The organism is Rothia uropygialis (genome assembly GCF_004137765.1).
Classification (GTDB): domain Bacteria; phylum Actinomycetota; class Actinomycetes; order Actinomycetales; family Micrococcaceae; genus Rothia.
This window is the reverse complement of the sequence record NZ_NOIS01000002.1, coordinates 692,058-735,507: the sequence shown is the minus strand read 5'-3', so window position 1 is coordinate 735,507 and position 43,450 is coordinate 692,058. Positions and strand designations below refer to the sequence as shown.

Here is a 43,450-nt window from a genome sequence, read left to right as displayed (position 1 = left end):
GTCCTGTCGTTGTGGTGGGGTGGTGGTGTGCATCGTGCTGCACCTTTTTTGTGTTTAACCCCCTTGTGCTGGCCCCCTGTGCTGGCCCCCCCCGGGGGCTGATTACTTAGGACTGAGGCTGTGCGTGTGGTCGTCATTGTGAGCTCGCATGTGACTTGTCTGAAGAACCATGATTTGTGGTTGACCTCGCACGAGTGATTATGTGGTGCCTGGCACAATGATGCGAGGAGGCTGCAGATGTCCGACCAGAAGTCACGACTCGAGCGGAGATCTGGTGGTCCTCTATCGGGCGTGGTCATCGCGGATTTCACGCGCGTCCTGGCCGGTCCGTATTGCACCATGCTTTTGGCCGACCTGGGTGCAACTGTCATCAAGATCGAAGGCCCCCACGGTGACGACACCCGTCAATGGCAACCGCCGGACCGGGACGGGGAGAGCACCTATTACCTCGGCGTCAATCGCGGCAAATATGGGTTGCAGCTCAACCTTAAGAACGAGGAAGATCGGAATACCGCTTACAGCCTCATCGAGGCCTCTGACGTGTTCATCGAGAACTACAAGCCCGGCGGCCTCGAAAAATTTGGGCTCGACGAAGAGTCCGTCGCACGGCGGTGGCCGCGGCTCGTGCACGTCAGTATCACCGGATTCGGTACCAAGGGCGGGGCGGCCCTTCCCGGTTATGACCTCCTGGCACAGGCGGTCTCAGGCATGATGGACCTGACAGGCTCTTCCGACGGGCCTCCGCAACGTATGGGCGTGGCGCTATTCGACGTCGTGACAGGACTGCACGCGGCCGTCGGAATTCTGGCCGCCCTCCACGAGCGCGAGCGTTCAGGAAAGGGGCAGCACCTGGGCTTAGACCTGTTGTCTTCGGCCTTGTCCGGTCTCGCCAACCAAACCTCAGGCTTCGTGGCAGCTGGCGACGTGCCGCATCGTATGGGCAACGATCATCCCAGCCTGTTTCCCTACGGACCGTTTGCGGCCCAAGACGGTCAACTCGTGATTTGCGTCGGCAACGACGCCCAGTTCCGTGTCCTCGCCCACGAGCTCGGCCGGGACGAACTTGCCGACGACCCCCGTTATGCGACCATGCCCCAGCGCAATAAAAACCGGTCGGAGCTGAGAGGACTCATTGAGGATGTGCTCGCCGAGCAGACCAGCGACGTGTGGTTCCACCAGCTGCGTGAAGCCGGTTTGCCGTGTTCGCCGATTCTCGATGTCGCAGGCGGTATCCGCTTCGCCGAGGAGCTGGGGCTCTCACCCGTAGTGGACGCGGGCACGGGTGACGATGCCGTACCTACGATCAAGAGTCCGATCGGTTTCAGTCGTACCGGACCAAGCTACGACAAGGCTCCGCCCCGATTGGACCAAGACCGAGACGCCGTTCTGGACTGGTTGGCCCGGCGTCAAGCTACCAGCGACGTCGCTGGTGACCCGCATACCTCAGCAGAATAAAGGAGCTTCGTCATGCCGAAACACCCCACTGACCTACTCAATATCGAATCCGAATTCAGCGATTCCGAACTCGAGGTGCGGGATCGCGTGGCCGACTTCGTCGACCGCCGGATCCGCCCCAACATCGCCGATTGGTTCGACCAAGCCGTTCTGCCGACCGAGTTGCTGCCCGAGATGGCCGAGCTCGGCCTCTTCGGGATGCATCTCAAGGGTTACGGCTGTGCTGGGCGTTCCGCCGTTGAATATGGCCTTGCCATGCAGGAAATGGAAGCCGGTGACGCGGGCCTGCGGACGGTCGTGTCCGTCCAGGGGTCACTCGCGATGTCCGCGATCTACAAGAATGGCTCGGAAGAGCAGAAGCAGAAGTGGTTGCCCAAGATGGCGTCGGGCGAAGTCATCGGGTGTTTTGGCCTGACTGAGCCCACAGCGGGTTCGGACCCGGGGTCCATGCTGACCAACGCCCACAAAGAAGGCGACGAGTGGGTCCTGAATGGACACAAACGCTGGATCGGTTTGGCGACGATAGCCGGCGTAGCGATCGTGTGGGCGAAGGTTCCGGAAGAGGACTCGGGCACATCGGGGCATGGGAAAGATGGGCAGGTTGTGCGCGGTTTCATCGTTCCGACCGATACGCCCGGGTTCAACGCGGTTCCCATTACACAGAAGCTTTCAATGCGCGCGTCCCTTCAATGCACGATCGACTTCGACAACGTTCGTCTTCCCGCGGATGCTATTCTGCCCGAGAACCCGGGGCTGCGCGGGCCCTTCGCATGCCTGACCGAGGCGAGATACGGAATTATTTGGGGAGCCATGGGCTCCGCACGGGACTCGGTCGAAGCCGCTTTGTCCTACTCACAGGAGCGGCTGCAGTTCGACCGCCCTCTGAGTTCCTATCAGCTCACTCAGAAAAAGCTCGTGGACATGTCGCTCGAGATCAACAAGGGGCAATTGCTCGCCCTGAGAATCGGGCGGGCCAAGGACGAAGGGTCTTTGGAAAACCACATGATCTCCGTCGGAAAACTCAACAATGCACGGGCCGCCATCGAGATTTGTCGTGAAGCCAGGACCATCCTGGGAGGCAACGGGATCACGGGAGATTACCCGCCGCTCAGGCACGCCAATAACCTCGAATCGGTGCGGACCTACGAGGGGACGGACGAGGTACACACCTTGATCCTGGGACAGAAGCTCACCGGACAGAGCGCTTTTCGGTAGGCCTTGGAGGCGTACGTCATGCGCGAAGTCCGGCCATCCGATACCCTGAACACCCCTCAAAGTGCGTAAACTTTCCCTCAGGACCGCGAGGCGTCGGCGCTACGACGAACCGCCCGCACAACGCTAATAGAGGAGAACGAGCTTGGCTGAGGACGACCGCAGGGATTCATATCGCGGGGATAGCCGCAACCGGAACCGAGGGACTGAGCGCGGGAGCTTTGACCGCAAGGGCGGAAACAACTATCGAGGTCGCGACGGCGGACGAGATGGTGACCGCGAACGTCGCTTCAACGATCGTAAGCCCTACGACCGCTCCGACCGGGATCCACGCCGCCGAGATCAGGATCCTCGCGGACGCTTCGAGCGGGACCAAAGGGATCAGAAGCCGGCACGCGAGGGTTACCGCCCCGCCCGTCCGAAAGCCCCGGAAATCGATGAAGAAGTCACCGGACGCGAACTCGACAAAGCCGTCCTCCGCGAACTGCACGTCCTCGAGAAGGACAACGCCGAAACCGTGGGCAAGCACCTGGTGATGGCAAGCCAGTACCTCGAGGTGGACCCCGAATTCGCGCTCGAACATGCGCAGGCCGCGGTCCGTCGCGGAGGACGTGTGGCCGCGGTGCGTGAAGCCGCAGCGATCGCAGCCTACGTAGCGGAACAGTTCGACGTTGCGCTGCGCGAATTGCGGACTCACCGGCGCATGACCGGATCCAACGAGCACATCGCATTGATCGTCGACTCCGAGCGCGCTCTGGGCCGGATCGACAAAGCGCTCGAAACATCGCAGGATCCCAGCCTGACGGATCTGACAGGGGCACAGAAGGCGGAACTGGCCATGGTTGTCTCCGGAATCTACCGGGACAAGGGTGAGCTGCAGAGGGCCAAGGCTGCCCTCGAGATTCCCGAACTCAACCGAAAGAAAGCCTTCTCCTACAGCCCCCGCCTGTTCAGCGCATACGCCGATCTTCTGGAAGAGATGGGTCAGGCCAAGGACGCCAACTCGTGGGCACGGTTGGCCACCATCGCCGAGGCGGCCTTGGGCCAAGGCCAGTTCGAAGAACCCGAAATCTACGAGATCGAGGTCCTGCCGGACGAAGAACCGGCTGCGCAAGATCCTCGCTCGGACGAGGAAGGCGTTGACCTAGCCGAAGCCATGATCGAGCAGAACGAGACCTCGGCACCGGAGCCCAGTGAGGAGCTGTCCTCCCCGGATCACGAGGAACTGACCCCCGCAGGTGGGCCCAACCGCGATCCGGAGGCGGTGGAAGTGGTCAGAGACGAGTCGGCCGAGGACGGGGGCGTCGTCGAGGAAGACGTGACCGGGCAGGACCCGGAGACCGAAGCCGTTCAGGAACGCCGTGGAGAGGACGACTAGTCTGTCCATGAGTGCGCTGATTTCCAGTTTTGACGCCATCCTGTCCGACTTGGACGGTGTGGTCTATGCCGGGCCCCATCCGATCGACGGCGCCGTGGATTCCCTTAACCGCGCTGCGGCCGATGGGGTATCCGTCGCCTACGTGACCAACAATGCGTCTCGCTCCGTCGCCGCCGTGGCCGAACATCTGAACTCGCTCGGGCTATCGACCGATGCCGAACACGTGGTGAGTTCGGCTCAGTCGGCGGCCCAGTTGGCCGTCGATCGGTTGCCCGATGGAGCATCCGTAGGTATCTGTGGTTCCGATGCCCTGGCCGAGTGCGCGCGGGCTGCGGGGCTGAAAGTCGTTGGGTTGGACGAGTCGCCCCAGGCTGTCCTGCAGGGCTTCGACCCCGGCCTCGGCTGGCAGGACCTCGCGAATGCCTCTTATGCGTTGGCCTCTCACGAGGTTCTGTGGATCGTGTCCAATACGGACATGACGATTCCAAAAGAACGTGGGATTGCACCGGGCAACGGGACTCTGGTTCATGCCGTTTCCGTGGCCACCCGTCGGGAGCCTTTCGTCGCAGGCAAGCCGGGCGCGAAGATATTCCAAACTATCGTCGGTCGGCTGGGAGTCGAGCGACCCGTCGTGGTCGGGGACCGGCTGGATACCGATATTTTTGGGGCCCACCAGGCAGGGTTGCCCAGCATCGCCGTGATGACTGGAGTCCAAAGCATGGAAGACCTGGTCAATGCCCGTTCAGCGGAACGGCCCACCTATGTGCTGAGTAATCTTCGTGAATTGTTCGAGGAATATCGCAAGCCCCAGGTCGAGGTACGAGGCCACGGCTCGGTCGCCGTGATCGACGACGTCGCACGGGCCATCGCGGAGGGCACGACCCTGCGCATTGAGACGACTGCGCGTTCATCGCAGCTCCTTGCCTGGCGAACCGCCATGGCCGCGTGGTGGTCCGCGCATCCGGACGAGCTAACGGCAACCCGCGCGGAGATCCAGTGGACATGAGTGAATGGACCGAGGAGACGAACCCGGAAGGCCCCGAAGGAACGGATTCTGGCCGTCCCGATTCCGTAGGCGAGCAGGAGCGCGAATCCGTGACCGATCAACGAAGCGCAGAGAGGCTCGAGCAACAGACCGCCTCCCTTGATGCATTCGCCCGGAACGGGACCCCGGAAAATCTGGGAGCGATCCTGGATTCGCTCGACGATGCCCCGGCAGAGGAGCACGCCGTGATCTTCGATCGGCTGCACAATGAACTCCGGCGACTCCTCGATCAGGACCCCTCGGCCTTGCCGCAGGGCCTGGTGGACAACTTTTCCGCTCGGAATTCCGATACGGAAGAAGACGACCCCTCGGAAAAGTTCGCGTGAGACTGGATCGCTGGCTCGTTGACCAGACAGACGCACGCTCGCGCACGATGGCCGCGAGGCTGATTGCGGAGGGACGGGTTTCGGTCAATGGAACGGTCGTCCTCAAGGCTTCGCACGCCGTCCGACCAGAAGATGAAGTCCTCGTCGTTCTGGGCGCCGGCCCTCAATACGTGAGCCGTGCCGGGCACAAACTGGCCGGTGCGCTCGCGGCTTTTCCGAGCATCGTCGTCCAGGGACGTCGCTGTCTTGATGCGGGTGCTTCGACAGGCGGATTCACACAGGTTCTGTTGGAAGCGGGCGCGAGCCACGTGGCCGCGGTCGATGTGGGGCACGGTCAGCTGGACCCGATCATGAGGGACGACCCGCGGGTGGAGTCCATCGAAGGCCTGAACGTCCGGAATCTGCGGCCCGAGCACATCGGAGGTCAAGTCGATCTGACCGTGGGTGACCTCTCTTTCATCTCATTGACCCTGGTCATCCAGCCTTTGGCCGAGGCAACTCTTGGGGGCGGTGAATTGATCCTCATGGTCAAACCGCAATTCGAGGTCGGCAAATCGAAACTCGGCAAAGGCGGTGTCGTCCGCAGCGACACCGATCGTGCGGCCGCGATCCAGAAAGTGCGTGACTGCGCGGTCGAAGCGGGGTTGGATATTGTCGGTGAGCAGCCCTCGCAATTGCCTGGCCAGGACGGCAACCGCGAATATTTCCTGCATCTGAGGAAACCAGCCACCGGGGAGAAGGCCCGGTAAGTCTCTGGGACGAATCTGAGTGCTGGGGCTGATATGAGCTTAAAGTGTCAGGACCGTCGCCTAATGTAGAACTACGGATTCTCCCATGAGAGCCATACCCGTCTCGATCGGAAGGCACACAATATATGAGTCGCAAGATCCTCTTATTCGCGCACACAGGCCGCGCGGAAGCCACCGCCGCAGCGACTCAGGCATGTGTTCGGCTCAGGGACGCGGGTCTGATACCGGTGATGAGCCGCAGGGACCTGGAAATTCTTCGGGGGACCGAGGCCGAGTCCGTGGGGGTCCAGGTCATCAATGAGAACGTTGCCCTCGATGACATCGAACTCGGCGTGGTCCTGGGCGGAGACGGTTCCATTCTGCGAGCTGCAGAAATCATTCGGCACACGAATATCCCACTGATTGGCGTGAATCTGGGGCACGTAGGTTTTCTGGCGGAATCCGAGCGCAGCGACCTCGATGAGGCCGTGGACCACATTGTCAACAGGACCTATACGGTAGAAGAGCGCATGGCGATCGACGTCCTGGTGTGGAGCCGAGGCCAGGTTCTGACCCATACTTGGGCGCTCAACGAAGCATCCATCGAAAAGGGCAACCGCGAGAAAATGGTTGAGGTGGTGATCGAAGTCGATGGGCGCCCCTTGAGCACCTTCGGGTGTGACGGCGTCGTGCTGGCCACTCCCACGGGTTCGACAGCATACGCATTCTCCGGAGGCGGACCGATCGTCTGGCCCGAGGTCGAGGCCATGCTGATGGTGCCTTTGAGCGCTCATGCTCTGTTCGCTCGGCCGCTCGTGACGGCTCCTTCATCGACCATGGCCGTGGAACTCTTGCCGACCAACGGGCATTTCGGGGTTCTGTGGTGCGACGGTCGTCGCACGACCGAGCTTCCTCCGGGATCCCGGATCGAGGTCCGGCGTTCGGAGAAGCCCGTTCGGCTGGCCCGGATTCACCCGGCACCGTTCTCGGAACGTTTGGTCAAGAAATTCGATCTTCCGACCCGCGGTTGGCGGGGACCGGTCCGGCGTCACGGCGCATACCCCGAGCAGGAGGAGGCTCAAGGATCATGATCGAAGAGATTCATATTCGCGACCTGGGCGTCATCACCGATGCGACCTTGCCCCTGGGGCCGGGCCTGACGGTGCTGACCGGCGAGACCGGCGCGGGCAAGACCATGGTCGTCACGGCCCTCGGTATGCTCCTGGGAGCGCGCTCCGACGCCGCAGCGGTACGTTCGGGAGCCAAATCGGCGTTGTCTCAGGCCGTCGTGAGGCTTCCGGACGGGCATGCGGCGCTCGGCCTCACCGAGGAAGCAGGGGGAGAGGCCCACGCCATCGAGGCGGATGCGTTCGCCGACGAATTACCTCACGAACTGATCCTTTCCCGGACGATCAATGCCTCAGGTCGTTCCCGGGCGACCATTGGAGGGGCCGCGGCGCCGATCGGGGTCTTGTCCCGTGTGGGCGAGACTTTGGTGGCCGTTCACGGCCAGACGGACCAGTTACGTCTTCGATCTGCCGAGGCACAACGCACCGCGTTGGACTCTTATGCCGGGCCCAAACTTGCCGAGGCTCTCGAGACGTATCGTTCGAATTACGAGGAGTACCGATCCTCCGCGCGCGAGCTTCGTGAGGTCAGGGAAAATGCTCGTGCCCGAGCCTTCGAAGCGCAGAGTCTGAGTCAGGCTCTCAAGGAGATCGACAGCGTCAAACCCCAGCCAGGGGAAGAAGAAGCCCTCGACGCGGAATCTGCCAGGTTGACCAACGTCGAGCAATTGCGGACCGCCGCCGAGACCGCTCAATCCGCTCTGGTCGGCGGACACGATTCTGATCTCGAAGCCGTCACGGTCTCCGTCCTGTTGGACTCCGCTCATCGAGCGCTGGCCCAGGAGGCTGACGAGGATGCGGCCCTCGCGGCCTTGACCAAAAGAGTCCGTGAACTCATGATTCAGGCTGCGGACATCGGTGAAGAGCTTTCAGGGTATCTTTCGGAGCTGAACGCCGAGGGCCCGGGACGACTGGGAGAGGTAGAGTCGAGGCGCTCCGCGCTGAAGAAGCTGACCCGCAAGTACGGTGCCGACATCGCCGAGGTCCTCCAATGGGCCGAGACCAACAGGGCACGTCTCGAACAGCTGACCGATGATCCCGCGCGCTCGGAGGCTCTCGAGGAGAAGCTCAGGACCCTTCGCCGGGATATGGAGCAGCAGTCGCTCGAGCTCATGGAACTGAGGCGAGGTGCGGCCAAGAAACTGGCCAAAGCGGTCTCTTCCGAGCTGAAAGCTTTGGCCATGCCGAACGCGTCCCTCGTCGTGGAGGTTTCCGAGGCGGAGAAATTCGGCCCCGACGGCAAAGACGTCATCGCCTTCAAACTGGCTCCTCATGAAGGTGCCAGCCCCAGGCCGCTCGGTAAGGGAGCTTCAGGCGGCGAGCTTTCTCGTGTGATGCTCGCTCTCGAGGTCGTCCTGGCCGAGGTCGATCCCGTTCCGACTTTCATTTTCGACGAGGTCGACGCCGGCGTTGGTGGCAAGGCAGCGGTGGAGATCGGCAAACGGCTCGCGCACCTCGCTCAACACGTCCAAGTCTTGGTGGTCACGCATTTGCCGCAGGTTGCAGCCTATGCGGATCGTCACGTGCTCGTCCTGAAATCCAAGGACTCAACCGTGAGCGAAGTCAACGTGCTGAACGCTGAAGAGCGCACCATCGAGTTGGCTCGTATGCTGGCCGGCCACGAGGATTCCGAGGCGGCACGTGCTCACGCGAAGGAACTTCTGCAGGACGCCGAGCAGCTGTCATAACCCAAATTCTTCCATGCCGCAGGCGGCCGACGGACGAGGTTCCACGGTTCGCAGTGACCCTCTCGTGATAGGCTTAAATTCCGTGGTGAACGATACTCAGACATCCCCGGCAACTTCCCAAAACGACGAAAAAATAACCCGCCAGATCTTCGTGACGGGCGGTGTCGCATCGTCCTTGGGCAAGGGCCTGACGGCATCAAGCCTTGGTCGCCTCCTGCGGTCCCGTGGCCTTTCCGTGACCATGCAAAAACTGGATCCTTATCTCAACGTGGATCCGGGAACCATGAATCCCTTCCAGCACGGTGAGGTCTTCGTCACCGACGACGGCGCCGAGACAGACTTGGACATTGGGCATTACGAACGGTTCCTCGACGAAAACCTGGACGCTTCCGCCAACGTGACCACGGGTCAGGTCTACTCGACCGTGATTGCCAAGGAGCGTCGCGGCGAATACCTTGGGGACACGGTTCAGGTCATTCCTCACATCACGGATGAGATCAAATCTCGTATGCGGCGCCGAGCCACAGGTACGCCCGACGCTCCTGACATCATCATTACCGAAATCGGCGGGACAGTCGGCGATATCGAATCTCAGCCCTTCCTCGAAGCGGCGCGTCAGGTACGCAGAGACGTCGGACGAAAGAATGTTTTCTTCCTGCACGTGTCCTTGATCCCCTACATCGGGCCCTCGGGGGAGCTCAAGACGAAGCCCACCCAACATTCGGTTGCGGCGCTGCGTGGCCTCGGCATCATTCCCGATGCTCTGGTTCTGCGTTGCGTCCAGGACATCCCGGAGCCTCTCAAGGCCAAGGTCGGGGGCGCGTGCGATGTGGATACCGAGGCTGTGATTTCATGCCCGGACGCACCGAGTATCTATGACATTCCCAAAACGCTATTCAACCAGGGCTTGGATTCCTACGTTCTCGATTACCTCGGTCTAAAGTGCGCTGAAGCCGATTTCGAGGAGTGGGACAAGCTCCTGAAGGTGGTTCACGAGCCGACCCACGAGGTGACGATCGGCCTGGTCGGAAAGTACATCGACCTCCCGGACGCCTACCTTTCGGTTTCTGAGGCCTTGCGCGCAGGAGGTTTCGCCAATGACGCGAAGGTCAAACTCAAGTGGATTGCTTCGGATTTGTGTTCGCAGCCCGAGGGCGCGGCCCACCAGTTGGGAGGAGTCGACGCGATCTGCGTTCCCGGTGGTTTCGGGATTCGAGGTTTGGAAGGCAAGCTCGGTGCCTTGAAGTATGCGCGAGAAAATTCAATCCCCGCGCTGGGTCTTTGCCTCGGCCTGCAGTGCATGGTTATTGAGTTCGCGCGGAATGTGGTCGGACTCGAGGACGCTTCCTCAACGGAATTCGATCCGGAAACGTCGACGCCGATCATCGCGACCATGGAAGAACAGAAGCAGTTCGTTGAGGGCGCCGGAGACTTGGGTGGCACGATGCGTCTGGGCCTCTACCCGGCCAAGCTGGTTGAGGGTTCGGTCACGGCCGGAGCATATGCGGCAACCGAGGTTGAAGAGCGCCATCGTCACCGGTACGAGGTCAACAACGCTTATCGTGAGGACCTGGAGAAGGCCGGTTTGGTCATTTCGGGCACGAGTCCGGATGGGCGTTTGGTCGAGTTCGTGGAGCTTCCCGCATCCGAGCATCCGTTTTATGTTTCGACGCAGGCGCACCCGGAGTTGCTTTCGCGGCCGACGCGTTCCCATCCGTTATTCAGGGGGCTGGTGGCGGCGGCCCTCGAACGAATCAAGTAGGCCGACCCGCAGATGCAAAGGACCGCCGTCTCCCGTTCAAGGGATGACGGCGGTCCTTTGCCGTACGGTTTCAGGTTCGGTTGAGGGTCGCGAACTGTTCCAGGTCCACGATGCGGTCACAGGATTCCGCGACCTCGTGGTCGTGGGTCGCTATCACGGCGCAAGCTCCCCGATTGGTCAGACGGCGCATCGGCTCGATGATGACGCGCCCGTTCGCCGAGTCCAGGGAGCCTGTGGGCTCATCCGCAAGGATCAGCGAAGGCTTCTTGACCAGGACGGCGGCCAGAGCAACCCTCTGCTGTTCACCCCCGGACAGCCGGCAGACCTTGTCCTTCTCCCTGCCCGCCAGACCGAGATCTCCCAGCGCTGTCGAAATATCCGGGGCGACGGGTCGGCGTTTTCGGGGCATGATTCGGAGCGGATCGACGATATTCTTCTCGACCGATTCCGATTCGACGAGAGCGAAATTCTGGAACAGATAACCGACATGATCCCGTCGGAATTTGCGTCTGATGGCCCTTGAGGCGGGGTGCACGCCGAGGTCACCGATCGTGATCGTGCCGGCGGTGGGCCGGGTCAGCGCTCCCAGGCAGTTGAGCAGCGTCGTCTTCCCGGACCCTGATGGACCCATAATCGCGACCATTTCGTGTGGTTCGGCCGACATCTCGAGTCCGTCCCAGATGGGCCTCCCGCCGAGTTCCATGCGCGCGGACTCGACTCGAAGGTAGGGGTTCACTGAATTCTTCCTCTCTCTTGAATGGCACGGTGAGCGAAGACAACGATCCCACCACTCGAGAGCAGGAGGACGACGGCGCCCACAATCAGACCCGCTGCTGACATGATTTCGATGTACGTTCTGACTTCCGCGGATGACTTTGTTATGAGGGCCATGGGATCCATGGCCTGCTGAATCAGGAGCCAGGTGAAAACGGGTATCGAGAACCACACGGCCCCCAAGCCGGAGAGGGCAGGCCACGCGGCCACGAGCGGACGCCAGCCGAAGAGCTGTCTTCGGAAGAGCTGGTCCTTGCGGGCCGCGGCGTAGGTCGCTGCGAAGGCCAGAGACGAGAACGCGACCAGCACGGCGTAGACCACGATCGCGAAACCCGTGGCTTGAAGGCTCACGATCGTCAGTTTGAGTGCGTGTGCCTGATGGGCCAACCCGGGTGACATCGGCGCGACGTAGTGTTCCGCCGCGGACCCGCGCAGACGGTCTGCCGCGGCCTCACTGTCTTCCAGGAGGACGCCGCCGAGGGTCACCCACGAAGTGAGCGGACTGGGGTCGTCGATCAGGACCTGATCTGGCACGACCACCACGATGGGGTTTTCGGCGAATTCGCGTTTGAAATTGTCCAAGTCCCCATGGGTGAAGACTTCGCCCGTCGTATCGGTGGCCGAAATTTTTAGGTCTCGCAGGTCCACACCGGGAATAAGAGCATCCGCTGTCAGGTCCTCGGTCGGTGCGCCGCGGGGTACGAAGGCCTGGGTCGTCTTTGACCGTTCCACGTCCTCGACCACGAGGCGATCGGATACACCCTGAATTTTGTGATATTTCAGGTATTCGGGGTTGACGTAGACGATCGGGTAGCTGGACTCGATGACGGCATCGGCATTCTCATCCCGTTGCCTGACATCCGAGTAGCTGATGATCACGTTCCTTTGCTGAAGTTCCGAGGCCAGCCAATCCTCGATGGGCTTGTCTTCGGCCTCGCTCCAGGTCGACCCTGCGACGGGAAGAAAAGCGGCCTTGGGTGTTGCCTGCCATTGCTCATGGGCTCGGCGGTGCGAGGCTGCGAGACCATAGTCCTCGGACCAGGAACTGATCGATGCGAGAAGAAGCACTACGCAGCTGATTTCGAGGAGGCAGAGCAGCGCGTACAACGATCTGACGGGTCTCTTGCCGGTCAGCGTTGCAGGAACCGGAACCAGGCACAATAGCCCCAGAGCGCCGAGCCTGCACGCGAGCGCGGTGGCGATGAAGAGCGCGGTGAATGCGGCGTAGACGGCAAGATAGATACCGAATGAGGCGAGCCCGTTGTAGAAGTACAGAGCAGCGCCAGCGACGCCGGCGGTGGCCAAGAAAGCCGCGATCAACGGGATCGCCCCGGATCGAAGATCACGACCAAGAATCCGCCAGATCGACCATCCGGCGAGCCGTAGGCGCGCGATTTTCTTGGAGCCCACCAAGGCGGTAGCGAAGGAGAAGCACGAAGCCGTGATGAGGCTGGCGGAGAATGCCAACGACAAGGGCGAGCCCGTGTTCCGCTCAAGAACTTCTCTGGGTGAGTAGATTTCGTACTGTTGCACCTTGTATCCAGGTGTGCCGAGCTCATCGTCCAGTCCCTTCATTGAGTGGGCATCACCGTAAAGAAAATAGAAGGAACGGGGGTCGTTCTCCGAATGATTCCATGGCTTCACGGTAACCACGTAGCCCGGGTTGAAGGGAGAATATCCGTTGTCCAAAAGCCTCTGTGAGTGATGCTCGGGATTGGTGATCAGTAGCTGCAATTCCGCGCCGCTGGCGGGCGATTCGGGGTTGTCCAGAAACTTGGCGATATTCAGGTGCCGGTTTCTAGCCTGATCCTCCAGCCTACGGATCAGCTCCGGATTGGTCGCCGGGGTTTTGGCCTCCGGATCATTGATATCCGTAGCAATCCACAGAACGTGATTCGCGATGAGAGGCGCATCAGTTTCGAAAATCCAGAGTGATGCGAAGGAAAAGATGGCCGCCGCCAACGGGGCGAAAATCAGAGTGAAGAATCTTCGCAGAAAATTCATGGGTGAGCTACTGACAATTTCGATGGAGTAGGAATTTTAGCAGTAATTCCAGTACGCTTTGTTGCCTCTCGGTGCCCTCGGTGCGGAAGCCATGGCCCATTGTCTGCTCGGCGCTGTGACCTTGACAGTCTTCTTTCCTATCGCCGTGGCGCCGTGGCAAGAGTTGGTGTGCCAATAGTTCGACCAGACGTGGTGATTGTCGACGCCGTTCTCCCACTTTCCGTCCCCTGCCCACTGCCATGCGCTTGCCGGCATGAGCGTCCGGCAGCGATGAGAAGGGCCGCGCCGATCGAGCATATTGTTCGTTTCACAAAAGTTCACCTTTCATATGTAAAATAAAAGCGGCGACAGTATTGTAATACATGACACGAAAGAGTGGAAGATGCCTTTCTGGCCAGTGTGGGAAAGCCGCTTTGGAAAGAGTTCCATGAACTATTCTTTTGTGTTAGATCCCCAGGTCAGCTAAAGGTTTTCTCCTTCCCCGCTCTCGCCCCGTGGAGGGTGACTCCCGGGCACCCTCGCTCCAGCGGTAGCCTGGTTTCCATGCCATGAATCGACGTCCACGTCACACTGAATTCGTGTACCCCTCGGTGAAAGGATTGAGATCGACCACGCGGTCACAGAACTCAGCGACCGTGGGGTCATGGGTTGCCATAACGGCACACGATCCCTGGTCTGTCAGCCGACGGATGCAGTTCAAGATCACGTGTCCGTTCGCCGAGTCCAGGGAGCCTGTGGGCTCATCCGCAAGGATCAGCGAAGGCATCTTGACCAGGACGGCGGCCAGAGCAACCCTCTGCTGTTCACCCCCGGACAGCCGGTAGACCTTGTCCTTCTCCCGACCTCGCAGACCAACATCGCTCAGCGCCTGTGCGATCGTTTCCTTGTCAGGCCGTCGTTTTCGCGGTAGGGCACGGAGGGCGTCCCAAATATTCCGCTCCACGGTGTCCGTCTCTACGAGGGCGAAATTCTGGAATAAGTATCCGATGTGATCTCGTCGGAATCGGCGGCGGACTGCTGCCGACGCGGGGCACACCACATCGCCACGGATAGTGATGCTCCCCGCGTCGAGACGCGATAGGGCTCCGAGACAATTCAGTAGCGATGTTTTCCCGGACCCGGATCTGCCGATGACCGCAACGATCTCTCCGGATTCGGCAGAGAAGTTGAGGTCGCTCCAAATGGTTTGACCTCCGACGGCGAAGCGTCCAGATTCTAGGCGTAGAAAAGAATTCACTGAATTCTCCCTTGTTCTTGAATGACGCGGCGGGCGAAGTGGCTGATGGCGCCACGTGACAGGGCAAAGAGCATGGAACCCCACAGGCACCCTGCGAAGGCCATGAACCTGATGTAGGAATCATTGGTCGCCGAAGACATCCTGACAAGAACCATCGGATCCGCGGCACGCACGATGAGCGCCACGGTGAACACGGGCACCGCACACCACGCGAGCGACTCGGCGATCAGCGCGGTTCTTGCCGCAGAGAACCGTCGCCAACCCGAAATTTCACGACGCAGCAGTCGATCCTTTCGCGCCGTGCAATAGGCAGCGGCGAAAGCGATACAAGCAAATGCGGCCAAGGCCGAATAGACCAGAATCGCGAAACCCGTAAGGTCCAGCCGAGAAAGCGATACTGTGAGCCCATGGGATTGCAGCGCCTTTCCGGGAAGGATCGAGGCAACATAGTGATCCGCTGGGGAAGAATGCAAACGGGGAATCGCCTCGTCCCCATTCAACAGTAGGAGACCCCCTTGGGTGGCCCATGAATACAGAGTATTTGGACTGTTAATCAGTACCTCATCCGGGATATACACCACAATGGGATTGTTAACGAATTCCTCGGTGATAGTTTGGACATCCCCATAGGTGAAAACGTCGCCAACCTCCCCCGCGGGTAGAATCCTCGCGTTTTCGATCGAATTTTCAGGGACTCCAACGGGGAGCAAAGACGTTGTATCCAAATAGCGGGAGTTTATTCCTCCCGGGACGAATGCCAAAATTGTTTCTCTGCCGGTTCTTATACTGGAATCGATTTGTTCCGAGATCCCCTGAATGGTGTGATGTCTCAAGTATTCAGAGTTGATGTAATGGATGGGAACGCTCGATTTCGGAATTCCATTGTCGTCCATATCCTGCTGATACACGTCGGCCTGGCTGACAATCAGGTTCGAGCGGGAGGCTTCTGAGGCCAACCATGTTCCTACGGAGTCTTCCGATCCGACTCCCGATGTCGACCCGGTCACGGGGATAAAGGCGGCGTGAGGGGTCTTGTCCCACTCGTTGTGAGCCCGGACATGCGATGTCACGAGCCCGTAGTCAGTGAACCATGCGCTGACTGATCCGATGACCAAGAAGACGCTCGATACCTGGAGAAGAAACAACAGCGTGTAAATCAACCGTGTGGGCTTTCTTCCTTTGAGTGCCTCGGGCACCGGTAAAAGAGAAAGCAGAGCGAGAGCGAGGAGTCGCGATGCGATGATGACGGTCAGGTAGACAGCCATAAGCGCGGCACTCACGGCAAGATAGATGTCGAATGAGGCGAGCTCGTTGTAGAACCAGAGTGCAATGCCCGCGGCGCCAAAGACGCCGAGGGCGCCTGCCCCGCACGGAAGGACCCCGTCGCGAATATCTTGAATGACTATGCGCCACACGGGCCATCCCGCGAGTCTGAACCGAGCATTCCTCTTGGACTGGGCGATTGATGCCGCGAAAGTTGTACATAATACCGCGACCAAGGACGATAAGAGCGCAAGAGTCAAGGGCGAGAGCCCGTAGACCCTGACAATATTCGACGGCGAATACAGCGCGAATTGGGTGATCCTGTACTCGGGTCTTTGCAAGGAGTCGGCCAACCCTCGGCTCGAGGCGCGGTCGCCGAAAAGTAAATAGTACGCGCGCGGATCCTCTGCCCGGGGCTTCCATTCCGTCACGTCGACTCGGTAGTCAGGGTTGAAGGAACGGTACCCATCCTCGAGTAGCCGGCGTGAGGAATCATCCGGGTTAGTGACGAGTAGCTGCAGTTCCGCCCCGCTGACGGGCGACCGACGGTTGTCCTGGACCTTGGCAATATTCAGGTGCCTGATCCGGGCTTCTTCCTCGAGTTTTTGCGAAAGCTCAGGATCGGATTCCGGAGTCGAGGCCGCGGTGTCTCCGAGGTTCGTCGCGATCCACAGGACTTGATTCGACCGGATCGGGGAATCTGTCTCAATGCTCCAAGACGCGGCGAAAGCGAAAATCGCGGCCATGAGCGGGACAGAAAGAAACACGAAGAATTTTCTCGGAAAATTCATGCTAGCGAAAACCGAAGCCAGAGAGCGCATGATGTTCAGCAATGGTCGTAGTAGGCCTTATTGCCTCCCCAAAACTTGCGTTTTGCCGAGGCCTTGGCCCACACGCCTTTGGGTGCGGTCCTGTGGTCCCTCCACTGCCCCACGGCCGTAGCGCCGTGACAACGGCTGGCGTGGAAATAATCCGACCACACGTGGTTAATATCGACTCCATTGTCCCATCTTCCGCCCCCTGCCCACTGCCACGCGCTTGCCTGCGTGAGAGACCCGGCCGCAATGAGGAGGGCCACGCCGATTGAGCATATTGTTTGTTTCACAATGCGTCCCATATTCTATGTAGAATCAAAGCGGTGTCAGTATTGTAATACGTGACACGGCATCGCGAATAAAACTTTTCTGGCGAGTGCACGGAAGGTTATCTCGAAATAATTTCTTAAACTATTCTTTTGCACTAAATTCCTAGATCAGCCAAAGGTTTTCTCCTGCCCCGGCGGACGCCCCGCTCTTGCCCCGCGGAGGGAGACTCCCGGGCACCCTCGCCCCGGCGGTAGCCTGGGGGCATGACTGCTTCCCACGACGAGACCAAGACACCCAACCTTTCGACCATCGGGCTGCCTCAGGACAGGGTCAATCCGCGCAGGCTCATTTCCCGCGAGACCGCATTCGAGGGCCAGATCTTCGACGTCGTCCGCGAGAGATTCGCCCTCACCGAAGGCGGTCACGAGCTCGTCCGCGATTACATGCGGCACCCCGGCGCCGTCGCGATTGCCGCCCTCAACGAGGACAACGAAATCCTCTTGATCAACCAGTACCGCCAACCGGTGGAAATGAACATGTGGGAGATCCCCGCGGGCCTCCTCGACGTCGAGGGCGAATCTCCTCTCGCCGCGGCCCAGCGCGAGCTCGCGGAAGAGACCGACCTCAAAGCATCGACCTGGCATACTCTCGCCGAATTCAACAATTCGCCGGGATGTTCCACCGAAGCGAACCGTATTTTCCTGGCCCGCGGAATCGACGACGTCGCGGAAGAGGTTCTGACTGAGCGCACGGATGAGGAGGCAGAGATCGTGAAGAGATGGGTTCCCATAGAAGAAGCCGTCAGCGCCGTCCTGTCCACTGGTCTGCACTCACCGACGGCCAATATCGCAATCCTCGCGGCCTGGGCGAGTATTCAACGCAACCATGCCGATCTGCGCGATCCGGAAGAGCCCTGGGCGGCACACAAACACCTGCGTGAGTCGAATTCCGGTGAGTGAGCAGGAACTCCCGGCCGGTCTCGACCGTCCCGTTCGCCGCTATCTCCAACACCTCACCGTGGAACGCGGACTCTCAGACAACACGTTGACCTCGTACCGCCGTGACATCGACCGATACCTGAGCTTCCTCGTCAGTCAGCGGCACGTGAGGGAACCTCGTGACATCACCACGGACGATGTGCGGGATTACGTCCAATACTTGGCCCGCCCCAAGACCGACGGCGGATGCGGTCTTTCGACCCGCAGCGTTGCACGCGGCGTCGTCTCGGCGAGGGGTCTGCACAAATTCTGGTTACTCGAGGGCCTTGCGGAGCACGACCCCGCCGATACCGTCACACCGCCTAGTGCAGGGGAGCGCCTTCCCAAGGCGTTGCCGGTCGAAACCGTGACCAGATTACTTGAGGCCCCCGACCGGGAAACGCCTGCCGGACTTCGTGACGCCGCACTCCTGGAATTCCTGTACTCGACGGGTGCACGAATCTCGGAGAGCATCGGCGTCGACCGGGACGACCTGTCCTCAGATTTCGGCCCAGACGGCCGCGATGTCCAGAGAGATCCGAACGGCGACCCGGTGGCGGGCGGCGTCGCGCGCTTGCTGGGCAAAGGGGGGAAAGAGCGCCTTGTTCCGGTCGGCTCCTACGCCCACGAGGCCATATCCTCTTACCTCGTGCGGGCCCGTCCGCTGTTCGCCTCCAAGGGAAAGGGCACTGCCGCGCTCTTCCTCAACGCACGCGGGGGGCGCCTGACCAGGCAAGGAGCCTGGCTCATTCTCAGGAAGGCCGCGGAACGGGCAAACATCACGGCCGAGCTGTCCCCTCACACGCTTCGGCACTCCTTCGCGACGCACCTGATCGAAGGCGGCGCGGACATTCGGGTAGTTCAAGAGCTGCTCGGCCATTCATCGCTGACCACCACGCAGATATATACCAAGGTCACCGCCGACACCCTCCGCGAGGTCTTCCTCACGAGCCATCCGCGCGCCCTCGGCTAGTCGCTGCGTCACATGGCGTCCAGGGCGACGGAGATCGCATGGGGAAGGGGGCGTCGGTCCCTCAGCGGGAGAGCGGAACGGATGCCTCATCCGAGGCCACGCGGAATGCGAAGGACTCTTTCAGATACAGATTGACGTTCTCCGAATCGTGGGAATCGTAACCGATCGACAGGTCGACTCCCAGGTGCAGTTCGAAGTCTCCGCCGCGCTCGCTGAGCACGAGTGCTCCATTGAGAGCGGGAGCCCAGATGATTTTGCCCTCGTCCTTGAGCACACGCTGAATGTGTTCGAGGATCGGGTAACCGTGGTCCGTCGTCTCGGAAATCTTGGTGTACAGATCAGCGGAAACGACCAGGGTGTATGGGCCTTCGACGCCGACCAATCGTAACCTCGTCAAGGCCTGGGCAACCGCCTCGGGGAACTCCCGGACTTCGTCGGGAATCGAGATCGAATCGTTGGAACTGGAATCGACCAGGCCCGTCATCCCCAAGGAATCGTTGCCGTGGAACACCACGGTGTCCTCGGCCGCGGCCACGGTGGTCGCGGCGTCCTTGACCGGCTGCCAGTCGGAATCGACCGAGCCGCGGAGGACGTCGTCGACCGCGGAACGCGTGACCGTGAACGGAACCTTGACCTCGAGAACGGGAATGATCTCCCGGCTGACGGTCTGGGCACCGGGAACAACGTCACGGCTTTGCTTCAGATGCCCCGTCCCGAGCGAAGAAAACTCGGATCCTTTGGCCTCGGGCATGTCGACGACACGGCGGCCCGCGATATTGCGTTTGAACGTGCGGACGGCCTCTTCCTCGATTTCGGCCCAAGCCGCCGAGGAGACGGGTGCTAGTTCGCGGTGAAGATTGTTGACGGTCATGACTTCTCCTTCCAGCACCGGTTCCTTCCGGTGCGGCACCCGCCCTTCGGCGGGCGTTCGAGTGTGTGATGAGGTGATCAGTCTTTGAGACTCCCGATATTCAGGCTCGTGGGCGCGTTGTCTTCCGAGAATTCAGCGTCGGATTCCGAGGCGGGCCCCTCGACCTCGTCCTGCTGTTCCGCCTCAGCCGCTTCGGCGAGGGAATTCATCTCATCGAGCAGGTCGATGCTCGGAATGAAGAACAAAGCACCCGTCTCGGCGGTGGAGAAGTCGAGGATTCTGTCGTAGTTACCGGGAGGGTCACCGAGAAACATATTCTGCAGCATCTGTTCCGTAACCGCAGGGTCCTTGGCATAGCCGATGAAATAGGTCCCCATGGACCCGCTGGTGAAATCCCCGAACGCCATATTGAACCGGAGAATGTCGAGGTCGTTGCCGTCCTCGTCGCTCACATCGTTCAAAGCCAGGTGGGAGTTGGTGGGCTTGACGTCGTCGGAGAACTCGACGTCGTCCGATTTGGTGCGCCCGATGACCCGTTCCTGCTCTTCGACGCTGATCGAATTCCACGCCTGCAAGTCGTGCAGGTACTTTTGGACGTGGACGTAACTTCCGCCGTTGAACTGGGGGTCGTCATCGATGAGGACGGCGTCGTATGCGTCTTGGCCCTCGGGGTTCTCCGTGCCGTCCACGAACCCGAGCAGATCTCTCTCATCGAAGTACTTGAAAGATTGGACTTCGTCTTCGATCACGGTGTGATCTCCCAGCCGATTCATGAGCAACCGAGCCAGTTCGAAGCACATGTCCGGTGTCGCTCCACGAATATGGAACAAGAGATCACCGGGTGTGGAGGGCGCCTGGTGCGGATCGCCGTCGAGCGCTTCGAAAGGGTGAAGATGCGCCGGCCTGGGGGCTGCGGGGAAAAGACGGTCCCAAGCGCGCGATCCGATGCCGACGACGTTGAGAAGATCCTTGTCCGGATACCGGAAACCTACCGACCTTGTCAGCCCTGAGACCTCGGGGAGAAGGTCCCGTACGGCGTCTTCCGAGCCACGATTGATGGTCAGGGTCAGAAAGATCGCGGTTTTGGGCGGCCGGGCGACGATTTTCTGGGTCACCATGAACGGATCACTCTCCTCACTGTGTGTGCTCTCACTCTAAACCCGTTGTGAGTCGAACCCTCGGTCGAAATCCCGCCTGACCTTGCTCGACGCCCAGTCCGCGGGTGGTCGCCGCTGCAATAAGCCGTGGCGCGCACGCAAGACACGCAGGTCTCGCGTTCGCGCCACGGCTCTCTTCGCGCCAAGTCGTGCGATTCAGGCCATCACTTCTCGACGTGGCGTTCGTCCGGGCCGTTGTAATCGGACAACGGGCGAATCAGAGAGTTGTCGGCCAGCTGTTCCATCACATGTGCCGTCCAGCCTGTCATGCGAGCCGCCACGAAAAGCGGCGTGAAGGTCTGGGTATCGAAACCCATGAGGTGGTAGGTCGGACCAGCCGGGTAGTCGAGATTGGGTTTGATGCCCTTGGCCTCGTCCATGGAGTGGGCGAGACCGTTGTACAGGCCGAGCATTTCCTCTCGACCGAAGTACTTGATCATGTCGGTCATGGCGTCCTGCATCGTGGGAACGCGGGAGTCGCCGTTCTTGTACACGCGGTGGCCGAATCCCATGACCTTCTTCTTCTGGGCCAGGGCGTCGTCCATCCATTCCTTTGCGCGCTTCTCGGCGTCCTCTTCAGGCTCATCCTTGCGAATGCCAATCTCGTCGAAGGTGTGCATGACCGCCTCGTTCGCACCGCCGTGCAACGGCCCCTTGAGCGCACCGATCGCCCCGGTGATGGCCGAGTGGAGGTCGGACAGCGACGAGGCGATCGTCCGCGCGGTGAAGGTCGAACAATTGAACGAGTGCTCGGCGTACAACACCATGGATACCTGGAACGCCCTCTTGACTTCCTCGGCGGGGACTTCGCCGAAGGTCATGTAAAGGAAGTTGTCACAGTAATCCAGGTCTGCGCGCGGCGCGATGAGCTCTTCTCCGCGTCGGCGCCGCTGATCGTATGCGACGACGGCTGGCATGACGGCGAAAAGCTTTTTCGACTTCTCCAGATTGGCATCCGCGGATTCCTCCTCCGACGCAGGATCCTGTGCGCCGATCACGGATACCGCGGTACGGCAGACGTCCATGGGGTGACAATCCGTGGGCAGTGCATCTATCACGGCTTTGAGCTCGGGGGAGAGCTCCCGGTGAGAGGCCTCGAAATTCTTGAACTCCCCGAGCTCCTCGGCGCCAGGCAGTTCTCCCGTCCACAGGAGCAGAGCAACCTCTTCGAAAGAGCATTTCTCGGCAAGTTCCTGCACCGGGTAGCCCCGGTACAGGAGCGAATTGGAATCAGGGTTGACTTTGGAAATCGCGGTTACGTCCGCGACGACGCCGGCCAGACCCTTCTTGATATCGTCCTGAGTGGTCATGTGATTCTCCTTCGAATCGGATCGCCTGTGATGTGCAGATGCGTTACGGCTACTGGAACCGTTCAGGCACCTCGAAATTGAAAATGCCAGTGTCGAATGTGTTGTAGGCCTCGTAGTCGACCAGCTCGTAGAGCCGTTGTCTGGTCAGCATCTCATCGACGGAAGCCTCTTGGGTACCCTGACGGTCGATGTCCTCGAGGACCCGCTCCATCGCGCCCAAAGAACTGCGGAGCAGCGTCACGGGGTAAATGATCAGATCGACACCCGCCTTGCCGAGTTCTTCCGTCGTATACAGCTTGGACTTGCCGAACTCGGTCATATTCGCCAGGACCGGTACGTCCACGGCATTCCGAACAGCCTCGAATTCGCCAAGGTCCTTCATGGCTTCGGGGAAAATGGCGCCCGCACCAGCATTGACGAGAGCTTTCATGCGATCGATCGCAGCATCCAGGCCTTCCACGCCGCGAAGATCGGTTCTGGCCATGATCAGGAAGTTCTCATCCCGGCGTGCTTCCGCGGCGGCACGAATGCGCTTGACCGCGGTGTCCTCGTCGACGATGTTCTTGTTGTCGAGGTGCCCGCATCGCTTGGGATTGAACTGATCCTCGATGTGGCAACCCGCCAGGCCCGCGTCCTCGAGTTCCTGAATCGTCCGGGCGACGTTCATGGGTTCGCCGAAGCCGGTGTCGGCGTCGACGATGGCCGGCAGATTGGTCATGCGAGCGATCTGGCCGGCCCGCTGGGCTACCTCGGCCAGGGTAGTCAGCCCGATATCCGGGAAGCCCAGCTCATTGGCGAGAACCGCTCCAGAGATGTAGACACCGTCGAATCCCTTTTCTTCGATCAATTTGGCCGAGATCGGCGTGTAAGCACCCGGGAATTGCTTGATGGTTCCGCCGTTGCGCGGGCCGTCCGCCAAGGTCTCGCGCAGGTTGACGCGCTTCTGAGCGGCAGTGGTTGAGGGGTACAACATTTAGAACAGTCCTTTCGAACCGGTTTTGAGGTCCACGGAAGCGGTGATGTTCAGGGCATCCAGATCTCCGACTTCGAGGCTCGAGAGGTTTTCCGCGGCCTGAATGAAACGGTCGAGCTCGGCGTCCGCGACTGAACCTTCCGCGAGTGCCCGGAGCTTGCCGATGTATTGTTCGCGGGCGAAGGGGCGGGCACCCAACGGGTGGGCATCGGCGACGGCGATCTCTTCCGTCAGCACGGTCCCGTCAGTCAACGTGATCTCAGCGCGGCCGCCGAAGGCCTTCTCTTCCGGATCCAGCGAATGATAGCGGCGCGTCCACTCTTTGTCTTCCTCCGTGGTGACTTTGTTCCACAGGGCGACGGTCTCTCGACGGCCGGCACGCTCGGAATCGTAGGAACGGTTGTGGTCCCATTCGCCGTCCTGGAGGGCCACCGTGAAAATGTAGGGGATCGAGTGGTCCAGGGTCTCGCGGGAAGCCTTCGGATCGTATTTCTGGGGGTCGTTGGCGCCTGAACCGATCACGTAATGCGTGTGGTGCGAGGTGTGCAGAACGATCGATCGGACCCGCTCCGGATCTGCGATCTCGGGGTGCTCGCGGTGCAGCTTGCGAGCCATGTCGATCCACGCCTGGGCCTGGTATTCGGCCGAATGCTCCTTGGTGTAGGAATCCAGAATCGCGCGCTTGGCTTCGCCCCGTTCGGGAAGGGGGACTTCGTAGACAGCATCGGGGCCGTCGAGCAACCAGGCGATGACTCCGTCTTCGCCCTCGTAGATCGGTACGGGGGAGGTCTGCCCGCGCATTGCTCGGTCCACCGACTCGACGGCCATCTTGCCGGCGAAGGCCGGGGCGTGGGACTTCCACGTCGAAATCTCGCCCTTGCGAGACTGCCGGGTCGCAGTGGTCGTGTGAAGGGCCTGGCCTACGGCCTGGAAGATCGTTTCCGTATCCAGACCTAGAAGAGTCCCGATTCCGGCCGCCGCAGACGGACCGAGGTGGGCCACGTGGTCGATCTTGTGCTTGTGCAGACAGATTGCTTTGGTCAGGTCGATTTGGATCTCGTAACCGGTCGCGATGCCTCGAATCAGATCGCTACCGGAACGATTTGCGTGCTGGGCCACCGCGAGAATAGGGGGAATGTTGTCGCCGGGATGGGAATACTCTGCCGCCAAGAACGTATCGTGATAGTCCAGCTCGCGCACGGCCACACCATTGGCCCAAGCCGCCCATTCGGGGGAGACCTTGGACCGAGACGGATCGATTCCGTAGATCGTCGACCCGGAGCCGTTGGGGCCGGGTCGGTGGGTCAACGCCTGGTCACGAGCGGCAATGATCGGTCCGCGGTTCAGCGATGCGATAGCCACCGAGGCGTTGTCGAGGACTCTGTTGATAACCATGTCCTCGACCTCAGGATCGATCGCCACAGGATCGGAAGCGACGCTCGCGATCTTGTGGGCCAGCTGATTCTCCCGGGCCAAATTCTCTTCGCTTCGGTATACACGGACGTGTTGGTTGACGGTCACGAAAATGTCCTCTCTCTTCCTCGCTCGAGGTCTTGTGTTGGGTTTCGGTTCAGGCGGCGCTTTCGCGCTCGCCCTCTTGGTCGGGCACCGCGTCGAGGATTGCCTTCAACGCGTTGGACAGGTGGACACGGATTGCGGCTTGGGCCAGTTCGACATCGCCCTCGGCGATGGCGCGTGCGATGGCAGCGTGTTCGTGGGCGGCGGCCATGAGGCGGCCTTCGTTTCCCTTCGACAGTTTCCGTACGCGTCCCAGATGGGTGCGCAATTGCCTCTGGGCTTGGGCGAGGTACGTGTTCTGCGCGGCCCTGTCTATCTCGGCGTCCATCTCCTCGACGAGGAGATAGTAGGAGCTGCGGTCGGCGTCGTCGTCGACGAGGAATACGGCGGCCTCTTCCAGGCGATGTGCGAGCGCGTCGAAGGCCTCTGGATCGCCTTTGACGGCAGCGAGGGCTGCGGCTTGCGTTTCCAGGGCGGTCCGTAGTTCGAACATTGCGCGGACGTTGGTCACGGACACCGGGGTGACAATGACGCCGCGTCCGCAACTGGGTTCGACCAGGCCGTCGGACATCAGCCGGGAAAAGGCCTCGCGGACGGGCGTGCGGGAGACCCCGAGACGCTCGGCCTGCTCGACCTCGTTCAAGGTGGTCCCCGGTTCCAGATGCCATTCGATGATGTCGGAGCGCAGGAATTGATACGCCCGTTCGGAAGCCCTCATAAACTCATCTCCCTGACCGGCGGCTGGTTGACCTCTTGCTTCAATGTATACAGAGCCAGGCGGACAGGTGCAATATTCGAGGATTTTCCGCAGAATTTTCCGAGAATTCCGAAATTTTGTATACACAATCTTGCCATGTGTGAGTCAGAACACTATGTTGGTGGCAATGTTCCGCTGCTTATGGGCCTGAACCCGGGGCGCGGAACTCTCAACTGCAACGGAGCAAACGTGAGGAAACCGGTGAGATGAGCGCGACCTACCGTGAGATCTTCGAACGAAGCGTTGAACAGCCCGAGGAATTCTGGCTCGAGGCAGCCAAGGGTATCGACTGGGTGACCGCACCGACGCGAGCCCTCGAGGAGTCTCGTCCCCCAATCTATCGGTGGTTCCCCGATGGCGAACTCAATACATGTTTCAACGCCGTGGACCGCCACGTTGACGCCGGCCGAGGAAATCAGGTCGCTATCCGTTACGACTCGCCCGTCACACAGACGCAACAAGACATCACCTACGGCGATCTGTTGGAACGCGTCAGCAAATTCGCGGGGGCGTTGACCGCCAAAGGCGTTTCCAAGGGTGACAGGGTTCTGTTGTACCTGCCCATGGTCCCGGAATCGCTCGTCGCGATGCTCGCCTGCGCTCGGATCGGTGCCGTTCACTCCATGGTTTTCGGCGGATTCGCTCCCGCAGAACTCGCCACGCGCATCGACGACTGCGAGCCCAAAGCCATCGTGACGACGAGCGGCGGAGTCGAGCCGAAACGTCGCGTCGAGTACATCCCTGCTGTCGAGGAGGCCTTGAGCCTCGCAGAGCATCATGTGGATACGGTGATCGTCAAGAAGCGCGGGGGCTTCGAAACGTCGGTCCAGGACGCAGGCCAACGTGCCGAGGAATCCGAAGGCAGTCACCAGACCTGGGTCGACTGGGATGAGGCAGTCAGGGTGGCCGACCCCGCCGATTGCGTAACGGTCGCAGCGACAGACCCGTTGTACATCCTCTATACCTCGGGGACCACTGGCGCGCCGAAAGGTGTCGTCCGGGACAACGGCTCTCATGCCGTGGCCCTCCGGTGGTCCATGCAGAACATTTACGACGTCGGCCCCGGTGAAGTCATGTTCACGGCTTCCGACGTCGGATGGGTCGTCGGCCACTCCTATATTGTTTACGCGCCCTTGCTCACGGGGGCAACCACGGTCCTCTACGAAGGCAAACCGATCGGGACCCCGGATGCGGGGTCGTTCTGGCGCGTCGTGGAGGAATCGGGCGCCAAGGTGCTGTTCACCGCTCCGACGGCTATTCGAGCGATCCGGAAAGCGGACCCTGCGGGCGAATTGGTCGGCAACTACGACCTCTCGTCCCTGGAAACTCTGTTCGTAGCAGGGGAGAGACTCGACCCGGAAACGTACCGGTGGGCGAGCGAACTGCTCGGCGTCCCAGTCGTCGACAACTGGTGGCAGACCGAAACCGGTTGGCCGATCGCGGCGAATCCTCGCGGCCTGGAACCATTGCCCATCAAGTCAGGCTCGCCGAGCGTTCCGGTCCCGGGGTACAACATTGCCGTTCTGGACCCGGCCGGCGAACCCGTGGAAGCCGGAGTCGAAGGCAATATCGCCTTGCGCCTGCCTCTTCCTCCCGGCACTTTGCCGACTCTCTGGGGCGATGACGACCGTTTCATCTCCTCGTATCTGACGGCTTTCGACGGCTACTATGCGACCGGTGACTCGGGGTACCTTGACGAAGACGGCTATGTCTTCGTGATGGGAAGAACCGACGACGTCATCAACGTTTCCGGACACAGGCTCTCGACCGGGGCCATGGAGCAGGTCCTCGGAGCCCATCCGGCGGTCGCCGAATGCGCCGTGATCGGCGTCGCTGATCCCCTTAAGGGGCAAAGGCCATCCGGATATGTGGTCCTCAAACAGGGTGAGGACATTTCCGAGGAAGAACTCGCCCGAGAGCTGGTCGGCATGGTCCGGACCAAGATCGGCGCCGTCGCTGACTTCAAAGAAGTCCGAGTGGTCGAGGGCCTGCCGAAAACCCGGTCCGGGAAGATCCTTCGCAAGACCATGCGGCAGATCGCGGACCAGGAAGACTACAAGGTGCCGTCGACCATCGAGGACATGGCGGTTCTGGACAACCTCCGCGGGATTCTGACCCCCGAGGGCTCGGACGCCTGACGCACTCTCCGCATCAACCGCGCCACGTGTACTCCAGTTCGGGGCGGCCCGGAGTTCCGTGGCGCGGTCTGCGTTCGACCTGACGCGCCGTGTGCAGATATTCCAGGTATCTCCGGGCCGTGACGCGAGAAAGGGTCATTCGGTCGGCGATCTCCCGGGCAGAGAACGTGGATCCACTCTCCGAGAGGGTACGGACGATGTCCTCGAGGGTATCTTTGGACAAACCTTTGGGCAGGTCCGGGATCTGGTCCTCGCCCCGGTGGAAGATCCGGTCAATGGCCTCCTGATCGAGTTCACCGCTGTCCGGGACCCGATTGCGGTATGCCGCGTATGCATCCAGCTTCTTCCCGAGCTGGTCCAAGGTGAAAGGTTTGACGAGGTACCCGAAGGCTCCTTGGAGAGAAGCGATGCGCAAACTCGATGCCCCCCGATCCGCAGTCACCATAATGACGTCGACCGGCAGGCCCTCCGCCCGCAGAAATTTTGCCACTTCGTGGCCCGAACGATCCGGCAAATTGATGTCCAGGAGCATCAGATCGACCGGGAGGCTGTTTGAGAACGATGACTTGATCGCGGCAATCGCACCCTGGGCGTTGTAGGCAGTCGCCGAGACGTCGAATCCTGGCCGCGACCTGATGTACTGGGCGTGTGCCGAAGCGGTGACCTCTTCGTCGTCGACGACTATCACTTGGAGACTCACTGGTGACTCCCGTTCAGTGTCTTGGGGATATGGACGGTGAACACGGCTCCCGCATCGTTCATCGCGCTGATGCTCCCACCGTGGCGGACCAGAGTCTCATGCACGAGTGCGAGCCCGATGCCCCGGCCCTCGGGTCCTGTCGGTTTGGTCGTGTACCCCCACTCGAAGACCGTATTCTCGGTTCCTGCCCTCACTCCGGGCCCGGAGTCGGCGACGACGATCTGCCAACCGTCGTCGGTCTCGGACATCTCGATCTCGACTTCGCGGGGTCCGGGCATCGCCCCAACCGCGTCCATGGCATTGTCGATCAGGTTGCTCACGACCGAGACGAGTTCGATCTCGCTCAGAGGAACCCGCGCCCAGTCTCCCGCGACCCGGGTAGTCAGGTCGATGCAGCGCTCGCCGGCCTCCGACTTCTTGCCGGCCAGGAGGGCGGTGACGGCCGGCAGCTGTTCGTAACTGTTCCATTGGTACGCCTTGTGCTCGGAGGACTCGAGGTCTTCTCGAGCGAATTTATGGGCCTCGTCGATCCGTTCGAGATCGAGTAGGGAAAGGACGGTGTGCATTCGGTTTCGGTGTTCGTGATTCTGGGTTCGCAGGAGCGCGGCCATGGAACGTGTTGCTTCGGATTTGAGGATGTCGTCCCGGCTGTAGCCGAGAGTCGCACGGTTCAGGTACCGGTAGAGCATCAGCGTGGTGATGGTGGTTGCGACGAGCAAGAGGCCCGCGATCACGGCGACTGCCGGCAAACCGTTGTGGGCGACCTCGGAAATCTCACTGACAGTAACCCCGGTCGAGACCAAGCCGATGATCTCGCCCTGGCCGTTTCGCACTGGGGTAATGGTTCGCATGGACACGCCCAGACTGCCCTTTTCCTCGACCGTCATGGTCTCGCCGCGTTGGGCACGGGAGATGTCGCCCATGTAGTGCTCACCGATCAACCCGTCGTTGGGGTGGGTGAAGCGAATACCTTCCGGGGACATGATCGTGATGAAACTGACCGACGAGTTGGCCAGAATGTCTCTGACGTACGGCTGGAGGCGCTCCGTCGGTGTCCCCGATTGGATTTGTTCGACGACGAATGGGTCGCGGGCGAGGGTTGCGCTTTCCGCGCGGGTGATTTCCGAGGCCTGGTCCCGGGCTGCGTCCTGGATTTGCCAGTACAACAACACACCCACGACAGTGCAGACAACCAGCACTATCCCCATTTGGGTCAGGAGGAAGATTCGTGCAATGGCCCAGGAGGATTTCGTGCCCGAAATGACGCCAGGCCCGCGGGGTATCGACCGCGCTCCCGGCCCGGGATTCTTCGCAGACACAGCTTCTCCTTAACACAAGATTTTGATGAGGCGGCAGTTCCGGGCGGGGCGAGGGCTACGATGGCGCGAATCTGCCGTCTTGCGCAACTCAAGAACTTAATGACCACAAATATTGAATTGTGGCTCAGACCACCATACTTCTTGAATACCTTCGACCGGCCGTGGCACACGCTCGGCACGCGAAGCATCAATGACTTACACCTGGAAGGAGAGCGTCATGGCCCAGTCCACAGCGAAGAAGCCGTGGTACAAAGACGGCACGCACATGCTCTACGTTTCCGTCGTCGTGGCGGTAATTGCCGGAGCCCTCGTCGGTCTCATGGCCCCCGAATTCGGGAAGGCCCTGAAACCCATTGGGACGGGATTCGTCTCCCTCATTACGATGATGATCTCGCCGGTCATCTTCTGCACGATCGTGCTCGGAGTCGGTTCGATCGCCAAAGCCGCCACGGTCGGCAAAGTTGGCGGCATGGCGATCGTCTACTTCTTGATCATGTCCACTTTCGCCCTTGCCATTGGGTTGATCGTGGGTAACGTCCTGCACCCGGGCGAGGGGCTCAACTATCAGCCCACCGGATATAAGCCCCCGTCCGACGCGGCAGGTACGGGTGAAGGCGAGGCCGCCGGAGGCGGCGCCGCAGGCTTCATTCTCAGCATCATCCCGAAGTCCCTTCTCTCGTCCCTGACCTCCGGAAATATTCTTCAGACGCTCATGGTCGCCCTCTTGGTCGGCTTCGCGTTGCAACGGATGGGGGACACGGGCAAGCCGATCCTCAAATTCATCACCTACATGCAGGCCCTCGTGTTCCGTCTGCTCATGATGATCATGTGGGTTGCCCCGTTGGGCGCCTTCGGAGCGATCGCGGCCGTCGTCGGGGCAACCGGCCTCCAAGCGGTGGGGCAGATGGCCATCCTGATGCTCGGCTTCTACGTGACCTGCATTCTGTTCATCGTCGTCATCCTGGGCGCTCTCCTGAAGCTCGCGACCGGAGTCAACATCCTCAAGCTCATCAAGTACCTCGCTCGCGAGTACTTGTTGATCTTCTCGACCTCGTCCTCCGAGGCCGCATTGCCTCGTCTGATCGCCAAAATGGAACACGTCGGCGTGTCCAAGCCCGTAGTCGGCATCGTGGTCCCGACCGGTTATTCCTTCAACTTGGACGGCACCGCGATCTACCTGACCATGGCCTCGATCTTCGTATCCGACGCGATGGGCAAGCCTCTTCAGTTGGGCGAGCAGATTTCCCTGTTGATCTTCATGATCATTGCCTCCAAGGGTGCGGCGGGCGTGTCCGGCGCCGGCATCGCAACCCTCGCCGGAGGGCTCCAATCCCATCGTCCCGACCTGGTGGACGGTGTCGGCATGATCGTCGGCATCGACCGCTTCATGTCCGAGGCACGTGCCCTGACCAACTTCACCGGCAACGCGGTGGCCGCATTGCTCATGGGCAAATGGTCGCACGAAGTCGACATGGAACGAGTTCACAAGGTCCTCAACGGTGAGCTCAAATTCGACGAATCCACCATGGGTGGGGAACTGCATGGGGACCAGCACGTGGACCATGCGGTCGCCCAGAAATCTCCTACCAAGCAGATGCAGACCGTCCCGGAGGATTCCTCGCGAACGACGATTCAGGAGCAATAAGGCTCCAGGGATTTTGCCCCTTGCAAGGTGGCACTGACGCGCGGTATCCGCATTCCGGACCGCTCGTGAGTGCCACCTCGACTCTTTGTGCCAGCCGGAGTCGTACGTCGCGCCCACCACCGGGCGCGGGTTGTAGGGTTAAGGGCAGTTATTATCCGCCCAACGATTTCGAAAAGGTGTGCGTGAGTACTCAGAACTCCGAACCAGAACTTGGCCCCACCGGGCGTCCCGTCCGCCAGTTCCCGGAACCCGCCGTCTTGGATTCACACGGTCCGGCCCGCGTCATCGCGATGGTCAATCAGAAGGGCGGCGTCGGGAAGACGACGTCGACGATTAACTTGGGTGCGGCGCTGGCAGAATTGGGCCGTCGCGTCCTCATGGTCGATTTTGACCCCCAGGGCGCACTGTCCGCGGGATTTGGCGTGAACCCGCACGAGCTGGATACGACGATCTACAACGTGATGATGGACCGCAAGGTCGAGGTGCACGAGGCCGTGCGCACCACTGACTTTGAGAACATCGACCTGCTGCCAGCCAACATCGACTTGTCGGCCGCGGAGGTTCAGCTCGTCAACGAGGTTGCCCGCGAGCAAGTCCTCTCGAGCGCGCTGACGAAGCTCAAGGAGGAGTACGACGTCATCCTGATCGACTGCCAGCCTTCGCTAGGTCTTTTGACCGTCAACGCGTTGACCGCGGCCGACGGCGTCATCATTCCGCTGATTTGCGAATTCTTCGCGCTGCGCGCGGTAGCCCTGCTCGTCGACTCGATCGAGAAGGTCCAAGATCGTTTGAATCCCGACCTTCAGATCGACGGTGTGCTGGCCACGATGTTCGATTCGCGCACGTTGCACTCCAAGGAGGTCATTGCCCGCATCATCGATGCTTTTGGCGACAAGGTCTTCGACACCGTGATCAAGCGCACGGTCAAGTTCCCGGACGCGACGGTTTCCGCGGAGCCGATTCTCAGTTACGCCCCGACGCACACCGGTTCGGTTGCCTACCGGGAACTCGCGAAGGAGCTTATCAGTCGAGGAGGATCTCGCTGAGACCGACCCCCTCGAGGGTTCAGACCGACCCCGAGACGGAACAGGGCGACGTTTTTCCGGGAGGAAAATCCGGCGACGTCGTTCCGGACCCGGCCCCCGAAATATCAACGGGCGCAGGGTTCGCGGTGTCCCTGGAGAATTTCGCAGGCCCTTTCGAGGTTCTGCTCTCGATGATTTCGAAGCGTGAAATGGACATCACCGAGGTCGCGATCGCTGCCGTGACGGACGAGTTCATTGGCTATGTTCGTGCCCTTCGGGATACCGGGTTGGAGAAAGCCCTCGATGAGGCGAGCGAATTCCTCGTAATCGCGGCGACTCTGCTTGATCTCAAAGCCGCGCGGCTTCTTCCCGCCGGCGAGGTCGAGGACGAAGAAGATATCGCGATGCTCGAGGCCCGGGATCTTCTCTTCGCCCGGCTCCTGCAGTACAAGGCCTTCAAAGACGTCTCGCACATATTGGCCGAACGCATGGAGGCCGAGAGCAGCCGTTTTCCTCGGCCTGGGGGACTCCAACCCGAATTCGCGAATCTCCTTCCGGAGCTCATTTTCACGACGACGCCCGAGCGGCTCGCGGAAATCGCCGAAAAAGCGATGCGCCCCAAAACCGAAGAATCGACCGAAGTTGGCCTGGACCACCTCCACGGTGCGCGAGTCACGGTCCGTGAAGAAGCCGAACATATCGCAGCGCACATCATGGACGGAACCCCGGCAACCTTCACGCACCTCGTCGCGGACGCCGAGGACATGCTCGTGGTTGTGGTTCGGTTCCTGGCACTTTTGGAAATGTACCGCGACCGCGTCGTCGGCTTCGCTCAAGAAGGGCCGCTGGAGGAACTTACCGTGAGTTGGGTCGGAACCGACTCCGAATGGAGCGCGGCCCGACTCGCGGACGACGAATACACGGGAGAGGAGACCTCATGAGCGAACTCACAGATCACGACCCTGCGACCTCGCCCACGGACGCCCCTGCCCCCGGTCGCGTGGACCTCATGCCGGGCGGAATCAAGGCAGCGGTCGAGGCGATACTCATGGTCGCGGAGTCTTCCGTCAACGAATTCGAACTGGCCGAAGCCTTGCTCGTCCCTGTCAAAAGCGTCGAACGGGCCCTGGACGAGCTCGCCCGCGATTACGACGGGTATACTGATACGTTCGTGGCCGATGTCGCCGGATCCTCCAATGACCAGGCCAACGAGCAAGCCCCCTTAACCGGAAATCTCCGACCGAGGGAACCGCGCGGCATGGAACTGCGGCGCGTGGGCGGAGGCTGGCGCCTCTACGCCCGCACGGAATTCGCGCCTTGGGTATCGCGTTTCATCCTCGAGGGACAAACCTCCAAACTGTCGCAAGCGGCTTTGGAGACCCTTGCGGTCATCGCATATCGCCAACCGGTTTCACGCGCCAGGGTTTCATCGATTCGAGGAGTGAACGTGGACGGCGTCGTGCGGACCCTCAAAACCAGGGGGCTCATCACCGAAGACGAGGAACCGGGGGAATCCGGTTCCATTTTGTACGTGACGACTCCGATGTTCCTCGAGAAAATAGGGTTGGAGTCCTTGGAGGACCTGCCCAAGATCTCACCGTATCTTCCGGACGTGGAAGACATCGGGGAGTACGAGCAGCGGCTGAAGGGCCGCTGACCAGCGGTGCCGCCGGAATCCACCGGTTGCGCCGCGAACCAAAGAACTGCATAACCACCACCGAAAGTATGAATTATGGCCAATCGATCGACGGGACGTCAGAACACCGGCAGCAATTCCTCGCGCGGAACCTCGCGAGGACAGCAGGGGAAGCCCTCTGCGCGCGGTGGTGCGTCCAAGAACCCCAAGAACAACAAGGGCCCCAAGAGCCTCGGCCGCCCCGGAGCCGCAGGTCGCTCCCAGAAGCCGACCGTGAAATCGGGAGCCAACAGGTCGGACTCCAAGAAGTTCAAGCCGCGCAAGGGCCAAGCAGGGAAGATCTTCGCGCGTGAGCGTGGCGAATACCGTCCCGAACACGAGTACAAAGGCCCGCACCGCCCCCGTCGTCCCCGCGCTGCGCCGGTCGACCGCTTGGACGTGTACGACCGCGAAGGTGTTCGCCTCCAGAAGCTCATGGCTCAGGCCGGCGTCGCCTCCCGGCGTGTGTGCGAAATGATGATCACCGAGGGCCGCGTCGTGGTTGACGACGAGGTCATTACCGAGCTCGGCGTCCGGGTGGATCCGCGCAAGTCGCACATTCAGGTCGATGGCGTGACCATTCAGACGGACGACTCCAAGGTCTACTACGCCTTCAACAAGCCCGAAGGTGTCATCGCCACCATGGAGGATCCGGAGGGACGGCCGTGTATTTCGGATTACCTCAATCCGCAGCGCAAGGAACGCATCTTCCATGTCGGACGCCTTGACGTCGCGACCGAAGGCCTGTTGCTGCTGACCAACGACGGGGAGCTCGCCAACCGGTTGACGCACCCCTCCTACGAAGTACCGAAGAAGTACCTCGTTCAGGTGCGAGGTCCGATGGAACATGGCGTCGGCCAAGAGATGAAGAAAGGCATTCGCCTCGAGGACGGCGTCGCCCGTGTGGACGACTTCGCGCTCGTGGATTCCACACCCGGCCACTTGCTGGTCGAGGTCACGATCCACTCGGGAAAGAACCGTATTGTCCGTCGCTTGTTCGACGCCGTCGGCCACCCTGTGGAGAAGCTCGTCCGCACCGAAATGGGGCCCGTCCGCATCGGCTCCCAGAAGCAGGGCACCATCCGCAACCTGTCCAAGGTCGAGATCGGTGCACTCCTTTCCTCGGTAGGCCTCTGACCATGGGACAGAACTCGTCCGCCACAGTCTCCGGGCCGGTCCTGGTGATCGGGTCCGGCTTACTCGGAGCTTCCGTAGGCCTGGGCCTTTCCTTGCAGGGCGTCGAGACATGGGTTTCCGATATCTCGCCGACCACAGAGGCCGTCGCCGAGGACATCGGCGCCGGCCGCTCGCTGGCCCGCTTGGTCGCTCAAGCGGGGGAGGCCGGAGCGCGTGAGGAGATCGACCCGCAACTGGTCGTCGTCGCGACCCCACCCGATGTCACGGCGTCGACCGTGGCCCGAGCTCTCGTCGATTACCCGAATGCTGTGGTCGCAGACATCGCTTCCGTCAAGGAACCGATTCTTCTGGCGCTGAAGGACACGGGTGCGGATTTGAGTCGCTATATCGGCACGCATCCGATGTCCGGGCGGGAGAAATCCGGTCCGGTCGCGGCGCGTGGTGAGCTGTTCATGTCCCGCCCGTGGGTCATTTGCGAACACGACGGCGTCGCCCAGGAAACCGTGCGCCTGGCTCGGGGGCTGGCCATGGATCTGGGATCGAATATCGCCTACATGGACGTTCGAGAGCACGACTCGACGGTCGCGTTGATCTCCCACGTACCGCAGGTCATGTCCTCGCTGTTGGCCTCTCGACTGCGTGAGACACCTCTGGAGTCGCTGAGCCTCGCCGGGCAGGGCCTCCGAGACACCACACGCATCGCGGGCTCGGACCCCGGCCTCTGGGTTCAGATCCTGTCCGCGAATGCTCGCCCGGTCGTCGAGACCCTGTACGGGGTCCGGGAAGACCTCAACCGGCTCATCGCAACCCTTGAGGCGCCGACCGCCGAAGGCGCGCGCTTGGACATTGCGGAGCTGATGACCGAAGGCAACGACGGCGTGGCGCGGATTCCGGGCAAGCACGGTGGGGCGCCCAAGGCGTTTTCGGCCCTTACGGTCCTCGTCGATGACACCCCGGGCCAGATTGCTCGGTTGCTCGCGGAGATCGGCGAAATCGGCGTGAACGTCGAAGATATGCGAATGGAGCACTCACAAGGCCAACCGGTGGGTATGGTCGAGATATCCGTGATTCCCAATGCGCGCGAAAATCTCGTTCAGGAGTTGACCGAGCGTGGCTGGAAGATCGCAGAGTGAAGATTGCAGTGCCCGGCCCCGGGCCAATGACAACCCATGGAGGACACCGTGAGCCAAGATAATCAGGAGGCCCTCGAGGAGGCCGCAGTACCCGCCGAGCCCGCGGCGTCCCAGTTCAAGCACGAGGACCAGACAGAAGCCTGGAAGTCCGAACTCGTCGTAGCCGTGGACGGCCCTTCCGGGTCGGGCAAATCCTCGGTCTCTCGCGAAGTCGCCAATCGCTTGGGGCTGGCGTATTTGGACACCGGCGCGATGTACCGCGCTTTGACGTGGTGGTGCCTCGAAGCCGGCGTGGACCTGGATGATGAAGACGCCGTGGCGGAGGCCGCGAACGACTTCCAGCTGCAGATGGGCACCGACCCGATCGTCGAAACCATTATGGTCGGCGGCACCGACATCAGGGAGTCCATCCGGGAATCGAAGGTGACCGACAAAGTATCCGCGGTGGCCAAGAACCAAAAGGCGCGCCACGCACTGATCGCGCGTCAGCGCATGGAGATCGTGGCCAACGGGCGTCGGATCGTGGCCGAGGGGCGGGACATCACGACCGTCGTCGCACCCGATGCCTCGGTGCGGATCCTGTTGACCGCGAGCGAGGACGTCCGTATGCAACGCCGCGGCAAACAGATCGGTGCCAGTGGGGACGAGGACCGGTTGAAGCTTGAGGTCGTCCAGCGCGATGCGGCGGATTCCAAGGTCAATAATTTCACCGAAGCAGCTGACGGAGTCACCCTGGTGGACTCGACGGAGCTGGACTTCGACCAGACGGTGCAGGCAGTCATCGACGTCATCCGGACGACGGCAGAGCAGCACCACGAAGAGAACGACAAGAGCGACAACAATGACTGAGATGCACGACGAGTACGAGGAGAAGTACCTCGGCGGCTCGGGTGAAGACGACCAGGTCGAGGAATACCTCGCCAACCTGGACGACGACGAAGCCGAGAAGCGCGCGGAAGCGCTCCGAGCAGGCCTCGAAGAATACGAGCTCGAGGAAGAAGACCGAAACCTGCTGCTCGAGTGGGGTTTCGACGTCGGAGTGGAACCGAGCAGCGAACCCGATCCGGTGGTCGCCATCGTGGGGAGGCCCAATGTGGGCAAGTCCACGGTGATCAACCGCATCCTCGGAAGACGCGAGGCCGTCGTCGAGGACAAGCCGGGGGTGACGCGCGACCGCGTGTCCTACAAGGCCGAGTGGAGTGGCAAGAACTTCACCCTGGTCGATACCGGTGGGTGGGAATCCGATGCCAAGGGAATTGATGCCCAGGTCGCTGCTCAGGCGGAGATCGCCGTGGCGCATGCCGACGTCGTCGTCCTGGTGGTGGACGCCCTGGTGGGCATTACCAACATGGACGAGGCGATCGTGCAGATGCTCCGGCGCGTCAAGAAGCCGATCCTGCTGGCCGCCAACAAGATCGACGACTCCTATCAGGAGCCCGAGGCCGCCGCATTGTGGAGCCTCGGCCTAGGGGAGCCGCACCCGATCTCCGGCGTGCATGGCCGCGGAATTGCGGACATGCTGGACGAGCTGCTCAAGATCATGCCGGAGCACTCGAAATATGCCCAACCCGAAGATTACGAGGGCCCGCGGCGCGTGGCGATCATTGGTCGACCCAACGTGGGCAAGTCGTCGTTGCTGAATAAGCTCGCGGGGGAGGACCGGGCGGTCGTCAACGACATCGCCGGGACGACCCGTGATCCGGTGGACGAAATGATCGAGTTGGGCGGACATCCGTTCCGGTTCGTGGACACAGCGGGCATTCGACGCCGTCAGCACATGGCCAAGGGCGCGGAGTTCTACGCGTCGTTGCGAACACAGACGGCACTGGAACGTTCCGAGGTTGCGCTGGTCATGCTCGATGTTTCCGAACCGCTTTCCGAGCAGGACGTACGGATTCTTCAGCTCGCGATCGATTCGGGACGTGCGATGGTTCTGGTCTTCAACAAATGGGACACGTTGGACGAGGATCGCCGCGACGAGCTGGAACGGGAGATCGACCGCGACCTCGCCCACGTTGCTTGGGCGCCGCGGGTCAATATTTCGGCGAAGACCGGCTGGCACAAGGACAAGATGGTTCCGGCCCTGCTCAAGTCGCTGGATGCGTGGGATTCACGTATTCCGACCGGTCGGTTGAACGCTTTCCTCGGCGAGATCGTTGCCGCGCACCCGCACCCGTTGCGCGGAGGCAAGCAGCCACGCATTCTCTTCGGAACCCAGGTATCCTCGCGGCCGCCGAAGTTCGTCCTGTTCACGACCGGGTTCTTGGATCCGGGGTACCGTCGGTTCATCATCCGTCGCCTGCGTGAGACCTTCGATTTTGAAGGCACTCCGCTGGAGATTTCGATGCGCGTGCGCGAGCGTCGGTCACTGGGCAGGGACAGCAAGGGCACAGGACGGCGGTAGGTTCCCTGCGGGATGTACGGCCGGAGGTCAATGCCGTAGGTTTTCTCTCGTGCGAACCGATGCTGGATGTGCGTTCGGGTGCTCGGTCCTGTATGATGTATCGAGTGCCCGGGCGTTGTTCCGGGTAAAAATTCGGGTTGTGGCGCAGCTTGGTAGCGCACTTGACTGGGGGTCAAGGGGTCGCAGGTTCAAATCCTGTCAACCCGACGGATATGCCCCGGAATATCAACGAAGTAGCGTTGGTGTTCCGGGGTTTTTGCGTTAAAACGCCGTTTGGTGTCCATTTTCGGCTCGATTCGCCGAATGCATCCACGACGGTGGAATCTTCCGTGTCTTACGCGGTGCCGGGGTTGCAGCGGGGCCGCCTCGGCACAATGTTGGTCTCCTCATCGACGAGTGTGCGGAAGGACATGTCCTCGCTCGGCGATATTTGAACGGGCGTCCGCGGCATGCGCCTAGAATTTTAAACATGACTTTCACTAGGCGAAACGGTCCCGCCGAGCAGTCACAGACCTTTCACGGTGACTCGTCTGGACCTGTCTCGTCCGGGCGCTCAATCTCCCCCAGGGAACGAGGGGTCGACTCTGACCACCTCGGTAGCGGTGCCTTGGGCAACGATGTCTCGATGGGGCGGCGCTCTTTCTTCGGCGTCGTCGGCATCGCCTCAATCGGTCTCCTGAGCGCATGCACCGCAGGCCCCGCAGGCCCCGAGGCGAAAGACAACCCCGAAGTCACCTTGGATGCTCTCAGCAAGGAGTACGAGGCCAAGATCGGCTTGTCCGTTTACGACCATTCTCGGAACAAGAGCTTCAATTACCATGGAGACGTCAAGAGTTACGAAGCCAGCGTGGTCAAGGTCCCGATCGCTCTCACCGTGATGCGGGTTGCCAAGGACCACGGCGGAAAGCTCGATCAAGAGCAGCGGGATTTGGTCCAACGGTCCGTGGGGCAGTCCGATAACGACGCGACAGCGACTCTCTTCGCTTCCTTGGCCCAGGGACAAGAACCTGGTGGCGATGAAGCAGACGCGGCTTCCTCGGATGCCATCAATGAGACCTACGCAAAGTTGGGTGTCCAGCGGACGCGAACCAACAAGACGTGGGGAGATAATGAAACCTACGCCGAGGACCAGGTCCAGATCGCAAAGGGCCTCGTCAATCGAGTGGACTGGGTTGACGGCGACGACCTGGAATTTCTGACTTCTCTGATGACTCCCGTGGACGATTCCCAGGGTTGGGGCGTCGGATCGATGCAGTCAGGCAAAGCCGGAGACAAACACGTCAAGGATGTGGACGTCAAAAACGGATGGCTGCCGAACGACGATGGCACCTGGAACATCACATCCATGGGAGTGGTCTTCGCCGAGGACACGACATATTCGGTTGCCGTAGTTTCGACCGGTTTCGAATCCTTCGAAGAAGGGCAGAAGGTCGCGAACGAAGCAGTCAAAGCGTATTTCAGCTCGTTGTAGAACGTACGCTGTGAAGCCCACCTCGCATTCGCCGCTGGAATTGGCGTGGTCTTGCCGGGAAGCTCAGTGCGAACACGCAAGTGCGGACCATTGGCTGTCTCCGGAATCGAGGAAGTCAGGGCACTTCACTTTTCAGTACGACGGGAACAACCTCGTAGTGTGAATCACATGTCGAATAATGTGGAAGCGCCCCTGTCAGATGCGGGCGTCCAGCCTTATCTGGCGGAACTCGGATTGCCCGGCCTGATCGATCTGCACGTTCACTTCATGCCCGATCGCGTCCAACAGAAAGTTTGGTCCTTCTTCGATCACGCCGGAGACGAGGGCGGGCCGGCATGGCCGATCAATTACCGGTACGACGATGAGGAACGTGTGCGGATCCTTCGCGAGATAGGCGTTACCTCATACACCACGCTCAATTATGCCCACCGGCCAGCAATGGCGCGGTGGCTTAACGAGTACTCCGCGCAGTTCGCGTCCACGCACGATGACGCCATCCACTCGGGAACCTTTTACCCCGAGCCGGACGTGGAAGCGGTGGTGCGGGAAAGCCTCGACAGCGGGGCTCGTATTTTCAAAATTCACATCCAAGTTGGCGGGTTTTCTGCGCTCGATCCGCAGGTGAACCCGGCCTGGGGCATGGTCGCTGAGGCCGGTGCGGCGGTCGTGATTCATTGTGGGCACGGACCCCATCAGGGGAAGTACACCGGTGTGGGGCCAATCCGGGAACTGGTGAAGCGCCACCCGGACCTGATGTTGATCATCGCCCACGCGGGTCTACCGGAGTACGACGAGTTCGCGGAGCTTGCTCTGCACAATCCCAACGTTTATTTGGATACGACCATGGTCGGGACCTCGTTCATGGAGCGCATTGCCCCGAGCCCGGCTGATTATGGCAAGACGCTGGCTGCACTGGATGGAAAAATCGTGTTGGGGACAGATTTCCCATCGATTCCGTACTCGTACAGCCATCAAATTGAGGTCCTGCACCAGTGGGATCTTGGCGAAGAATGGATGAGGAACCTCCTGTGGGAAACTCCGCGTCGGTTGGTCGGCGCGTGACCGGGTTGGTGGCCTTAGAACGGCCCGTCAGGACAAGCCCAAACAACAATAATGCCCTCTCCGATTGTCGGAGAGGGCATTGAGGCGTCGGCGCTAAGCCCACACCTAGGAGGCCCACGCCTAGGAGACGAAAGTCACTTCGTGGCTGTGGTAGGAGTCGTCGTACAAGGTGAAGTCCATGCTGAAGTCATTCGGGTCGTCAACTGTATACGCGATGTCGTAGGTGAGGTCTTTGCCGGGCTGGATTTTCCCCTGAGGCCCTCCGTCGATGTTATTTTCAGAGTCAATGACAAGGTCAGCTTGTTTTCCACCTGACAGAACGGTTGAGCTAACGGAAGCGGCATCGATGGGCTTATCGGTCCCATTTTGAATTGTGACTGTGAACTTTCGAGCGTTCGACGGATCTGCCGATCCATCAGTTCCTAGAGCGGCGGTTTCTGAGGGAGTGAATGTTTCAGGTGCCCCTACTCTGAGGGCGATTCCATCTTCCCATTCGTATTTCCGGCCAAAGTGCGGGTTTTCCTGATTGGTGTTCTTTGGCTCCGAATTATTGCTGGCCGAAGAGCCTGAGGAATCGCTGCTCGTCGCTTTCCCATTTTCGTCAATGGCGCCGTCCAGGCTGCTACCGAGCACCCCGATAAACACGACAAAGCCCACGACGGTACCCACGATGGAGACAATGATGGCAACCAGTCCGGGCCACTTTGCTTTGCCGCTCATGAAGAGCGAGATGATCCCGACGAGGAAACCGATGGGCAGAAGGACCCAACCGACTATCAAAATTCCTGGAATGCATGCGAAGACGAACCCGACGACAGCGGCGGCTAAGGCAATGATGCCGAGGACGTTCTTCCCTTTAGGTGGGCGACGCTCGTAGTTCCGGTTGTGTCCATAGCTCGGCGGGTAGGGATGTTGTTGTCCGACGGAAGTGCTCATGCTGATGCTCCTGGAAGTGTTGATGAATATCTTGGCTATAAGCATAATGTAAACTGGGTAAACACTGTGCATACAGCATGACCTTCTAATACATCTTCCACGAACGACATATTGAGTTTGTCGATATGGTGGCCGTCCTTCTGCGGGCGGCGGGGTCGGGATTACCCGACCGATTCCGACTTCAGCCGCCACCGACGCACAATAGAGAGCGTGACTAATCAACGCATGCGATACGTGGCCATTGGTGACTCCTACACCGAAGGAGTCGGTGACGAGCTTCCGGACGGAACCGCGAGGGGATGGGCGGACCTGGTTGCCCAAGGCATCGCGGACGATCTCGGCGAACCCGTCGAATACGCGAACCTTGCCATCAGGGGCCGCCTCATCCGCCCGATCATCGAGGAGCAGCTCGACGCCGCGCTCGCCCTCGCCCCCACGCTCATCAGCTTCAACGGCGGCGGCAATGACATCATGCGTCCGCGTGCCGACGTCGAGGTCATCTCCGACCTGTACCTGGACGTCCTCGCTCGTTGCAGGGAGACGGGGTCGGGCCTGCTGGTCATCTCGGGTGCCAACCCTACGAGACTCCTCCCCGCCGGGAGATTGTTCCAGGCCAGAGGCGACTCCTTGCTCAAAGGCGTCCAACAGAGGCTTGCTGAGGCCGAGGACGTCACAACCGTCATGCCGTGGCAGGACGTGGTCCTGCAGAATCCGCGGTTCTGGTCGGATGACCGCCTTCACCTCAATACCCGTGGACACCACCGTGTTGCGGCACTGACTCTCGACGGTCTGGGGTATACGCCCCATCCCGAATGGTGGGACCTCCCCGGAGACGACCCCCAACGCACCACAGGCTTCCGCTACTACCGCCAGTATGTAGGCCCGTGGGTCCAGCGGCGGCTCACGAAGCGTTCATCAGGGGACGGCCGTGCGGCGAAATATCCGGACTGGGTCGTCGTCGAACCGACAACGCAACGATGAAGTCGCTAACCTGCAGATCGCACTAGAGGAAACAGTCGTGACAGAAAACAGCAACACGGGATCCTTCGCCAAATCATCGCGCCCCTTGCACTTGGGAGCGATGCTGACGGCGTCGGGGGCCCCCGACGATGAACGGGCGTGGCTGAACCCCGCCGAACCCACCGACGCATCCATCAATCCCGAATGGTATCGGCAGGTTGCGGC

General features: G+C 60.7%; 39 protein-coding genes and 1 tRNA gene (1 of these 40 running past the window's edge). 25 read left to right on the top strand and 15 right to left on the bottom strand.

What is annotated here, in order from left to right; all coding sequences use genetic code 11:
- Nucleotides 1-237: 237 nt before the first annotated feature.
- The 9 genes from EWV35_RS06825 to EWV35_RS06785 all read left to right on the top strand — a co-directional run bounded on the left by EWV35_RS06825 (nt 238) and on the right by EWV35_RS06785 (nt 10,721).
- Nucleotides 238-1,455 carry a CaiB/BaiF CoA transferase family protein gene (locus tag EWV35_RS06825; RefSeq protein WP_129659466.1) on the top strand — a complete coding sequence of 406 codons (1,218 nt, stop codon included), beginning with the start codon at nt 238-240 and terminating at the stop codon, nt 1,453-1,455.
- 12 nt (nt 1,456-1,467) lie between these two features.
- Nucleotides 1,468-2,670: an acyl-CoA dehydrogenase family protein gene (locus tag EWV35_RS06820; protein ID WP_129659463.1), complete on the top strand. Its 1,203-nt coding sequence runs from the start codon at nt 1,468-1,470 to the stop codon at nt 2,668-2,670.
- Between the two features lie 142 nt (nt 2,671-2,812).
- Nucleotides 2,813-4,045 carry a hypothetical protein gene (locus EWV35_RS06815; protein ID WP_129659460.1) on the top strand — a complete coding sequence of 411 codons (1,233 nt, stop codon included), beginning with the start codon at nt 2,813-2,815 and terminating at the stop codon, nt 4,043-4,045.
- Nucleotides 4,046-4,052: 7 nt separating this feature from the next.
- The gene (locus tag EWV35_RS06810; RefSeq protein WP_342210827.1) at nt 4,053-5,051 is read left to right on the top strand and encodes an HAD-IIA family hydrolase; all 999 of its coding nucleotides are present in this window, start codon (nt 4,053-4,055) and stop codon (nt 5,049-5,051) included.
- Nucleotides 5,048-5,416, top strand: a complete 369-nt coding sequence (locus EWV35_RS06805) for a hypothetical protein (protein WP_129659457.1) — start codon at nt 5,048-5,050, stop codon at nt 5,414-5,416. Before EWV35_RS06810 ends, EWV35_RS06805 begins: the two co-directional genes overlap by 4 nt.
- Nucleotides 5,413-6,165, top strand: a complete 753-nt coding sequence (locus EWV35_RS06800) for a TlyA family RNA methyltransferase (protein WP_129659454.1) — start codon at nt 5,413-5,415, stop codon at nt 6,163-6,165. Before EWV35_RS06805 ends, EWV35_RS06800 begins: the two co-directional genes overlap by 4 nt.
- 125 nt (nt 6,166-6,290) lie before the next feature.
- Entirely contained in the window at nt 6,291-7,235 is a 945-nt protein-coding gene (locus tag EWV35_RS06795) for an NAD kinase (protein ID WP_129659451.1), read from the top strand.
- Nucleotides 7,232-8,959 carry a DNA repair protein RecN gene (gene recN / locus EWV35_RS06790; protein ID WP_129659448.1) on the top strand — a complete coding sequence of 576 codons (1,728 nt, stop codon included), beginning with the start codon at nt 7,232-7,234 and terminating at the stop codon, nt 8,957-8,959. The genes EWV35_RS06795 and recN overlap by 4 nt, the downstream gene beginning before the upstream one ends.
- A gap of 64 nt (nt 8,960-9,023) precedes the next feature.
- Nucleotides 9,024-10,721, top strand: coding sequence for a CTP synthase (locus EWV35_RS06785; protein WP_129659693.1), 1,698 nt, complete (start codon nt 9,024-9,026; stop codon nt 10,719-10,721).
- Nucleotides 10,722-10,791: 70 nt separating this feature from the next.
- On the opposite strand, the gene EWV35_RS06780 is transcribed toward EWV35_RS06785, so the two are convergent.
- The 6 genes from EWV35_RS06780 to EWV35_RS13620 form a co-directional block, all read right to left on the bottom strand.
- Complete coding sequence (locus EWV35_RS06780) at nt 10,792-11,457, bottom strand: ABC transporter ATP-binding protein (RefSeq protein ID WP_202976047.1); 666 nt, start codon at nt 11,455-11,457, stop codon at nt 10,792-10,794.
- Nucleotides 11,454-13,499, bottom strand: a complete 2,046-nt coding sequence (locus tag EWV35_RS06775) for a hypothetical protein (protein WP_129659446.1) — start codon at nt 13,497-13,499, stop codon at nt 11,454-11,456. Before EWV35_RS06775 ends, EWV35_RS06780 begins: the two co-directional genes overlap by 4 nt.
- Nucleotides 13,500-13,535: 36 nt before the next feature.
- A complete protein-coding gene (locus EWV35_RS13625) occupies nt 13,536-13,754 on the bottom strand; it encodes a lactococcin 972 family bacteriocin (RefSeq protein ID WP_165168411.1) in 219 nt (72 codons plus the stop codon).
- Nucleotides 13,755-14,064: 310 nt separating this feature from the next.
- Nucleotides 14,065-14,736, bottom strand: a complete 672-nt coding sequence (locus tag EWV35_RS06765) for an ABC transporter ATP-binding protein (protein WP_129659440.1) — start codon at nt 14,734-14,736, stop codon at nt 14,065-14,067.
- A complete protein-coding gene (locus EWV35_RS06760) occupies nt 14,733-16,766 on the bottom strand; it encodes a hypothetical protein (RefSeq protein ID WP_129659437.1) in 2,034 nt (677 codons plus the stop codon). The genes EWV35_RS06765 and EWV35_RS06760 overlap by 4 nt, the downstream gene beginning before the upstream one ends.
- Before the next feature lie 59 nt (nt 16,767-16,825).
- Nucleotides 16,826-17,116 carry a lactococcin 972 family bacteriocin gene (locus EWV35_RS13620; RefSeq protein WP_129659434.1) on the bottom strand — a complete coding sequence of 97 codons (291 nt, stop codon included), beginning with the start codon at nt 17,114-17,116 and terminating at the stop codon, nt 16,826-16,828.
- A 231-nt stretch (nt 17,117-17,347) separates the two neighbouring features.
- Here EWV35_RS13620 and EWV35_RS06750 point away from each other — a divergent pair, with 231 nt between their 5' ends.
- Both EWV35_RS06750 and EWV35_RS06745 read left to right on the top strand, forming a co-directional pair.
- Nucleotides 17,348-18,043, top strand: coding sequence for an NUDIX domain-containing protein (locus EWV35_RS06750; RefSeq protein WP_129659431.1), 696 nt, complete (start codon nt 17,348-17,350; stop codon nt 18,041-18,043).
- Nucleotides 18,036-19,034: a site-specific tyrosine recombinase XerD gene (locus EWV35_RS06745; RefSeq protein WP_238654209.1), complete on the top strand. Its 999-nt coding sequence runs from the start codon at nt 18,036-18,038 to the stop codon at nt 19,032-19,034. Before EWV35_RS06750 ends, EWV35_RS06745 begins: the two co-directional genes overlap by 8 nt.
- 61 nt (nt 19,035-19,095) lie before the next feature.
- Here EWV35_RS06745 and EWV35_RS06740 read toward each other — a convergent pair whose 3' ends face one another.
- The 6 genes from EWV35_RS06740 to EWV35_RS06715 all read right to left on the bottom strand — a co-directional run bounded on the left by EWV35_RS06740 (nt 19,096) and on the right by EWV35_RS06715 (nt 25,581).
- A complete protein-coding gene (locus EWV35_RS06740) occupies nt 19,096-19,905 on the bottom strand; it encodes a family 1 encapsulin nanocompartment shell protein (RefSeq protein ID WP_129659425.1) in 810 nt (269 codons plus the stop codon).
- Between the two features lie 77 nt (nt 19,906-19,982).
- Entirely contained in the window at nt 19,983-21,023 is a 1,041-nt protein-coding gene (locus EWV35_RS06735; RefSeq protein ID WP_129659422.1) for a Dyp-type peroxidase, read from the bottom strand.
- A 203-nt stretch (nt 21,024-21,226) separates the two neighbouring features.
- Nucleotides 21,227-22,372 carry a bifunctional 2-methylcitrate synthase/citrate synthase gene (locus EWV35_RS06730; protein ID WP_129659419.1) on the bottom strand — a complete coding sequence of 382 codons (1,146 nt, stop codon included), beginning with the start codon at nt 22,370-22,372 and terminating at the stop codon, nt 21,227-21,229.
- Nucleotides 22,373-22,421: 49 nt separating this feature from the next.
- Nucleotides 22,422-23,345, bottom strand: a complete 924-nt coding sequence (prpB, locus tag EWV35_RS06725; RefSeq protein WP_129659416.1) for a methylisocitrate lyase — start codon at nt 23,343-23,345, stop codon at nt 22,422-22,424.
- Entirely contained in the window at nt 23,346-24,866 is a 1,521-nt protein-coding gene (locus EWV35_RS06720; RefSeq protein WP_129659414.1) for an MmgE/PrpD family protein, read from the bottom strand.
- A gap of 49 nt (nt 24,867-24,915) precedes the next feature.
- Nucleotides 24,916-25,581, bottom strand: a complete 666-nt coding sequence (locus tag EWV35_RS06715; RefSeq protein ID WP_129659411.1) for a GntR family transcriptional regulator — start codon at nt 25,579-25,581, stop codon at nt 24,916-24,918.
- Between the two features lie 245 nt (nt 25,582-25,826).
- On the opposite strand from EWV35_RS06715, the gene EWV35_RS06710 reads away from it, so the two are divergent.
- Nucleotides 25,827-27,758, top strand: coding sequence for a propionyl-CoA synthetase (locus EWV35_RS06710; RefSeq protein ID WP_129659408.1), 1,932 nt, complete (start codon nt 25,827-25,829; stop codon nt 27,756-27,758).
- A 13-nt stretch (nt 27,759-27,771) separates the two neighbouring features.
- Here the strand turns inward: EWV35_RS06710 and EWV35_RS06705 are convergent, their stop codons facing one another.
- Together EWV35_RS06705 and EWV35_RS06700 are read right to left on the bottom strand one after the other, a co-directional pair.
- Nucleotides 27,772-28,458, bottom strand: coding sequence for a response regulator (locus EWV35_RS06705; RefSeq protein ID WP_129659405.1), 687 nt, complete (start codon nt 28,456-28,458; stop codon nt 27,772-27,774).
- Nucleotides 28,455-29,777 (bottom strand): sensor histidine kinase, encoded by a 1,323-nt coding sequence (locus EWV35_RS06700; RefSeq protein WP_129659402.1) that lies wholly within the window; start codon nt 29,775-29,777, stop codon nt 28,455-28,457. Before EWV35_RS06700 ends, EWV35_RS06705 begins: the two co-directional genes overlap by 4 nt.
- Before the next feature lie 217 nt (nt 29,778-29,994).
- Here EWV35_RS06700 and EWV35_RS06695 point away from each other — a divergent pair, with 217 nt between their 5' ends.
- The 11 genes from EWV35_RS06695 to EWV35_RS06645 all read left to right on the top strand — a co-directional run bounded on the left by EWV35_RS06695 (nt 29,995) and on the right by EWV35_RS06645 (nt 41,329).
- The gene (locus tag EWV35_RS06695; RefSeq protein WP_129659399.1) at nt 29,995-31,422 is read left to right on the top strand and encodes a cation:dicarboxylate symporter family transporter; all 1,428 of its coding nucleotides are present in this window, start codon (nt 29,995-29,997) and stop codon (nt 31,420-31,422) included.
- 182 nt (nt 31,423-31,604) lie between these two features.
- Nucleotides 31,605-32,468 carry a ParA family protein gene (locus EWV35_RS06690; RefSeq protein WP_394342438.1) on the top strand — a complete coding sequence of 288 codons (864 nt, stop codon included), beginning with the start codon at nt 31,605-31,607 and terminating at the stop codon, nt 32,466-32,468.
- Nucleotides 32,469-32,593: 125 nt separating this feature from the next.
- A complete protein-coding gene (locus EWV35_RS06685) occupies nt 32,594-33,388 on the top strand; it encodes a segregation and condensation protein A (RefSeq protein WP_342210826.1) in 795 nt (264 codons plus the stop codon).
- Nucleotides 33,385-34,104, top strand: a complete 720-nt coding sequence (gene scpB, locus EWV35_RS06680; RefSeq protein ID WP_129659392.1) for an SMC-Scp complex subunit ScpB — start codon at nt 33,385-33,387, stop codon at nt 34,102-34,104. The genes EWV35_RS06685 and scpB overlap by 4 nt, the downstream gene beginning before the upstream one ends.
- 75 nt (nt 34,105-34,179) lie before the next feature.
- Nucleotides 34,180-35,259, top strand: a complete 1,080-nt coding sequence (locus tag EWV35_RS06675; RefSeq protein ID WP_129659389.1) for a pseudouridine synthase — start codon at nt 34,180-34,182, stop codon at nt 35,257-35,259.
- A 2-nt stretch (nt 35,260-35,261) separates the two neighbouring features.
- Complete coding sequence (locus tag EWV35_RS06670) at nt 35,262-36,392, top strand: prephenate dehydrogenase (RefSeq protein ID WP_129659386.1); 1,131 nt, start codon at nt 35,262-35,264, stop codon at nt 36,390-36,392.
- A 48-nt stretch (nt 36,393-36,440) separates the two neighbouring features.
- The gene (gene cmk / locus EWV35_RS06665) at nt 36,441-37,241 is read left to right on the top strand and encodes a (d)CMP kinase (RefSeq protein WP_394342437.1); all 801 of its coding nucleotides are present in this window, start codon (nt 36,441-36,443) and stop codon (nt 37,239-37,241) included.
- The gene (gene der / locus EWV35_RS06660) at nt 37,234-38,796 is read left to right on the top strand and encodes a ribosome biogenesis GTPase Der (protein WP_129659381.1); all 1,563 of its coding nucleotides are present in this window, start codon (nt 37,234-37,236) and stop codon (nt 38,794-38,796) included. The genes cmk and der overlap by 8 nt, the downstream gene beginning before the upstream one ends.
- 133 nt (nt 38,797-38,929) lie before the next feature.
- A tRNA-Pro gene (locus EWV35_RS06655) sits at nt 38,930-39,003 on the top strand.
- A 262-nt stretch (nt 39,004-39,265) separates the two neighbouring features.
- Nucleotides 39,266-40,267, top strand: coding sequence for a serine hydrolase (locus EWV35_RS06650; RefSeq protein ID WP_129659378.1), 1,002 nt, complete (start codon nt 39,266-39,268; stop codon nt 40,265-40,267).
- 168 nt (nt 40,268-40,435) lie between these two features.
- Entirely contained in the window at nt 40,436-41,329 is an 894-nt protein-coding gene (locus EWV35_RS06645) for an amidohydrolase family protein (RefSeq protein WP_129659375.1), read from the top strand.
- A 120-nt stretch (nt 41,330-41,449) separates the two neighbouring features.
- Here EWV35_RS06645 and EWV35_RS06640 read toward each other — a convergent pair whose 3' ends face one another.
- Nucleotides 41,450-42,265 (bottom strand): DUF308 domain-containing protein, encoded by an 816-nt coding sequence (locus tag EWV35_RS06640; protein WP_129659372.1) that lies wholly within the window; start codon nt 42,263-42,265, stop codon nt 41,450-41,452.
- Between the two features lie 225 nt (nt 42,266-42,490).
- On the opposite strand from EWV35_RS06640, the gene EWV35_RS06635 reads away from it, so the two are divergent.
- Entirely contained in the window at nt 42,491-43,246 is a 756-nt protein-coding gene (locus EWV35_RS06635) for an SGNH/GDSL hydrolase family protein (RefSeq protein ID WP_129659684.1), read from the top strand.
- A 37-nt stretch (nt 43,247-43,283) separates the two neighbouring features.
- Nucleotides 43,284-43,450, top strand: the beginning of a protein-coding gene (locus EWV35_RS06630) for an NtaA/DmoA family FMN-dependent monooxygenase (RefSeq protein WP_129659369.1). The gene runs 1,168 nt beyond the window's last position; the window shows 167 of its 1,335 coding nt (coding positions 1-167); it begins with the start codon at nt 43,284-43,286; the stop codon falls past the right edge of the window.

Coding starts and splice junctions, on each gene's coding strand:
- recN (WP_129659448.1), top strand. CDS start 7,232: ATGATCGAAGAGATTCATATTCGCGACCTGGGCGTCATCACCGATGCG.
- EWV35_RS06740 (WP_129659425.1), bottom strand. CDS start 19,905: ATGACCGTCAACAATCTTCACCGCGAACTAGCACCCGTCTCCTCGGCG.
- EWV35_RS06795 (WP_129659451.1), top strand. CDS start 6,291: ATGAGTCGCAAGATCCTCTTATTCGCGCACACAGGCCGCGCGGAAGCC.
- EWV35_RS06750 (WP_129659431.1), top strand. CDS start 17,348: ATGACTGCTTCCCACGACGAGACCAAGACACCCAACCTTTCGACCATC.
- scpB (WP_129659392.1), top strand. CDS start 33,385: ATGAGCGAACTCACAGATCACGACCCTGCGACCTCGCCCACGGACGCC.
- prpB (WP_129659416.1), bottom strand. CDS start 23,345: ATGTTGTACCCCTCAACCACTGCCGCTCAGAAGCGCGTCAACCTGCGC.
- EWV35_RS06735 (WP_129659422.1), bottom strand. CDS start 21,023: ATGGTGACCCAGAAAATCGTCGCCCGGCCGCCCAAAACCGCGATCTTT.
- EWV35_RS06635 (WP_129659684.1), top strand. CDS start 42,491: ATGCGATACGTGGCCATTGGTGACTCCTACACCGAAGGAGTCGGTGAC.
- EWV35_RS06695 (WP_129659399.1), top strand. CDS start 29,995: ATGGCCCAGTCCACAGCGAAGAAGCCGTGGTACAAAGACGGCACGCAC.
- EWV35_RS06715 (WP_129659411.1), bottom strand. CDS start 25,581: ATGAGGGCTTCCGAACGGGCGTATCAATTCCTGCGCTCCGACATCATC.
- EWV35_RS06775 (WP_129659446.1), bottom strand. CDS start 13,499: ATGAATTTTCTGCGAAGATTCTTCACTCTGATTTTCGCCCCGTTGGCG.
- EWV35_RS06650 (WP_129659378.1), top strand. CDS start 39,266: ATGACTTTCACTAGGCGAAACGGTCCCGCCGAGCAGTCACAGACCTTT.
- EWV35_RS06645 (WP_129659375.1), top strand. CDS start 40,436: ATGTCGAATAATGTGGAAGCGCCCCTGTCAGATGCGGGCGTCCAGCCT.
- EWV35_RS06810 (WP_342210827.1), top strand. CDS start 4,053: ATGAGTGCGCTGATTTCCAGTTTTGACGCCATCCTGTCCGACTTGGAC.
- EWV35_RS06710 (WP_129659408.1), top strand. CDS start 25,827: ATGAGCGCGACCTACCGTGAGATCTTCGAACGAAGCGTTGAACAGCCC.
- EWV35_RS06670 (WP_129659386.1), top strand. CDS start 35,262: ATGGGACAGAACTCGTCCGCCACAGTCTCCGGGCCGGTCCTGGTGATC.
- EWV35_RS06730 (WP_129659419.1), bottom strand. CDS start 22,372: ATGACCACTCAGGACGATATCAAGAAGGGTCTGGCCGGCGTCGTCGCG.
- EWV35_RS06820 (WP_129659463.1), top strand. CDS start 1,468: ATGCCGAAACACCCCACTGACCTACTCAATATCGAATCCGAATTCAGC.
- EWV35_RS06805 (WP_129659457.1), top strand. CDS start 5,048: ATGAGTGAATGGACCGAGGAGACGAACCCGGAAGGCCCCGAAGGAACG.
- EWV35_RS13625 (WP_165168411.1), bottom strand. CDS start 13,754: ATGCCGGCAAGCGCATGGCAGTGGGCAGGGGACGGAAAGTGGGAGAAC.
- EWV35_RS13620 (WP_129659434.1), bottom strand. CDS start 17,116: ATGGGACGCATTGTGAAACAAACAATATGCTCAATCGGCGTGGCCCTC.
- EWV35_RS06825 (WP_129659466.1), top strand. CDS start 238: ATGTCCGACCAGAAGTCACGACTCGAGCGGAGATCTGGTGGTCCTCTA.
- EWV35_RS06640 (WP_129659372.1), bottom strand. CDS start 42,265: ATGAGCACTTCCGTCGGACAACAACATCCCTACCCGCCGAGCTATGGA.
- der (WP_129659381.1), top strand. CDS start 37,234: ATGACTGAGATGCACGACGAGTACGAGGAGAAGTACCTCGGCGGCTCG.
- EWV35_RS06675 (WP_129659389.1), top strand. CDS start 34,180: ATGGCCAATCGATCGACGGGACGTCAGAACACCGGCAGCAATTCCTCG.